Origin of the sequence: Micromonospora parva (assembly GCF_000718515.1) — a bacterium.
Lineage (GTDB): Bacteria > Actinomycetota > Actinomycetes > Mycobacteriales > Micromonosporaceae > Micromonospora > Micromonospora parva.
Window position 1 is genome coordinate 399,046 of the sequence record NZ_JNZS01000004.1, and the last position, 55,644, is coordinate 454,689.

Consider the following 55,644-nt stretch of genomic DNA (forward strand, 5'->3'; position numbering starts at 1 on the left):
AGGTTCTGCACCGCCCCGCCGATCATCAGCGCGATCGCGCCGAGCACCGCGATCGGCAGCAGGATGCGCAGCACGATCCGGGTCAGGTCGACCCAGAAGTTGCCGAGCTGCCCGGTGCGGCTGCGGGCGAAGCCGCGCACCAGTGCGACAGCCACCGCGATGCCGACCGCCGCCGAGACGAAGTTCTGCACGGCCAGGCCGGCCATCTGCACCAGGTGACCCATCGTCGACTCACCCGAGTACGACTGCCAGTTGGTGTTCGTCACGAACGACACCGCCGTGTTCCACGCGCCGTGCGGCACCACCGGGTCGAAGCCCAGCGACAGCCACAGGTGGTTCTGCACCCGCTGGAACAGGTACAGGAACAGGAGCGAGACCGCGGAGAACGCCAGCACGCTGCGGGCGTACACGCCCCAGGTCTGCTCGGCGGCGGGGTTGACCCCGACCAGGCGGTAGATGCCCCGCTCGATGAGCGACTGCTTGGTGCCGGAGACCGCCCGGAACATGTAGTCGCCGAACGGCTTGTAGACGGCGACGATCGCCGCCACCAGCGTCAGCACGAAGATGACGCCCGCTGTTGTCATGGTCATCAGAAGCGCTCCGGGAACAGCAGGGCGAACACCAGGAACGCGCCCAGCACCACCGCGAGCACCAGACCGACGGCGTTTACCGCGTTCACAGCTTCTCCACCGCCCGGACCACCAGGGCGAGCGCTGCGAACAGCGCCACCGTCAGGACCACGAACACCACGTCAGACACGCTGACTCCTCATACCGGAAAGGTTCGTCGCGACCGCCTTCCGGTCGCGCCGGGCAATCAAAGCCCCACCACCCGCCGGCCGGCAGGGGTCATAACGCGACCATGACGGCGGCGAACCTTTTCTTGACGTGGTTTTCACACCTGCCCACTGAACAGGTGAAATGCGGCACAGACCGGACGGGTGAGGCCGGTAGGAGAGGTGCGGGCCGGTCAGGCCGGCTTACGGGCCACCAGCACGTCGCGCATGATCGACTGATCGACCCGGTGCCGCAGCGCGCGGTAGGGCTCCTCGTCCACGACGGTCAGGCCGGCGTCGGCCAGGGCCGCAGCCGCGTCGTCCCGGCTGGCGACGTGGGTGTTCCAGGAGACCCCCAACGCACCGCCGGGGCGCAACAACCCCGCCCAGACCGGGGCGGCGTCCGCGAGCAGCGCCAGCGGGTCGCGGGTCAATCCCTGCCCAGCGGTACGACTGCCGTGCTGCACGCCGTACGGCGCGTCGGCGACGACGAGGTCCACGGTCTGCGGGCGGAAGAACTCCGCCGACCGGGCGGTGTCGGCGTTCACCACGTCCAGCAGTTGGGTCTGGCCGGCCGTGTGCTCCTCGCGGGTCGGCGCCAACTCGATCCGCACCCGCCGGCCGACCACCTTGCGTTCCCGCCGCACCGGCCCCGACTCCAGCACCCGGTGCTTGACCCGCTTCTGCTTCAACCAGGTGGTGATGAACGCCCGGTACGCCTCGACGTCCTTCTGGTCGCGCTCGATCCCGGCCGCGTCGAAGCCGTACATCAGCGCCTGGTTGAGGGTGGTGCCCCGACCGCAGAGCGGGTCGAGCACCCGGAACCGGCGGCTGGTCATCTCGGTGGCCCAGTCCGAGGCGAGCAGTGTGACGTTGAGCAGCAGCTTGGTGAACTGCTCGTTGGTCTTGCCCGGGTACTTCTGGATGGTGAGCAGGTCGTCGTCGTAGCGGTCCAGCCGGCTCCACTCGATCGGCCGCAGCAGCTCGCCGACGATCTCGAACAACGCGTACCCGGCGGAGAGGTTGCCCAGCACTGCCAGGTCACGCTCCGTCAGCCCGTCACCGGTGAAGGTGATGTACGACGCCCCTCCGACGACAGCGGTGTCCAGCTCACCGATCCGACCGTCCAGCGCCGAGCGGCCGAAGATCTCCAGCTCCGCCTGGGTCAGGTCGACGGCGGCGCGGGCGTACACCCGGTTGGTGGCGGGCAGGATCAGCAGGCCGTAACGCGTCATGATCCGGCGAGTATTCCACAACCAGTCACTCTCGCCGGGAACCGGAGCGGCTGCCGGAGCGACTACCGGTACATGGGGTGTGAGCAGTGGCGGGAGGTCCTGTCCGCGCAACTGGACGGGGAGGAGACCGCCGCCGAACTGACGGCGGTGCAGGGGCACCTCGACGGGTGCGCCGATTGCCGGGCCTGGTTCACGGCGGCGGCCGCGCTGACCCGTCGGGTTCGTACCCGACTGGTGGTTGAGGTGCCCGACCGGACGGCGGCGATCCTGGCCGCCGTCGGTGGCAGCGCCGCTGGCGACGCGGCTGCCAGCGCCAGTGACACGCCGTCGGCCCGCCGGTCGCGCTGGCGGCCCCGCCTGCCCGGCCGCGCCGCGCTCGTCGTCGGCCTGCGGTCGGCGCTCGGCCTGCTCGGCGCGGTGCAGTTGGTGCTCGGCCTGGCCCAGGTGGGCCGGGGCGCCACCGCTGACCACCTGCACCCCACCGGCCAGCACCTGTGGCACGAGTCGGCGGCGTGGAACGTGGCGGTGGGCGCGGGGTTCCTGTTCGTGGCGCTGCGTCGCAGCCCGCCCGCCGGGCTGCTGCCGATGCTCAGCGCGTTCGTCGGCACGTTGCTGCTGCTGTCGGTCAACGACCTGGCCACCGGATCGGTGGGCGGGGAACGGCTGATCAGCCACGGCTTCCTGGTGGTCGGCTACCTGATCACCGTGCTGCTGTCCCGGCCCGGTCTGCGCCCTGGCGGACCGGCACCGCAGCGGCAGCCGACGCCGTCGCGCTGGCGGTTCGGCGCGGACGAGGTGGACCGGCCGCTGCGGGTGGTACGCCCCGATTCCTATCCGGCGCAGGCGGCCGACCGTTACCCCGCCCCGGCGGCGCGCACCGGTCAGGCCGCCCAGGCGGCGCGCACCGGTCGGACCGACGAACGCCGGGCCGCCTGATCGGTCGCGTCAGTCCGCCTGCCGCTGCCGGGCCCGGTGGGCGCGCAGGTTCGCCGGAAGGCCGCAGACGCGGACGGAGTGCCAGACCCCGCTGTTGTTACGGGAGCGGTCGTAGAACGCCACCTGGCACCGGGGGTTGCGGCAGGTCTTGACGCGCCGGCCGACGTCGGTGAGGTGCGCCGCGAACAGCTCCGCCAGGACGAGGGAGACAAGCAGTTCGGCCCCCGTCCCGGCGGGATCGAGGTGGACCGAGCCGTTGCCGTCGAGCCGCAGCGTGGCGCCCGTGGTGCGAGGGGCGGGCGCCGGCTCGGGCGGCCCGGCTTCCGGTGTGGCGTGCAGCCTGGCGTCGATCCCGTACCGCAGCTCGTCGCGGAAGGTCCGCAGCGCCCGTAGGCCCGCCGGGTCGAGCGTCACGTCGGGTGCCGGCCGCCCGGTGGCCGTCGACCACCGGGCGGCGACATCGTGCGCCCACTGCGTGGCGCTGTCGAGATCGTCGAGGAGATCCGGCTGACGCGGTGCGCCGGCCGGGAGCGTGTTGAGCAGGTCCTGGACGAGCCCGAGGCCGCCTGGTGCGGGCTCGAGGCCGTATCTCGCGGTCGCGGGCCACGGCGGAGGGGACACCGACGGCATTGTCACGTCACTTTCCGATCAGGCCGAGCGCCCCGTACCACAGCGGTCCCGGGTTCACCCAGTCCGGATAGAGCTCCATCATCGCGTCGAAGAACTCAAGGGCCGTCGACTTCTCCGCCAACAGCCGTTCCACGTTCAGCAGGTACCGCCGGGTCTCGTCGATGCTCGACGGGTCGTCGGGGCGGTTGCGGTTCTTGTGGCTGGCGACGACCGCCCGGGGCGCGAGGGCCTCGACGCGGTCGAGGGCCTTGAGCCACTCCCTCAGGCCACCGTTGACGGTTTCCAGCAGGTACTGGTGGACCCCGTTGTAGACGACGTCGCCGGCCACCACGAGACCGATCGACGGCACGTGCAGGACAGTGGTCTGGTCGCCGTCGGTGTGCCCGGTCTCGACCGGCTGGGCGACGTTGCCTTCGAGCAGGATTCCGCCGGGCGGCACCGGAATGGCATCGACGGGCGACTCCGGGATCAGCCCGGGGAAGACCTTGTCGAACACCTCTTGGCGCCCGACGGTGGCCTGCTGGTGCATGACCTCGATGGTCCCGGGCGTCGCGTAGGTGACGGCGTCGGGGAAGCGCTTGACCAGCTCGGGGGCACCGAACCAGTGATCGCCGTGCCCGTGGGTGGCGTAGATGGCCGTCAGCCGCCTGCCCGACCGCTCGATCCAGTCTCCCGCCGTCGCGATCTGCTCGTGGGTGAACGGCGGGTCCACCAGCAGCGCCTCCTCGGCCCCCGAGATCAGGGTGGTGGCTGTCGGATTGAAGTGGATGGGCGAGCCGTCCGGCATGCGCTGCTCTCCGGCCCGGACCGGGCCGTCCAAGACCAGGACCTCGTAGGACAGGGCAGACGGGGACATGTCTCCTCCTCGGTGACGCGGGTCGCGACAGTCGGCGTACCCCCACCGACGAAATAAGCATAAGCCGTATGCCTATTTCACCCAGCCGTTTGCCGAGTCTTCTGCGTCACGCCCTCCCCCGCGATGACCTGCGGGATGACCTGCTCCACGATCGTCAGCAGCGTGGTGGTGAGCAGCAGGTGCACCTGGGCGCGGGTGAGCGCGTCACGCTGGAGCCACTCCCGGGCGGTCGAGATGGCCAGCCCGCAGTACGCCCGGACCATCCCCCGCAACTCCTCGTGGTTCTCGGCCTCCTCGGCCAGCCCGACGGCGACCAGCATCCGGTCCGCGGCGACCTCCTCGGCCTCGGCGAGCACCCGCTCCACATCGGCGTCGCCGCCCATCCCCCGGGCGGTGACCGCAGCCAGCCACGAGGTGCTGTGCCGGGACACCACGTCGAGGAACCAAGTGACGCTGGCCTCCACCCGGGTGCGGAGATCACCCTTGGGCAGCCGCTCCACAGCCACCTCGGGGATGGTCACCATCACCCGGACGACCTCCAGGTAGAGGTCCTTCTTCGCGCCGAAGTAGTGGTTGACCAGCCCTCGGGCGACACCCGCCTCGCGGGCGACGTCGGTGGTCGACACCTCCGCGTACGGGCGTTCGCCGAACAGCCGGACCGCGCAGGCCAGGATCTGCCCACGCCGGGCGTCCGGCTCCAACCGGCGGCGGCGCGGAGCCGTCTCGACACTCATCTGCCCGACCCTATCGACAGCTCACGCCGCCGGCCTCGGCGTCGACGCCCTCCCGTCCCTCCTCGGAGCTGCCGGCCTCAAGGCCGCGCCGAGCGGTCAACGGCTGAACCTCTCGATCGCGGCCGGAGTCACCGGGGTGAAGAAGTTGACCAGGTTGCCGTCGGGGTCGCGGAAAAGCAGGGCTCGGTTACCCCAGGGCATGGTCGTGGGCTCGTTCACGAAGTCGTCCACCACGCTCTTCAGCTTCTCGTACAGCGCGTCGACGTCCTCCACGCGGAACTCGACGATCACGCTGCGGTTGTCGGCCGGACGGGCCGAGCCGGGCGCGAACAGTGCGACGGTGCGGGTGCTGCCGATCGCCAGCGTGCCGTGGGCGGTGCGCAATTCGGCGAAGTCCTCGTTGCCCCAGGTCGCCTTCACGCCGGTGATCTTCTCGTAGAAGCCGACCAGGCGGTTGATCTCGTCGGTGATGATGCGGATCGAGACGAAGTCCATGTCTTCTCCCTGCTCAAAGCGGTCGCTAAGGGTCCGTCGAGATCACGCTAGAGCGAATACTGGACAGATTTGGGCCAGTATTTTGATAAATTCGGACCGTGGCACGACCGACAGCGCAGGTACTCGCACTGCTGGAGCTCCTGCAGTCCGGCGGCGTCCGGACGATGGCCGAGCTTGCCGAGCGCCTCGGTGTCGAACCGCGCACGGTGCGGCGCTACGTGAGCCACCTGGTCGACCTGGACCTGCCGGTCGAGTCGGTGCGCGGTCGCTACGGCGGGTATCGGCTCGCCGCCGGCTATCGCCTGCCGCCGCTGATGTTCAACGACGACGAGGCCCTCGCCGTCCTCCTCGGCCTGATCGCCGGCCGCCGTGCCGGGTTGGCGACGGCAACGGACACGGCGGGCGAGACAGCCGCCGCGAAGATCCGTCGCGTCCTGCCGCCACGGACGGCGGACCGACTGGACGCCGCACTCCAGTCCCTCGCCTTCACCGCCGAACCCGGTGACTTCCCCGCGCCGCAGACCGAGGTACTGCTCGCCGTCGCCGAGGCGGTCCGCCATCACCGGCCGATCTCGGTGCAGTACACCTCGGGCGACGGCCGGCGCAGCGTCCGCGTGCTGCATCCGTTCGGGCTGGTCAACCATGCCGGCCGGTGGTACGTCACCGGGGTCGATCCGGAGATCGGCGAGGAACGAACCCTTCGACTCGACCGCATCGCGGACGCGAGACCGCTGCCGGGCTCGTTCGAGCCGCCCGCCGGAAACGATCCGGCCGGGCACCTTCTCAACTCGATGGCACGAGCGCCGTACCCGCACGCGGTGTCGCTGCGGATACAAGGAACAGTCGAGCAGATCCGCAGGCGGCTACCGGCCAGCATCGCCGAGGTGCGAGAGGGCGCGGACGAAGGCTGGCAGGACGTGGAGATCCGGGCCGAGAGCCTCGACTGGTTGCCCGGCGTGCTCGCCGCGCTCGACCTGCCGTTCGTCATCGAACGCCCGGACGAACTCCGCGACCGCGTCGTCGCACTCGCCGAGCGGCTCGCGGCCTCGGCACGACGTGAGTCGGCCCGCAGCTAGCCGTCCGACACCGGATGTTCGGCAATCTTGGACAGTTTCCGTCAGCTCGTAACGGAAACTGACCAAGATCTCCTCGTCTCCGTTGATCGTTTGTCGAGTCAAGTCCGCCGGTCGGTCCGTGTGCCGCCGCCGGTGATGGCTTATTGACATGCCGCCAACAGCGCGCGAGGGTGGTGCACATGCCGACTCCCCCGACCGACGGCTCCCCCTCACCCTGGCGCGAGCCGGAACACGACGACCTGGCCGAACTGGCCCGCACCTTCTTCACCAAGGAGGTGTTGCCGCACGCCGAACGCCTGCTGGCGCAGGGCCACCCGGACCGCGAGCACTACCGGCGCGCCGGCGAGCTGGGGCTGCTCGGCCTGTCCGTCCCCGAGGAGTACGGCGGCGGGGGCGGCGGATTCACCCACGAGGCAGTGCTGCTGCACGAGCAGGCGTACACCGGGGAGAGCAGCCTCGGGCTGGCCGTCCACAGTGGCATCGTCACCGGCTATCTCGTCGCGTACGGCAGCGAGGAGCAGAAGCGACGCTGGCTGCCCGGCCTGTGCAGCGGTGAGTTGGTCGGCGCGATCGCGATGACCGAGCCGGACGGCGGCTCCGATCTGCAGGCCATGCGTACCCGGGCGGTCCGCGACGGCGACGACTACCTGGTCACCGGCGCGAAGACGTTCATCACCAACGGCGGCCTGGCCGACCTGATCATCGTGGCCGTGAAGACCGACCCCGAGCAGCGGGCGGCTGGCGTCTCGCTGCTGGTCTGCGAGGTGGGCGGCGACCCGCAGGGGTTCCGCCGAGGGCGACTGCTGTCCAAGATCGGGCTGCACGCGAACGACACCGCCGAGTTGTTCTTCGACGAGCTGCGGGTGCCGGCGGCCAACCTGCTCGGCGGCACCGAAGGGCTGGGCTTCGTCCAGCTCATGCAGCAACTCCCGCAGGAACGACTGGTCATCGGCGTCGGCGCGGTCGCCGCCATGGAACGCGCTGTCGCGCTGACCGTCGCGTACGCCAAGGAGCGCACCGCCTTCGGCAAGCCCCTGATGGGTCACCAGAACACCAGGATGGTGCTCGCCGAGTGCGCCACCCGCGCCCGGGTCAGCCGGGTCTTCCTGGACGACTGCATCGTCCGGCACGACCGGGGTGACCTGGACGTGTCCACCGCGGCCATGGCGAAGTCATGGCTCACCGACGGGCAGTGCGAGGTCGTCGACAGGTGCCTGCAGATCTTCGGTGGCTACGGCTACACCACCGAGTACCCGATCGCCCGGATGTACGCCGACGCCCGCGTCCAGAAGATCTACGGCGGCACCAACGAGATCATGAAGGAGTTGATCGCCCGTGCCCTCTGAGGCGTACGTCTATGACGCGGTCCGCACCCCGCGCGGACGCGGCCGGGACACCGGCGCGCTGCACGGGGTCAAACCGATCTCCCTGGTGGTCGGCCTGATCGACGCGTTGCGCGAGCGCAACCCCGGCCTGGACGTCGGTCGGCTGGAGGACCTGCTGCTCGGCATCGTGACCCCGGTCGGCGAGCAGGGCGGCGACCTGGCGCGGGCCGCCGCGCTGCTGGCCGGGCTACCCGACCAGGTGGGCGGGGTGCAGCTCAACCGGTTCTGCGCCTCCGGTTTGGAGGCGGTCAACTCCGCCGCCGCCCGGATCCGCTCCGGCTGGGAGCACCTGCTGCTGGCCGGCGGGGTGGAGTCGATGTCCCGGGTGCCGATGGGCTCCGACGGGGCGGCCTGGGCCACCGATCCGCAGACCGCGCTGGCCACGTCGTTCGTGCCGCAGGGCGTCAGCGCCGACCTGATCGCCACCCTGGAGGGCTTCACCCGCGACGACGTGGACGGCTACGCGCTGCGGTCGCAGGAGCGGGCCGCCAAGGCGATGGCCGGCGGATACTTCGCCCGCTCGCTGGTGCCGGTCCGCGACGGCAACGGCCTGGACATCCTCACCGTCGACGAGCACCCACGCCCGGAGACCACCCGGGAGGCGCTGGCCCGGCTCACCCCGTCCTTCGCCACCATGGGTGAGGCGGCCGGCTTCGACGCCGTCGCGTTGCAGAAGTTCCACTGGTTGGAGGCGATCGAGCACGTCCACCACGCCGGCAACTCGTCCGGCATCGTGGACGGCGCCGCGCTGGTGCTGATCGGGTCGGAGCAGGTGGGTCAGGATCTCGGCCTCACCCCGCGCGCCCGGATCGTCGGCGCGGCGGTCACCGGTGCCGACCCGACGCTGATGTTGACCGGCCCGATCCCGGCCACCCACAAGGCGCTCGCCGTGGCCGGGCTGACAGTCGACGACATCGACCTGTTCGAGATCAACGAGGCGTTCGCCGCGGTGGTCCTCAAGTACGTCCGCGACCTGGGCCTCGACCCGGACCGGGTGAACGTCAACGGCGGCGCGATCGCCCTCGGCCATCCGCTCGGCGCGACCGGAGCGATGCTGCTCGGCACCGCGTTGGACGAGTTGGAGCGCCGCGACCTGCGCCGCGCCGTGGTGACCCTCTGCATCGGCGGCGGCATGGGCGTCGCCACCGTTCTCGAACGCTGCTGACCCGGAGGACGACAATGACAAACACCATCCGGTACGACAGCGGCGCCGACGGCATCGTCACGCTCACCCTGGACGACCCCACCCAGTCCGCCAACACCATGAACCGGGCGTACGTCGCCTCGATGAGCGCGGCGCTCGACCGGTTGGAAGCCGAGCCCGATCTCGTCGGGGTCATCGTGACCAGTGCGAAGCCGACATTCTTCGCCGGCGGCGACCTGCCGGAGATGATCCGGGCCACCCGCGCCGACGCGCCAGCGCTGGCCGACCTGCTCGGCACCATCAAACGGGACCTGCGCCGCCTGGAGACGCTGGGCCGGCCGGTGGTCGCCGCTGTCAACGGCTCCGCGCTCGGCGGTGGCCTGGAGATCGCGCTCGCCTGCCACCACCGGATCGCGCTGGACGCGCCCGACAGCCGGCTCGGGCTGCCCGAGGTGACCCTGGGCCTGCTGCCCGGGGCCGGCGGCGTCACCCGGACGGTACGGATGCTCGGCCTGGCCGGTGCGCTGACCACCGTGCTGCTCACCGGCCGGCGGATGCGCCCGGCCGACGCCCTGGCCGCCGGGATCGTCGACGAGGTGGTGGCCACGCCGACGGAGCTGCTGGAGCGCGCACGGGCCTGGATCGCGGCCAACCCGCAGCCGAAGCAGCCGTGGGACCGCCCGGACTACCGGATGCCGGGCGGCACACCGTCCAGCCGGTCACTGGCCGCGCAGTTGCCGGCCTTCCCGGCGACCCTGCGCAAGCAGCTCAAGGGGGCCCGGCTACCGGCGCCCGAGGCGATCCTGGCCGCCGCCGTCGAGGGCGCACAGGTCGACCTGGAGACCGCCCTGACCGTGGAGACCCGGCACCTGATCGGCCTGCTCACCGGGCAGGTCGCCAAGAACATGATCGGTGCCTTCTTCTTCGACCTGAAGGCCGTCAACCGTGGCGCCGCCCGACCGGCCGACGTGGACGCCCCGCCGGTACGCCGGGTGGCGGTGCTCGGGGCCGGCATGATGGGCGCGGGCATCGCGTACGCCTGCGCCACCGCCGGGCTGGACGTCGTGGTCCGGGACGTCACGCCGGAGGCCGCCGGGCGGGCCCGCGAGCACGCCGAACGGCTGCTGGCCCGCAAGGTCCGTAAGGGCCGCGCCACAGAGGCGGAGGCCCGCGCCGTGCTGGGCCGGATCACCACCACCGACCAGGTGGACGCCCTCGCCGGCTGCGACGCGGTGATCGAGGCGGTCTTCGAGGACCCGGCGTTGAAACAGCAGGTCTTCGCCGAGGTGCTGCCCGTGCTGGCACCCGGCGCGCTGCTCGCCTCCAACACCTCCACCCTGCCGATCACCGGGCTGGCCGAGGGAGTGGACCGGCCGGCGGACTTCATCGGCATGCACTTCTTCTCCCCGGTCGACCGGATGCCGCTGCTGGAGATCGTGGTGGGCGAACGGACCGGGGACGTGGCGCTGGCCCGGGCGTTCGACCTGGGCCGACGGATCGGCAAGACCCCGATCGTGGTCAACGACGGCCGAGGCTTCTTCACCAGCCGGGTGATCGGCCGGTTCATGGACGAGGCGATCGGGATGGTCGCCGACGGTGTCCCCGCCGCGTCGGTGGAGCAGGCCGCCCTTCAGGCCGGCTACCCGACCGGGCCGCTGGCTCTGGCCGACGAGGTCAGCCTCACGCTGATCCAGCGGATCCGCCGCCAGTTCGAGGCGGCCAGCGACGAGTTCCGCCCGCTGCCGGCGCACCGCCTGGTGGACGAACTGGTCGACGCGTACGACCGGCCGGGGCGCGCCGCCGGACGCGGCTTCTATTCCTACGACGACGGCACCCGGGGACGGCTGTGGCCCGGTCTCGCCGACCTGATCACCGACGCGGGCCGGGCGGTGCCGTTCACCGACCTTCAGGAACGGATGCTCTTCGCCGAGGCGCTGGACGCGCTGCGCTGCCTCGACGAGGGAGTGTTGCGGACCGAGACCGACGCCAACATCGGCTCGATCTTCGGCATCGGCTTCCCGGCCTGGACGGGAGGGGTGATCCGCTACGTGCGGCAGTACGCGGGCGGCCCCGCCGGCTTCGCGGCCCGCGCCACCGAGTTGGCCGACCGCTACGGCGACCGGTTCACGCCCCCGACCGACCTGGTCGCCCGCCTCGCCGCCCCGACCGACCACCCCGCCGAACCGGTGGGCGTCGCGTGACGGCCTCCTGGCCGAGCCCCGGCGGTTCGGCTCCGACCGACGACCCGGGAGCCGCCGGGCACGACGGCCCGCGCACCGCGCCGGACGGCCCGACGCGCGGCGGTCCGCTCGCCGGGGTACGGGTGGTGGAGCTGGCCAGCCTCGCGCCGGCGCCGTTCGGGTGCATGGTGCTCGCCGACCTCGGCGCGGACGTGGTGCGGGTGGACCGGCCCGGCGCACCGGGTGCGGGCCGGCTGGCCGCACCGACCGGCGGCCCGTTGCAGCGCGGGCGGCGGGTCACCGCACTGGACCTGAAGTCCCCGACCGGGGTGGCGGACCTGCTGAACCTCGTCGAACGCGCGGACGTGCTGGTCGAGGCGTACCGGCCCGGGGTGGCCGAGCGGCTCGGCTTCGGCCCGCAGGTGTGCCAGGCCCGCAACCCCCGCCTGGTGTACGCGCGGATGACCGGCTGGGGGCAGGACGGCCCACTGGCCGCCCGAGCCGGGCACGACATCGACTACATCGCTGTCGCCGGGGCGTTGGAGCCGCTGGGCCGGGCCGGCGAACGCCCGTACGCGCCGATGAACCTGCTCGGCGACTTCGGCGGCGGCGGCATGCTGCTCGCCGTCGGTGTGCTGGCCGCGCTGCTGGAGCGGGAGCGCTCCGGCTTCGGCCAGGTGGTCGACGCGGCGATGGTGGACGGTTCGGCGCTGCTCACCTCGTTCCTGCACGGGCTGCTCGGCACCGGCCTGTGGGCCGCGCCGCGCGGGCGCAACATGTTCGACGGCGGGGCGCCGTTCTACGACACGTACACCACCGCCGACGGCGGATTCATGGCTGTCGGCGCGGTGGAACCGGCCTTCTACGCCGTACTCCTCACCGGCCTCGACCTCGCCGACGACCCGGACCTGCCGGCCCAGTACGACCCGAGCGGCTGGGACGAGCTGCGCCGCCGGTTCACCGCACGGTTCGCCGAGCGGACCCGGGACGAGTGGACGGCGGTCTTCGCCGACCTGGATGCGTGCGTCGCGCCGGTGCTCGCCCCCGGTGAGGCGCACCAGCATCCACACAACGCCGCCCGGGGCACGTTCGTCGAGGTGGACGGCGAGATCCAACCGGCACCGGCACCCCGCTTCGACCGCACACCACCGAAACGGCCCACCCCAGCACCCGACTCACAGCGCGACGCGATGCCGGTCAAGGAAATCCTGACCACCTGGCCACACCACACCCGACAGCCAGGTGGTCGGTGAACCATGTCGACCCGTCGGCAGGGGGCGCGTCGAACCAAACACAGTGTGTAGCGACGTCTTATCCTTTGTGGGTGCTGCTCACCTATCTGGACGAGTCGCACACCGTTGAGTACGGCCCTCGACGAGGTCGCCGTCTACAACGGCGCAATGAAGACCATCGGCGCCCACGATGTGACGATCATCTTGCGCGGGGTCGACCGCTACGGCCTCGCGCCGTCGCACGCCTCGCGGCTGGTGCAGGCCGTGGATCTGGTGACCTTCCTGTATCGCCGGATGGTCAACGGCACAGGTCACGATCCAGGCGAGGCGGCGGCGAACGAAAAGCTCTGGTCCTGGGTCGAGCAGCGGCGGTACCACTCCTGGTGCTGGTCGCCCACAGCCCGCCAGATGCACGAAGGGCCCGCGTGAGCGGGCCCTTAAGGCGGTTGCGGGAACCCTCAAGCGAGAGCCTCCTGCACCACCCAGGTTAGCAGCGGGTTGTGCGCCACACACATACCACCACGGTGTTGATCAGGAGTGTGGTGTCAGGGCTCCGCCCGTGGCGACGCCAACCTCTTGATCGACGCGGGCGGCGACGGGCGGGTCCGGGGGCGACGGCAGTGGTACCAGGTGGCGAAGAGGGCCACGGCCAGGAGGAGTTCGGCCAGGTCACCGCCGTAATACATGAGTTGGGCCGCCGAGCGGAACGCTTCCGGGTCCCGGTCGGTGAGGCCGGGCGGCAGGGTTTCGGCCTGGGCGTACAGGTACTTGGCCAGCACGGCGTGGCCGGCCGCGGCGGTCAGGAGCGCGCCGACCCGGACCGCCAGCGCCGGGCGCTGCGGCGCCGGGTCCGGCCCGGCCAACGACCAGGCGAAGAGGTACCCGGCGGCCAGGTAGTGCAGGTGCACGCCATGGTGCAGGGCGGGGTGGCGTTCGGCCGCCGCGTACAGCGGGGTGAGCAGCACCAGCGCCAACCCGCCGGTGCTCAGCAGCGCGGCGGTGACCGGGTGGGCGAGCAGGTGCAGCGGGCGGGCACGCAGCAGCCGGCCCACCAGCCGGCGCATCGGCGCAGGTGCGACGTGCAGCAACAGCGTCACCGGGGCGCCGAGCACCAGCCCGAGCGGTGCCAGCATGCCGAGGAGCAGGTGTTGCGCCATGTGCCCGCGCGGGTCACCGGAGGTCTGGGCGAGCGGGCCGACGGCGAGCGCCAGCAGGGCGCAGCCGACCAGCCAGGCTGCGGTGCGCCGGTGGTCCCAACCCCGCGGGTCGCGGACGGCGGCCAACAGGTAGCCGCCCGCCAGCACGGCGACCGGGAACAGCGGGAGCCAGGCCGGCCCGGCCGCACCGTGCCCGGCGTGCGCCAGCGGCACGGCCACGGTCACCGAGGGCCGCCATCGGGCCGGACGGCTCGGGGGTCGCCGCCGGGCCGACGGGACCCGGCCCACCAGACGACAGCGACGCCGGCCAGCAGCAGCACCGCGCCGGCCAGGTTCCAGACCACGTCGTACGGCACCAGGTGGACGCCGTAGCGGATCTGGTGCAGCCGGAGCACCTTGTGGTCGACGATCCCGTCGAAGAGTTGGAATCCGCCGGCGCCGAGCAGGAAACCACCCCAGGCCAGCCGGCTCGACAGGGCGCCCCGCCGACGCAGGTCGGCGAACCAGAAGAACCCACCGACCAGGGCGATCACCTCGGCGGCGTGCAGCAGCCCGTCGGAGAGCAGCGCCACCGAGGGGGTGGAGCGATCGTAGAAGTGGTGCCAGGCGAGCAGCTGGTGGAAGACGATCTCGTCCACCGCCGCCATGATTGCGATGCCGATCAGGACGCCGACGAGAATGGAGGAACGCACGTCGGCGGTGCGTGCGCTTGGCAGGGGGAGATCGGCCACCACCACACCTCGCATCCGCGTCAGGCCGGCCTCAAATTACCCCGGACCAGACGAACCATGCCGGCGAAGCCGAGGACGGGCGACCGCGCGAGGAGTGATCAACACGGGTTTGGTGAAACTGGGGTGTCCGGCCGAGTGGCACACCGCGACTTCCAGGAAGCCGTGTTGATCAAGGTCGGGCGGACGGTCGGATGGCCGATGACCTCCCCGTTTCGCGACTCCCGGGCCACGGACGGCATGATCATGGAGCCTGGAGAGGCAGCGACGGCCGGAGCCCGAGGTGCAGCGACAGCGTGATCCCGAGAAGGAGGTGCCCGTGCCGGACGCTGACGAACTCGTCGCCAGTGCGCTCGCGGCGGTACGCGGCACTGACGTTCGGCACGCCGAACGGCAGCTGGACCACCTGATGGTCGGCACCGGCGTCGCGGACGGCACCACGGCTGTGGACGAGGCACTGCTGCGTCGCCTGGTCCGTGCTCTCGGCCAGCTGTGGCTGCGCGGGTGGCAGCCGGTCGACGTGGACCGGATCACCGGTCGGCGGCTCGACGCCCGGGCGGCCCGGCTGGTCCGCCACGCGATGGCGGTTCAGCGCCGCGACCAGGCCGAGCCGGTCCCGGCCTGGTGGGACGACCAGCTACGCGCGTTGGCGGCAACCACTGGTGACGACCGCAGCGTGCTGACCAGCTGGGCGGCCCGGGAGGGGCTGGACCGGGCGGACGCGCTCCGGACCGCAGTGGACACCCTCGCGCTGGTGGAGAGCCTGCCGCCGATCGCCGTGCTGCGCCCACCGCCGGGCACCAGCGGCGCGGCGCTGTCGCGCGCCGCCGGCCCGGCTCGCAGCGGGTCACCGATGCTCGATCGGGTACGCGCGCTGCTGGCCAAGGCCGAGTCGACCACCTTTCCGGCGGAGGCGGAGGCGTTGACCGGTAAGGCCCAGGAGCTGATCGCCCGGCACAGCATCGACGAGGCGCTGCTGGCCGCCGGGGCGGAGAGCGGCGACCTGCCCGGCGGGGTGCGGCTGAGCACCGACACCCCGTACGCGGGCGCGAAGGCGCTGCTGGTGCAGGAGGTGGCGGCGGCGAACCGGTGCGAGGCGGTCTGGTCCGACGATCTCGGCTTCGCGACCGTGCTGGGCTGGCCCGCCGACCTGGTGGCGGTGGAGTTGCTCTACACGTCGCTGCTGGTCCAGGCCACTGCGGCGATGCTGCGCGGGCGCGCCGAGCGGCGGCCGGGGTCGGGGCGGCGGACGAAGGTCTGGGACGAGTCCTTCCTCAACGCGTTCGCGCTGCGGATCGGCGAGCGGCTGCGGACGGCCACCGAGGCGGCCACGGATGCGGCAACCGACGCGGACCAGGCAACGGCCGGGGCGGAACGGTTGTTGCCGGTGCTCGCGGCGCGGGGCGAGGCGGTCCGGGAGCGGCTGGACACGCTCTTCCCCGGGGTCACCCGGCGCCGGCTCAGCGTGCGCGACGCCGAGGGCTGGTCGTCCGGCACCTCGGCCGCCGACCGGGCGTCACTGGACGTCGGCGGCGGTCGGAAACCCCGGCAGGTGCCCGGTCGACCCGATCCGCGCTGAACGCTGCGGCGTGGGACCGCCCTCGGCGCCGGTTTCTGCGCTTTTCTTCGGTACGCGGTAGGGATCGGGGGAACGGCTCCGACCCTCCGGTGAGCCGCGCCCCGATCGGGGTGCGACCTGAGCCTGAGGAGCATCGCCGTGAAGTACATGCTGCTGATCTGGAACCGGCCCGGCTTCACCGAGGGGCTGAGCGAGCAGGATCGCACCGCCCTCTTCGGTGAGGTCGACGAGATCATGAAGGAGCTGACCGAGACCGGCGAGCTGATCGGCGGCCAGGCGTTGGCCAATCCGTCGCAGACGTTGACGGTCCGACTCGTCGATGGCAGCCCCGAGGTTCTCGACGGTCCGTTCATGGAGAGCAAGGAGCAGTTCGCGGGCTACCTGGCAGTGGACTGTGACAGCCCGCAGCGGGCTGCCGAGATCGCCGCCCGCTGGCCGGACGTCCGGTACGGCGGCGCGATGGAGGTCCGCCCGATCATGGATGAGGCCGGGACGGAGATGTGACCGGGGACCGGACGGTCGAGGACCTGCTGCGCACCTTCGCGCCGCAGGTCCTCGGCCTGCTGGTCCGTCGGCACGGGCAGTTCGACAGGTGCGAGGACGCGGTCCAGGAGGCGTTGCTCGCCGCCGCGACGCAGTGGCCCGCGCAGGGCGTACCGGACAATCCGCGCGCCTGGTTGCTCACCGTGGCCACCCGCCGGCTCACCGACGAGTGGCGCAGCGAGAGCGCGCGCCGGGACCGCGAGGTGGCGGTGGCGCGACGCGAGCCGGCGTACGCCGGGGTGGCGCCGGCGGCCGACGCGGAGCCCAACGTTCCGGCCGACGATGACACCCTCACGCTGCTGTTCCTCTGCTGCCACCCGGCGTTGCCCGGGTCGGCGCAGGTGGCGCTCACCCTGCGGGCGGTCGGTGGTCTCAGCACCGCCCAGATCGCCCGGGCGCACCTGGTGCCCGAGGCGACGATGAGCCAACGCATCCGGCGGGCCAAGCAGCGGATCGAGGCCGCCGGGGCCCGGTTCACCCTGCCCGGGCCGGCGGAGCGGGCCGAGCGGCTGGGGGCGGTGCTGCGGGTGCTCTACCTGATCTTCAATGAGGGCTACACCGCGTCCAGTGGCCCGGACCTGCGCCGGGCCGAGTTGACCGGCGAGGCGATCCGGCTGGCCCGCATCCTGCGCGGGCTGCTGCCCGACGACGGTGAGGTGACCGGGCTGCTGGCGCTGATGCTGCTGACCGACGCGCACCGGGCGGCGCGGGTGGGGCCGGACGGAGAGTTGGTGCCGCTGGCCGAGCAGGACCGCTCCCGGTGGGACGCCGCCGCCATCGCGGAGGGGGTCGCGCTGATCACCGAGGCGTTGACCTGGTCGCCACCGGGCCCGTACCAGCTCCAGGCGGCGATCGCCGCGGTGCACGCCGAAGCCCCGACAGCGGCCGAGACGGACTGGCGGCAGATCGTGGCGCTCTACCGGTTGCTGGCCCGGGTCGCGCCGAACCCGATGGTCACCCTGAACCAGGCGGTGGCGGTGGCCATGGTCGACGGGCCCCGGGCCGGGCTCGCCCTGCTCACGCCGTTGGACGCCGACGACCGCACGGCCGGACACCACCGGCTGGCCGCCGTCCGGGCTCACCTGTTGGAGCTGGCCGGGGAGGTCGGTGCGGCGCGGGAGGCGTACCTGGCCGCGGCGCGTGGCACCACGAGCCGACCGGAGCAGCGGTACCTGGAGGTGCGGGCGGCCCGGCTGACCGGCCAGGAGTGACCGGCGACATCTTGCCATTTCGGCAATTAACTTTGCACATTGCCCCGGTGCCCGGTCACAGTCGTGGGCGACGCGCGAAGGAGCAGGCACCGATGACCGAACAGCACGAGTTCGACAGGGACTACTGGGAGCGGCACTGGCAGCAGGCGCACCCCGGCCGTCCCGGCGCGATGAGCACCAGCCCCGCACACCCGTACCTGGCCCGGGAGACCGGCGGCCTGTCGCCGGGCTCGGCGCTGGACGCCGGGTGCGGCGCCGGTGCCGAGGCGATCTGGCTCGCCTCCCACGGCTGGCAGGTCACCGCCGTCGACATCGCCCCCGTCGCCCTCGCCCGGGCCGCCGAACGCGCGGCCGAGAGCGGGGTGTCTGACCACGTGCGATGGGTGGCGGCGGACCTGACGGCCTGGGCCCCGGAGACGCCGTTCGACCTGGTCACCACGCACTACGCGCACCCCGCGATGCCGCAGCTGGACTTCTACCAGCGCATCGCCGGGTGGGTGGCACCCGGCGGCACCCTCCTGATCGTCGGGCACCTGCACAGCTCCGAAGCCACCGGCCACGGCCATGGGCATGGGCATGGGCACCACCCGCCCGACGAGGCGTCGGTCACCCTCGCGGACATCACCGCCGGCCTGGACGACGCCACCTGGGAGATCGTCACCGCCGGGGAACACCGCCGCATGATGCCGGGTCGGGAAGCCCCGCTGAACGACGTGGTCGTCCGCGTCACCCGACGACGCTGAGCCGGGCCGGGTGGCGCGAACCACCCGGCCCGGCGGCGCGATCACACCTCGGGTTCGACGGCCGGGCAGCTGGCGCCCCGAGCGGGCACCGCCTGATCGATCAGATAGGCGTCGACGGCTCGTGCCACGCACGGGCTGCTGGTGTAGCTGCCGTGTCCCCACCCGTCATAGGTGAGCAGCGCGCCGTGTCGGCCCAACTGTCGGGCCACGTTGCGCGCCCAGCCGTAGCCGCTGGCCGGGTCGTGCACGGTGGCGGCGAGCAGCAGCGGCACCTCGGTGTGGACCCGGAGCCGATGCTGCGGGTTGGCGACCGGCGTCGGTGTGCCCAGGCAGGTGACCAGGGCGAACAGCGCCGGCGGGTAGCGCAGGTCCGGCGCGAGCCGGGCCGCCCGTCCCAGGTGCCCGACGTACTCCCGGTAGTCCCGGACCGGCAGGTTCCAGTCCTGACAGAAAACCGCGAAGGGGTACGGAGCCACGGCCTCGTCCGCCAGCGGGCGGACGCTGGATGTGGTGGCGGCGCCTTCCAGTCGGACGATCCACTCGGCCAGCTCCGGCCACCGCCAGGTGTCGTAGAGCTTCTTGTGGGCGAGGCGGCTCAACTCGAACGGGGCGAGCGCCGCCCCGGCCCGGTCCGGGTCGGGCAGTGAGCCCCGCTCCGCCCGGGCGTGCAGCCCGGCCCAGCTGGCGCGCACGTCGCGACCGTGCAGGACGCAGTCGACCGAGCGGGCGCACCAGGCCAGGAACTCGTCGAACGCGCCCTCCGCGGTGACAGCCTGGGTGTCCAGGAAGGCGCGGGTGCCGAGGCTGTGATCCATCGACGCCTCCAGCACCATGGCCCGGACCCGGTCGGGGTACAGCTCGGCGTACCGCTGCCCGAGCACTGTGCCGTACGAACTGCCGTGGAAGGTCAGCTGCCGCTCGCCGAGCGCGGCGCGGACCGCGTCCAGGTCACGGGCGGCGCTGGTGCTGTCGACGTGGTCGTAGAGCGCCCCGGTGCGGGCCCGACAGTCGGCGCGCAGCAGCGTGTTGTTGGCCAGGACGGCATCGAACTGGGCCTGGTCGGCGATCAGCTGCGGTTGCCGGGCGAGCAGGTCCCGGGCACAGATCACCGGGTGACTGCCGCCGGTGCCGCGTGGGTCGAAGCTGACGATGTCGAACCGGGCACGCAGGTCGGCACTGAACCGGGAGCTGCCGTTCACCACCCGGTCGACCCCGCTGTCGCCCGGACCTCCGGGGCCGAAGACCAGCGCGCCCTGCCGGGTGGACGGGTCGGCGACCCGGCGGGCCAACGACAGGTCGAAGCGCTCACCCCGGGGCCGGTCCCAGTCCACCGGCAGCGACAGGGTGCCGCACTCGGCGCTGGCGTCCGTGGCGCAGGGCCGCCAGTCGATCGTCGGGGCGGACTGTTGTCGGGCGGCGGCCGGGCTCGCCGGGGTCAGGCCGGCGGCGGTGAGGGCCAGGGCGACCGCCCAGCCCACTGCGGATTTGCGTACGCGCAGCATGAGGTGCTGTCCTCTCCTCGAAGGAGCGTTGCCGGTGAAACTCGCCCACTGGGCGAGGTGATGCTGCTTCCACCCGGGCCGTCGAGTAGCCGCTCGACGGCCCGGGGCCTCTCGCCCGCCGGGTCAGTCGACCTCGCGCAGGACGCGTTCCAGCGTGGTCATCCGGGTCTCCATCCCGCCGAGCCGGCCATCCATCGCCGCGAGCAGTCGGGTGTTCTCCGCCTGGGCCTGCGCGGCCGTCTCGGCGAGCCGGCGGTAGTCGTCCGCGCGGGCCGCCTCGTACCGGGCCCGCCGGGTCTTGGCGATCTGGACGACGGTCACGGTGACCACGCTGATCAGGAAGCCGAAGATGCCGATCGCGCCGACCACCTCGGTCCAGTCGTGCTCGCTCATCGCGGGGCTCCTGGCTGCTCGCCCGAGTCGGGCACGGTCAGCGTCTCGACGGCCGCCGCGATGACCGCGGGGGTGAGTGTGAGCACGAACGGCTCCACCTCGTAGTAGTTCATGGCCTTCCCGTCCTCCGACAACTCCAGGCGAGCGGTGACCAACCCGGCCGCCGCCAGCTTCCGTAGGTGGACCTGCAACAGCGCCCGGCTGATGCCCAGTTGCCGGGCCAGCCCGCTGACGTACGCACGCTCGCGGGCCAGCGCGGCGACGACCCGCAGTCGGTGCGGGTTGGCCAGGGTGGCCAGCACCCGGACCAGGTCGTCGCCGGTCGGCGGTGGAGCGGTGCTCATAACCAGCCCTTGCACATGCCAAGGAAAGTTAGCAGGTGCCGGCGCGCGGCAGGGTGGGACGAAAGCGGAATCAGGGGGATCTCAGGGTCACGAAAAGGCCCGGACACACAGCACGCCGGGCCGGTGATGATCACCGGCCCGGCGTGCGGGTTACGTCGTACGTCAGCTCTTGAAGGCGTCCTTGATCTTCTCGCCCGCCTGCTTGAGCTTGGCGGTGGACTGGTCAGCGCGACCCTCCGCCTCCAGCTGCTCGTTGTCGGTGGCCCGACCGGCGCCTTCCTTCAGCTTGCCGGTCGCGTCCTCGGTGGCGTTGTTGATCTTGTCGTCGAATCCCATTGCCAACCTCCATTGCCAGCGTCGCTACAACCACAGAGGTACCCCCACTGTCACCGGCTCAACCGTCACCGTCGTCACAGATCGGCAGCGGCCGGACGAAAGCGACGCAGCCGCAGGCTGTTGGCCACCACGAAGACCGACGAGAGCGCCATCGTGGCACCGGCGATCATCGGGTTGAGCAGCCCGGCGGCGGCCAACGGGAGGGCCGCCACGTTGTAGCCGAACGCCCAGAACAGGTTGCCCCGGATGATGCCGAGCGTGCGTCGGGACAACCGGATGGCGTCCACCGCGGCGTCCAGGTCGCCCCGGACCAGGGTGAGGTCAGCCGCCTCGATCGCCACGTCGGTGCCGGTGCCCATGGCCAGCCCCAGATCGGCCTGGGCCAGTGCCGGGGCGTCGTTCACCCCGTCACCCACCATCGCCACCGACCGCCCCTCGGCCTGGAGCCGTTTGACCACGTCGACCTTCCCGGCCGGCAGCACCTCGGCGATCACCTCGTCGACACCCACCTCGGCGGCGACAGCACGAGCCACTGTGGTGTTGTCCCCGGTGAGCAGGACCGGGGTCAGCCCCAGCCCGCGCAGCCGGGCCACCGCCGCCCGGCTGCTCGGCCGAACCACGTCGGCGACCGCGAGCACGCCGCGCGCCCGCCCGTCCCAGCCGGCGACGATCGCCGTCCGGCCGGCGGCCTCCGCGTCACGCACTGCCCACTCGACCTCCGGTGGTACGTCGAACCCGCGCTCGCGCAGCAGCCGCACCCGGCCGACCAGCACGGCCCGGCCGTCGACAGTGCCGGTCACCCCCAACCCTTCGAGGTTGCCGAAGCCGGTCACCGGGGGCAGCACGCCCGCATCGGTGGCCGCGACGGCGACCGCACGGGCGATCGGGTGCTCGGAGGCGGCCTCCACCGCCCCGGCGAGCCGGAGCAGCTCGGCCCGGTCCACACCGCTGGCCGGCACCACGTCCACCAGCGTCATCCGTCCGGTCGTCACGGTGCCGGTCTTGTCGAGCACCACGGTGTCCACCCGGCGGGTCGACTCCAGCACCTCCGGTCCCTTGATCAGCACGCCGAGTTGGGCGCCCCGGCCGGTGCCGACCAGCAGCGCGGTCGGTGTGGCCAGGCCGAGCGCGCACGGACAGGCGATGATCAACACGGCCACGGCGGCGGTGAACGCGGCGGTCGGGCCCGCCCCGGTGCCGAGCCACCAGCCCAGCGTGCCGACGGCGAGGGTGATGACGATCGGCACGAACACTCCGGAGATCCGGTCCGCCAACCGCTGCACCGCCGCCTTGCCGCTCTGCGCCTGCTCCACCAGGTCAGCCATCCGGGCCAGCTGGGTGTCCGCGCCGACCCGGGTGGCAGTGACGATCAGCCGCCCGCCCGCGTTGATCGTCGCGCCCACCACGCCGTCGCCCGGGGCCACCTCGACCGGCACCGACTCACCGGTGAGCATGCTGGCGTCGACAGCCGAGGTGCCCTCGTCGACCACCCCGTCGGTGGCGATCTTCTCGCCGGGGCGGACCACGAACCGGTCGCCGACGACGAGCCGGTCCACCGGGATCAGGGTCTCCACGCCGTCGCGCAGCACCGCCACGTCCTTGGCGCCGAGGTCGAGCAGGGCCCGCAGGGCGGCACCGGCGGTGCGCTTGGACCGGGCCTCGAAGTAGCGGCCGGCCAGGATGAACACGGTGACCCCGGCGGCCGCCTCCAGGTAGATGTTGCCGGCGCCGTCGGTGCGGGTGATGTCGAAGCGGAACGGGTGCGTCATCCCGGGCATCCCCGCGTCACCGAGGAAGAGCGCCCACAGCGACCACCCGAACGCGGCCAACGTGCCGAGCGACACCAGTGTGTCCATCGTGGCCGCGCCGTGCCGCAGGTTCGTCCAGGCGGCCCGGTGGAACGGCAACCCGCCCCAGACCACCACCGGGGCGGCCAGGGTCAGCGACAGCCACTGCCAGTAGTCGAACTGCCAGGCCGGGACCATGGCCAGCAGGACCACCGGCACGCTCAGGGCCACCGAGACCCAGAGCCGGGTACGCGGGCCCCGCAACGGGTCGACCGGAGGCTCCGCGCTGGGCGGGGCCGGCAGCGCCGCCGCGTAACCGGTCTTCTGGACGGTCTCGATCAGGTCGTCCGGCGTGACGTCGTCGGCGTACCGGACTGTCGCCTTCTCGGTGGCGTAGTTGACGGTGGCGCTCACCCCGTCCATCCGGTTGAGCTTCTTCTCGATCCGGGCGGCGCACGCGGCGCAGGTCATCCCACTGATCGCGAGTTCGATCCGGTTCGGCGCCTCGGGCAGCGGTCTGCTGGTGGTGGTCATCGTCTGGTCCCGTCAGTTGTGTCCGTGCCCGGGGGTGCCGTGGTCGGTCGTGCCGGTCGGCGCGGGCCCGCTCGGGCCGCTGACGTCTCCGGCCGGGGCAGCGCCGGCGACGACGGTGAACTCGGCGGTGCGCACCTGCCCGCCGTGCTTGAAGTCGAGGTAGAGCCGGTAGCTGCCGGCCGAGGGCACCTCGGCGAGGAAGGTGACGGCCGGGCCGGGCTGGGTACGCCCGTCGCCTGGCGTCCCGTCCGGGTGCACGTGCAGGTACGCCAGGTCACCCCGGCGCAGCGCCACCAGGTGCCCGTACGCGCCCAGGTAGGGCTCCAGGTCGGTGACCGGCTGCCCGTCCCGGCTGATGCTCAGGGTCAGCGACGACGTGCGGCCCGGCTGCGGCGCACCGGTCAGGGTGACCGTGTAGCCGTCGACGGTGGTGCTGGTCGCCGGGGCGGGCAACGGCCGTTCGGTCAGCTCGCCGGGGACTGTCACGTCGACGCCGAGGGTCAGCGGCTCACCCCCGGTCGGGGTGAAGTCGGCGAACGCCCGCCACTGCCCGGGGCCGGCCACCGGGGTGTCGACCCGCCAGGTGCCGTCCGGGGCCAGCTCGGGGTGGACGTGGCGGAAGCCGGAGAGGTCCCGTCGGGCGACGATCAGGTGCATCTGCTTGTCGTGCGCCACCTCGTACCGGGTGACCGGTCGGCCGTCCGGGCCGGCGATCCGGAAGGCGAACTCGCCGGCCGGGGCGTCGACCGGTTCGAGGGTGTAGCCGTTCTCGGAGACGAGCAGCCCGCCGGGGAGCTGGTCGGCCGCCCCGCCGTGCTCGTCCGCCGGCGGGGCGGCGGCAGTGTCGTGCCGGCTCTCGGCGACCGGGGCGGGGTCGACGACCCGGCCGATCCCGTAGGTGGCGCCGAAGACCGCCGTCAGGCCGACGGCGAACCCGGCCAGTTTCGTCACGGTACGCACGCCGGCCCTCCGATCACGCGTCGACGAGGTCGTAACCGGCCTCGTCGACGGCGGCCCGGACGACGGCGGTGTCCAGCGGCTGATCGCTGCTGACGGTGACCCGGCCGGAGGCGAGGTCGACCTGGACGTCTGACACGCCAGCGATGGCACCGACCTCGGCGCTCACCGCGCTGACGCAGTGCCCACAGGTCATGCCCTGCACCTGGTACGTCGTGTTGACCATCGGATCGTCTCCTTTACGGTACCGGTACCCGGTGGGGGTATCCAACCGGAACACGACCGTACCATACCCCCCAGGGGTACGCTATCCTGGTCGGCATGACCGCACCCACCCCGATCCGCGGATACACCGCCAGCAAGGACCAGCTGCTCGCGCGGCTCCGCCGCGTCGAGGGCCAGGTCCGGGGCATCGAGAAGATGGTCGACGACGACCGCTACTGCATCGACGTGCTCACCCAGATCTCCGCGATCCAGGCCGCCCTCGACAAGGTGGCCCTCGGGCTGCTCGACGGGCACGCCCGGCACTGCATGCACGAGGGCGCCGCCGAGGGCAGGGCCGACGAGATGGCCACCGAGATGATGGCGGCGGTCGGCCGGCTCATGAAGCGCGGCTGACGGGCGTCAGTCCGGCACGGGATAGAGACGGACCCGCCGCAGCAACTGCGCGTTGAGCGCCACCACGATGGTGGACGCCGACATCAGCACCGCGGCCACCGCCGGGCTCAACGTCACGCCGGCCCCGGCCAGCACCCCGGCGGCCAGCGGCAGCGCCACCACGTTGTAGCCGGCCGCCCAGGCCAGGTTCTGTCGCATCTTCCGGTACGACGCGCGGGACAGCCGGACCACCGCACCCACCCCGCGCGGGTCCGAGGACGCCAGCACCACCCCGGCGGACTCGATCGCCACATCGGTGCCCGCGCCGATGGCGATGCCCACGTCCGCTCGGGCCAGCGCCGGCGCGTCGTTCACCCCGTCGCCCACCATCGCCACCACCAACCCCCGCCGCTGCAGGTCGGCCACCCGATCGTCCTTCTCCGCCGGCAGCACCTCGGCGAAGACCTCGTCGACGCCGGGCCGGAACCCGAGGTCGGCGGCGACCGCCTCGGCCACCGACCGCGCGTCACCGGTGATCATGGCGATGGTGCGGACACCCTCGGCCCGCAGCTCGTCGACGGCGCGCCGGGCCTCCGGACGCACCTCGTCGGTCAGCGCGAACGCACCGAGCACGGCGTCCGGCAGCCGCACCAGGTGCAGCACCGCGGCACCCCGCGCCGACCACCGCCCGGTCGCCACCTCCAGCTCGGCCGGCAACGACACGTCCAGCTCCCGCAGCAGCGTCGGCCCGCCCACCGCGTACCGCGTACCGTCGATGGTCGCCTGCACCCCGCGGCCCGGCAGCGACCGGAATTCGGCGGCACGGGCCGGGCCGGTCGACCCGGCCGCCGCCACTATCGCCCGGGCCAACGGATGTTCGCTCTCCGACTCGACGCCGGCCGCGATCCGCAACACCTCGTCCCGCTCGACGCCAGGCACCGTCACCAGGTCGGTCACCCCGTGCTCGCCCCGGGTCAGGGTGCCGGTCTTGTCGAAGAGCACCGCGCCGACGGTCCGCATCCGTTCCAACGCCAGTCGGTCCTTGACCAGGATCCCGGACCGCGCGGCGAGCGCGGTGGAGAGCGCGACGACCAGGGGGATGGCGAGACCCAGCGCGTGCGGGCAGGCGATCACCAGGACGGTGACCGCACGGACCACCGCCTCGTCCGGCTGACCGAGCGCGGTCCAGACCAGCACGGTCAGCACGGCGGTGCCGGTGGCCAGGTAGAACAGCGCGGCGGCGAACCGGTCGGCCAGCAACTGGGCGCGCCCACCCGAGCCCTGCGCCTGCGCGACCATCCGCTGGATGCCGGCGAGGGCCGTCTGCTCACCCACCGCCTCGACGCGTACCCGGATCGCCGAGTCGGTGGCGACGGTGCCGGCCACCACCCGGTCGCCCGTCGACCGGACGACCGGTCGCGACTCGCCGGTGATCATCGACTCGTCCAGCTCGGCGCCGCCCTCGACGACCCGACCGTCCGCCGGCACCCGACCTCCCGGCCGGACCAGCACCACGTCGCCGATCCGCAGACCGGCCACCGGCACCGCCTCGACCCGACCGTCCGCCGCCACCCGTTCGGCCTCGTCCGGTAGCAGCGCGGCCAACGCCGCCAGCGCCCCCCGGGCCTGCCCGATGGCCTTCATCTCCTGCCAGTGCCCGAGCAGCATGATGGTGACCAGCGCGGCCAACTCCCACCAGAAGTCCAGGTCGAACGCGCCGACGCTGGTCGCCAGGGACGCGGTGTAGGCGACGGTGATCGCCATCGCGACCAGCAGCATCATCCCCGGTGCCCGGTCCCGCACCTCCCGGACCGCGCCGACCAGGAACGGCCAACCGCCCCACCAGAACACCACCGAGCCGAGCACCGGGCCCACCCAGGACCGGCCGGGGACGTCGTCCAAGGCCAGGCCCAGCTGGTCCGACACGAGATGACTCGTCAGCACCACCGGGACGGTCAACACCAGGCAGACCCAGAACCGGCGGCGGAACATCGCCGGATCGTGCCCGGCGTGCTTGTCGTGCCCGGAATGATCGGAATGCCCGGCGGGCCTCTCGTGCGGCACCGGTCCGGCGTGCCGATAGTCGGGGTCGGACGGCGACGGAGCGGGCATAGCTCCAACATGCCGGTCCGAGGGCCGCCACGCGAGCGATTCGGTCACCGACACTCCGCCACGACCTGCGACCCCGCCACGGGCTGGCTAGCATCTCCCCCGATGGCCCTCCGGATGCCGCCGCACAGTCGGGCACTGTCGCCGCCACGACGTGACGTCGGCTCCGACCGGCCGGGCCGAGCACTGACCGTCCGTGATCAAGCGGTCGTCAGGCAGCGAATCGTCCCGCCGACCGCCGCGTTTCCACCGAAACGGTGAACCGCCCGGCTCGCTGACCCGTACCCCGCACCGGATCGTTGGGAGTCTCGCCTTGGGTTCCGACCACACCCGCCCGGCTCCGTCCGCCCCACCGAGGGTGCGACGGATCCTCGTCGTGACGGTGGTACCCCTCTTCGTCGCCACCGTGCTCGCCGCGGTGCTGCTCTGGCCGCGCGGCGGGTCACCGCAGACCGACGGCGGCGCTGACGTGCCGCGCTACCCCGGCACTGTCACCCGGGTGGTGAACGAGCCGTGCCCGCCGGCGCCGTCGGTCCCCGAGGGCACCCCGAGGGTCGGCAACGGACGGTGCGGCACCGTCGACGTCCGGGTGGACGACGGGCCGACCGCCGGCCAGCAGGTACGGACGCCGGTGCCGGACGGGCCCGGCGCACCCCGGGTCGAGGTCGGCGACGAGGTCATCCTGGTCGAGCTGACCGATCCCACCGATCCCAGCACCAGCAACTGGAACATCGCCGAGCACCAACGCGGCACCCCGATGATCTGGCTGGCGGTGGTCTTCGCGGCCGCGATCGTCGCGTTCGGTCGGTGGCGGGGTCTGGCCGCGCTCGCCGGACTGGCCGCCAGCTTCGCCATCCTGCTCACCTTCGTGCTGCCGGGTATCGGTGCCGGCAGGTCACCCCTGCTGGTGGCGGTGGTCGGCGCCGCCCTGATCATGTTCGTGGTGCTCTATCTGACGCACGGGGTCACCGCACAGACCTCGGTCGCCGTGCTCGGCACCCTGGGCAGCCTGGTGCTGACCGGCGTACTCGCCACCATCGCCACGGCCGCCACCCACCTCACCGGCTTCGGCAGCGAAGACGCCACCACCCTGTCGATGTTCCAGGGCGACGTCGACCTGCACGGACTGCTGCTCGCCGGGATCATCATCGGATCGCTCGGGGTGCTCGACGACGTGACGGTCACCCAGGCGGCCACCGTCACCGAACTGGCCAACGCCAACCCCGGCCTCACCCGGTTGCAGCTGTACCGGGCGGCCACCCGGGTCGGCCGCGCGCACATCGCCTCCACTGTCAACACCATCGTTCTGGCGTACGCGGGCGCGTCGCTGCCCCTGCTGCTCCTGCTCACCGCCGACGCGCGACCGATCGGGCAGATCCTCACCAGTGAGTTCCTCGCCCAGGAGATCGTCCGCAGCGCGGTCGCCACCCTCGGTCTGATCGCCGCCGTGCCGCTGACCACCGGGCTGGCCGCGGTGGTGACCGCCGCCGGGCGTACCGACGCCGTGCCGCCGGCCGACGCTCCCGCCGCGCGCCCCCAGCCGGACCGCAGCGAGGCACTCGCCGCCCTCAGCTCACCGCGAACGGCCGGCTCCAACAAGCCGGACCGGCAGCGGGCCGCACCCCCACCCGAGGCCGCCGACCGGTGGCCGGAGTCGAACAGGAGCACGGATACGGCATGGTGACACTCCTCAGCGTGACCAGATCGGGCAACCACCCTGAGAACCACGTCACTGGTCACTCAACGCTATGGCGAAATGACGCTTTTGGTCGGCATCCAGGCGTAGCTCAGCCGGTCGACTCTCGGGTAACCTCGCTGCCGGTCACCGATGAAGGCGCGAAGCGGCGCCTGCGGTGCCACCGCCCAATCGCCAACCGGCGAGCCGGGGACCCAGGTACGTGGGGTGAATCCGCGTCAGCGGTAGGGGCCGCTTCCGCCCCGAACCCGTCAGCTAACCCGGTCGGCGGTCGACGGAAGGGAACATTGTGACGGCACCCCTACGCCGCTGGTTGACACCCGTGGTGGCCGTGATCGCCGCACTGACCGTGTTCGCCGGGCCACTCCCGGCGCACGCCGCCCCGACGAACCCCACACCGTCCGGGCACGAGGAGGACGGCGAGCCCAAGCTGCTCAACGACGTCATCGAGCAGGCCAACCGCGACTACTCCGCCGCCAAGTCCAAGCTGGACAAATCCAAGAAGCGGCAGAGCGAGTTGGCGGCCGAGGTCGACCGGGCCAACGCCGACCTGGCCGCACTGGCCCCGCAGGTCGGGCAGATCGCCGCCCAGGCCTACCGGACCGGCCGGATCGGCGCGATCGCGATGCTGCTGGAGAGCGACGCCCCCGACTCGTTCGTCCAGCGCGCCGCGGTGCTCGACGAGATGAACATGGTCAACGAGAAGAAGCTCTCCGAGGTCAACGAGGTGAAGGCCCGCGCCGAGCAGGCCAAGCTGGCCCTCGACACCGAGGTCCGCGAGCAGCAGAAGCAGACCGCCCTGATGGCGAAGCGGAAGAGCGAGGCCGACAAGGCGCTCTCCCTCGTCGGCGGCAAGGGCTTCACCGGCGGCCTGGTGGACGCCACCTCCCCGGTCGCGAAGATCGGCCCGGGTCGCACCGCCGACGGCGACTGGAAGCCCCAGTCGTGCAGCGAGAACGACCCCACCACGTCCGGCTGCGTCACCCCCCGCACGCTGCACGCGTACAAGGAGGTCAAGCGGGCCGGCTTCAACCGGTTCGTCGGCTGCTACCGCCCCGGCGGGCCGTGGGAGCACCCGAAGGGCCGCGCCTGCGACTGGTCGCTGCAGAAGAGCGGCTTCTCCCCGTGGCACAACAACGACACCCGGACGTACGGCAACAACGTCGCCGCGTTCCTCATCCGTAACGCCGACCGGCTCGGCATCTACTACGTGATCTGGAACCGGCAGATCTGGTTCCCGGCCACCGGCTGGAGTTCGTACAGCGGGCCGTCGAACCACACCGACCACGTCCACATGTCGCTGCTCTGACCCGTACGACCCCGGTTGAGGGCCGTTCCGCGTGACGCGGAGCGGCCCTCGTCATGTCACACGGTGGCAGGGGCAGCCGGGTCGGCCGGGGTGTCCAGCGTCGCGAAGCCAGCCGGCACGGCGGCAACCGGGCGCACCGCCCCGGCGGCCAGCCGGTAGGACATCCCCACCACCGCGCACCGCCCCCGGGCCACCTCGTCGGCCAGCACCGGGGACTGCCCGAGCAACGTCTCGACGGTCTGTGCGATGTGGATGTCGACGATGCCGTCGATGTCGTCCACGCCCTCGGCCTCGGCCCGGCGCAGGCTGGGCAGCACGGCGTCGACCACCGCGCCCAGGTGGCCGCTCGGCGCGGTGCCGGTCGCGGCGGACTCCCGGGCGGCCTGCACCGCACCGCACAGGTCGTGACCGAGCACCACCACCAGCGGAGTGCCGAGCACTGTCACCGCGTACTCGACGCTGCCGAGCACCTCCGGGCCGGCGGTGTGCCCGGCCGTGCGGACCACGAACAGGTCACCCAACCCGCGGTCGAAGATGATCTCGGCGGCCAGCCGGGAGTCGGAGCAGCCGACGATCACCGCGAACGGGTGCTGCCCGTCGGCGACGGCGGCCCGGTGCCCGGCGTCCTGGTTGGGATGGTGTGGCGCGCCGCCGACGAAGCGTCGATTGCCGGCGACCAGTTCGGCGTACGCCCGGCTCGGCTCACTGAGCACTGGCGCTCGATAGGTGGTCCGCTGCGTACCCGGCTGACCACCGGCGTTCCCGGCATGACTCATCCCGCACCTCGTCTCGACGCATCTCACCTGGTCAGACCGACTTTCCGCCGACCGGGCGGCGGGCGCTCAGTCGCGCTCCACCGTCACACGCACGCTAAGATGCGTCAAGGTATGCGTGATTTAGATTTCATACGTTGACCCCGGTCGCCCCCTGGGCAACCCTCCCAGGGCGGGGCGGACAAGACTCTCCGCGAGCAGGCGGACATCCGGAAGGGCGGTCAACGATGGCGAGCACTGTGACGGGCGACACCGACGGCGGGCGGAACTGGACGTTCCTCACCAATCACGGGCACGTCCTGCTGGCCATCGCCCGCAATCCCACCGCCCGGCTACGCGACGTCGCGGCCGAGGTCGGGGTCACCGAACGCGCCGCGCAGGCGATCGTGGCCGACCTGGAGGCGGGCGGCTACCTGCACCGCACCCGCGTCGGACGACGCAACGAGTACACCCTCAACCCGGCCGGCCGGTTCCGGCACCCGGCCGAGGCCGACCGACAGGTCGGCGACCTGCTCGCGCTGTTCGCCGACACCCCCACCGCGAAAGCGAACCCCCGGGCCTGACCTCGTCACCGGGGGCCGCTGCCCGACGGCAGCGGCGGTAACCTTTGCGGGTGCGCGAATGCCCGCCGTTGAGCGCGACCTCGTCCCGACGTGCCCTTCGCGGCGTCCTCAGTGGAACGCTGGCGGCAGTGCTCGGCGCTGGCCTGGTGGCACCCTCCCCCGCGGCGGCGGCACCGCCGCTGTGCGGTCCCCCCGGCTCCGACGGCCTGACCCAGATGCCGTGGGCGCTACGCCGCCTGGAGCCGTCCTCGGCGTGGCCGCTGTCCCGGGGCGCCGGGGTCACGGTGGCCGTGATCGACTCCGGAGTCTCCGCCGCCCACCCGCTCCTCAAGGGGCAGGTCCTCGAGGGTCGCGACTTCAACGGCCTACCGGCCCGGCAGGGCCAGTGCGACGAGGCCGGGCACGGCACGCTGATCGCCGGCATCATCGCGGGCCGGGAGGGCACTGTCGTCCCCTTCACCGGCATCGCCCCGGCCGCCCGCATCCTGCCGATCCGGGTGCTGCCACAGCTCGGGGCGGTAAGCGATCCGCAACTCCCCGCCCAGATCGCGGCAGCCATCGACTGGGCGGTCGCGCAGGGCGCCGACGTGATCAACCTGTCCCTCACGACGATTCCCCGCCCCGAGCTGACGGCGGCCGTCGAGCGGGCGCTGGACAAGGGCGTGGTGCTGGTCGCCGCCGCCGGCAACCGGTCGGAGGATTCCCAGAACCTGCCGGGCTACCCGGCCGCGTATCCCGGAGTGATCGCCGTCGGTGGCGTGGACGAGCAGGGCAGCCACGTCGGCACCTCGATCAGCGGCGACTACGTCGACATCGCCGCACCGGGAATGAACATCGTCGGGCCGGCGCCCGGGAACAGCGGCTACCGCACCGTGCCGGAGGGCGGGACCAGCTACGCGGCCGCGTACGTCTCGGGAGTGGCCGCGCTGGTCCGGGCCGCCTACCCGAGTCTCAACCCGCAGCAGGTCGCGGATCGGCTGAAGCGCACCGCGGACAACCCACCCGAGGGTCAGAACGCCGACATCGGCCACGGAATGGTCAACCCGTACCGGGCGGTGTCGAGCCTGCTCGGCACCCGGACGAACCCGCCCATCGGCGCGCTGCCGGCGCCGGCCGTGCGGGACGACCCGCTGAGCTGGCAGCGCCCCACCGCGATCTGGGCGGCGGTCATCGGCGCGCTGCTCGCCGGGCTGCTGCTGGTCGCCCGGCCGATCATGACCCGGGGCCGCCGACGCGACTGGCGCCCCGGCCGACGCACCGACGCACCGACCGCCGGTTGAGCGGCGCACCGCGACGCGGTGCCGACGCCCACACACAAAGCGGCTCCGGGCCGGGCGAACCGGACCGGAGCCGCTTGTGCGAATGCCTCAGCTCCACACCTTGGAGTTGCTCATCTCCGTGGTGAGGTAGTTCTCCCGGGCGATGCCCACGGCACCACCGATCTCGTTCAGGATCCGGTTGATGTCCCGGACCGCGGCGTCCCACTTCGCCTGGTGCTGCTCGTAGGCAACCCGGTCCTCGCCGTCCCAGTGCAGCTTGGTCAGCATCGACCGCAGCGTGTCGAGCTTTTCCTCGAGGGTCTTCGAGATGGCCTGCATCTGCTGGTTGCTGCTCTCGAGGACCGCATAGTCAACTTTGATCGTCACGATTTCCTCCTCTGCCGGCTACGGATCACGGGTTGAGAGCAGAGTGGAACTTGTCCAGCATCTGCTGCTGCTCCTCGTCGTTGACCTGGTGCGTCGTACCCGACTTGTCGAGCAGGTCAGCGATGCTGTCCATCGCCGTCAGCAGTTTGACGGTGTCCTCGTTCCAGCGCGTCATCAGCGACTGGAAGCCCGTGGACGCCTGACCCTTCCACGCGATGGCCAGGTCGTCGACGACGTTCCACAGCTTCTTCAGCTCACCGTCGACCTCGCTGCGCGTGGACCGCACGTCACTCGCGGCGGTATGCAGAGTCGCAGCTTCGACCTCGAACGCCATGCTTCACACCCTTCCGTCTGTTGTGGTGGCGGCTTCGCCGCATCCCTCCCCCGCGGCAAGGCAGCAACACCCCACCGACGGACACTCCTGTGAAGACCGTAGCGGAACCTGTCCAGCCCTCGCAGCCCTGGCCGGTGCCGTTCGATGGATGGTGGTGAATCGGGCCGGGACAGCCCACCACCCCCCACCGAACGGCCGACCGCGCTCAGGCTGGCTCAGACCAGGCGGTCTGGATCAACTGCTGGCCGTCGCGACGACGGACCAGGGTGCCCCGGCCGGGCGGTTGCGGGCTCGGCCGCAACGTGCCGAAGACCGCCCCCTCCTCCCGGTTGCCGGACATCAGCAGGCCCGGCGAGTCCAGCTCACGCAGCCGTTGCAGCACCGGCTCGTAGAGCGCCCTGGACACACCGCCGACCCGGCGCGTGATGATCAGGTGCAGACCGATGTCACGGGCCTGCGGCAGCAACTCCTGCAGGGCACTGAGCGGGTTGCTCCCGCCGGAGGCCACCAGGTCGTAGTCGTCCACCAGGATGTACAGATCCGGGCCCTTCCACCAGCTCCGGTCGCGCAGCTGGGCGGTCGTCACATCCGGGCCGGGCAGCCGGTTGGACAGCGCGCTGCGGATCGACCCGAGCCCCTGGGCGAACGCCTGGTTCGACGGCGCGTAGTCGAGCAGGTGGTCACCCTCCACCGCCCCCAGCAGGCCGCGCCGGTAGTCGGCGATCACCAACCGGGCCTGCGCCGGGGTGTACCGCTCGGTGATCCCCCGGGCGATCAGGCGCAGCAGGTTGGTCTTGCCGCACTCCGCGTCGCCGAAGACCGTCAGGTGCGGCTCGTTGGCCAGGTCCAGGTAGACCGGCGCGAGCGCCGACTCGTTGACACCGACCGGGATCCCGGGCGCCGACCGGTCGATGATCCGGGCCAGTTCCGCCACCGGCAGGCGGCGGGGCAGCAACCGCACCTTCGGCGCGGGACGACCCGGCCAGTTCGCCGCCACGTGCCCGGCCAGGGACACCGAGGCCTCGCTCAGATCGTCGATGTCGCGACGCCCGTCGATCCGCGAGATGGCGGTGAGGAAGTGCAGCTTGTCGCGGGTCAGACCCCGACCGGGTGACTTCTCCGGCACGTTGTTCGCCGCGCGGCGGTCGATCTCGGACTCCGACGCGTCACCGAGGCGCAGCTCCAACTTGGTGCCGAGCAGGTCCCGCATGTTGATCCTGATCTCCGCCCACCGCACGGCGGTGAGCACCACGTGCACACCGAAGCCGAGGCCCCGGTTGGCCAACGTGGTGATGGTCTGCTCCAGCTCCTCGTACTCCTGGCGCAGTGTGTTCCAGCCGTCCACCACCAGGAACACGTCGCCGAACGGGTCGTCGGCGAACTCGCCAGCGGCCCGACGACGGCGGTAGCTCGCCACCGAGTCGATGCCGTGCTGGGCGAACCGGCCCTCCCGCTCGTCCAGCACCGCGACCACCTCGGCCACCGTCCGGCGGACCGCCTCGACGTCGCGTCGGCCGGCCACCCCGGCCATGTGCGGCAGCCGCTCCATGCTGCGCAGCGCGCCCCCGCCGAAGTCCAGGCAGAAGAACTGCACCTCGCGTGGCGTGTGCGTGAGGGCCAGCGAGGCGAGCAGCGTACGCAGCATCGTGCTCTTGCCGCTCAGCGACCGACCGACGATGACCACGTTGCCGCCGGCCCCGGCCAGCTCGACCATCATCGGGTCCCGACGCTGCTCGTAGGGGCGGTCCACCACACCGACCGGCACGGTCAGCCGCCCGCGCCCGGGCCAGGACGCGGTGCACAGCCCGTAGGTCGGGTCGACCGCCAGCGGGCCGAGCAGCTCACCCAGACCCGGCGGGTCGGCCAGCGGCGGCAGCCACACCTGGTGGGCCGGGCGGCCCCGACCCTTGAGCTGGTCGATCAGCACGTCGAGCATCGCCACGGCCTTGCCGTCGGCCGGCTGCTCCGGCTCCGGGGCGGTGTCCACCGGCACCTGCGGGACCTGCACCGGAACGAAGTCGAGGCCGTACGGCACGATCCGCCGCTGCACCAGCGCCTGCGAAGCGGATGCCTGCTGCCCCGGGGCGCGGTACGCCCCCGACACGTACGCGGCCCGGAACCGCAGCATGGTGCTGGTGTCCGTCTTCAGGTAGCCGTGGCCCGGCGCGTTCGGCAGCTCGTACGCGTCCGGCACGCCGAGCACGATCCGGCTCTCCACAGCGGAGAACGTCCGCAGACCGATCCGGTACGACAGGTGCGTGTCGAGGCCCCGCAGCTTGCCCTCTTCGAGGCGCTGGCTGGCCAGCAGCAGGTGCACGCCGAGGGACCGCCCCAACCGGCCGATCATCACGAACAGGTCGATGAAGTCCGGTTTGGCGGCGAGCAGTTCGCTGAACTCGTCACAGATGATCAACAAGCTGGGCATCGGGTCCAGCGGCTCACCGGCCGACCGCGCCTTCTCGTACTCGAAACGGGAGACGTAGTTGCCGGCCGCCCGCAGCAGCTCCTGCCGGCGCACCATCTCGCCGGCGAGGGCGTCGCGCATCCGGTCGACAAGCGGCAGCTCGTCGGCCAGGTTGGTGATCACCGCGCTGGTGTGCGGCAGCGCCTCCAGCGAGGCGAAGGTCGCACCGCCCTTGAAGTCCACCAGGACGAAGTTCAGCTCCTCCGACGAGTGGGTCACCGCCAACGCGGCCACCACCGTCCGCAGCAGCTCACTCTTGCCGGAACCGGTGGCCCCGATCACCAGACCGTGCGGGCCCATGCCCTCGTGCGCCGACTCCTTGAAGTCGAGCTCGACCACGTTGCCGTCCGGGCCGACACCGAGGGGGATGCGCAGCCGGTCACGGTGACCACGCGGACGCCAGGTGTTCTGCACGTCCACCGCGGCGGCGTCACCGACGCCGAGCAGGTCCGGCAGCTCCGTGCTGCGCGCCAACGGCTCGTCGCCACCGGTCTGCTGCTGCGAGAGCCGGAACGGGGCGATCTGTCGGGCCAGCCCCTCGGCGGCCTCGGCGCTGAGCCGGTCAGGCCGGCCCAACGTCGACGACGAGCTGCCCCGGACCAGGTCGAGTGAGCTTCCGTCGCCCACGTCGAGGCAGAGCAGCCATCGGCCGGCGTCGCGCGGCACCGTCCCGGAGAGGTCGATCACCGTGGTGCCGAGCAACCCCGGGCCCACCAGCTGACAGGTCGGTGAGATCTCCCCGCCGTCGATCACCACGATCAGGTGCGGGGCAGTGGTCAGCGGCTTCGCCTCCGGCGCGAACCGGGGCCGGCCGGTCAGCTCGGCGCTGAGCGCCGCCTCGGCCTCGGCCAGGCTGGCGAAGACCAGCCGGCGGGCGCCGGCCGCGTCCGTACGACCGCTGTGGTGGGCGTGCGGCAGCCACTTGACCCAGCCCCAGGACGTCTGCCGGTCGGGTGCGGCAACCACCGCGATCACCAGGTCGTCCGGCGCGTGGAAGGTGGCCAGCTGCCCCAGCGCCGCCCGGGTCAGATCGAGCACGGGCTCGCGGTCGCCGCGCAGCACCACCCGGCTGAACGCGCGCACCGACAGCGCCGTGGGCAGGTCGGGCACTGTGGAGTGGGCGCGGACGAACCGGCGAAGCGCGATGGCGCTCATCGGCTCCAGGTCCTCCACCGGCTTCGTCTCCGGCGGGACGATCTCCACGGCGAGCCGCTGCGGGCCGAGGGCGATCCGGGTCTCCCCGAAGTCGTCCTCGGTGATCCGTCGCTCCCAGAGTCGCCGGGACGCGGCGATCGACCAGAGCGCGTCGGGCTCCGGGTGCCGCCAGGCCATCGCCGCCCGCTGCTGCTCGGCGGCCCGCCGGGTGCGCTTGCGCATCTGCGCCAGGTAGCGCATGTAGTCGCGGCGGTCGGCGTTCAGCTCGGCCTTGTCCTTGCCACCGTTGTTCGCCAGCGAGCCGATCGCCATGCCGAGCATCGAGACACCGAACAGACCACCGGCGACGTACGTCATCATGCCGCCGCCCTTGCCGGCGTAGAGGAACGCCATGGCACCGACCCCGCAGAACATCGGCAGGATCATGAGCAGCTGCCCCATCCCCCGGGGCGTCGGCTCGGGCAGCTCGGGAGGTGACTCCAGCAGCACCTCGCCGCGCGGCAGGGCCGGCCCCGGCTGACGCGGGAGCCGACGGAACACCACAGTGCTCACGGCTGTCTCCTCCCCAGAAGCGGCCCTGATGACGTGCCGCCGCGGACCACCGCCCGCGGGTGGGCATCGTACGTGCCCGTCATCGTAGGTAATCTGCCGTGTGCGCGGTGGACCCGGACCGCAGCATCACAGCCAGCCGATCACAGACGCACCTGGAGGCCACTGTGGCGACGAAGACGGCGACCGGCGGTCTGAGCCGGATCACCATCGTGGCTCCGCGTACCCGGATGGACCTGGCGCTGCCGTCGGACGTGCCGATGGCCGACCTGCTGCCCACCCTGCTGCGCTACGCGGGCGAGGACATGGCCGACGAGGGTGCGCGGCACGGCGGCTGGGCACTGTCCCGGTTGGGCGGTGCGCCCCTCGACGGTGGTCGTACCGCGGCGCAGCTCAGCGTCCGCGACGGTGAGGTGCTCTACTTCAACCCCCGCTCCGACGCCGCACCGGAGATCGTCTTCGACGACGTGGTGGACGCGGTCGCCACCGCGACCAACCAGCGCCCCGGCGCCTGGCAGGTCGGCGCGACCCGTTCCTTCGCCGTGATCTTCGCGGCGGCGGCGCTCGGCGCCGGCGCGGTGGCCGCCCTGTTCGCCGGCCCGCCGCACCTGCCCGGCGCGGTGGCCGCGCTGCTGGTCGCGGTGGCGCTGCTGGTGGGCGCCGCAGTGCTGTCCCGGGCCGCCGGGGACAGCGGCACCGGCGCGGTGCTGGCCATGATCGGCCTGGTGCACGCGGCCACCGGCGGCCTGCTGCTGCTCGCCGGCGACCGATCGCTGACCGAGCTGGACAGTCCGCACGTCCTGCTCGCGGCAACCGCGGCGGTGGTGGCCGGCGCGGTGGCCGTGCTGGCGGTCGGCGACCGGTACCCGCTGTTCTTCGCCACGATCGGGGTCGCGGCCGCGACCGGCCTGGGCGCGGTGCTCTGCCTGGTCCTCGACCTCGACGCGGCGGCCTCCGCCGCGGTGATCGCCGCAGTGGCGTTCGGCGTCGTGCCGGCGCTGCCGATGATGGCCTACCGGCTGGCCCGGCTGCCGGTGCCGTCCATCCCGACCGGCCCGGAGGACCTGAAGACCGACAGCGAGTCGGTGGACGGTCGGCAGGTGCTCCAGCAGAGTGAGCGCGCCGACGAGTTCCTGACCGGCCTGCTGTGGACGGTCGCCGTGCTGGTGCTGGGCGCGCAGATCGTGCTGGCCCTGGACGGGCGGCTGCCGGCGGTGTTGCTGTGCCTGGTGCTGGCCCTGCTGGCGCTGCTGCGGGCTCGCCCCCTGCTGGGCCGGGCCCAGCGCACCCCGGTGCTGCTGGCCGGCACCGTGGGTCTGGGTCTGGCCGCCGCGACCACCTTCGCCGGTGGGTCGCTGCCGGTCCGGCTCGGCCTGATCCTGGGCGGGCTGGTGCTGGCCGCGGTGATCAGCCTGATCTACGGTCTGAGCGTCGCCGGCAAGCGCATCTCCCCGGTCTGGGGCCGCCTGCTCGACATCGTCGAGATCCTGCTCATCATCTCGCTGGTGCCGCTCGCCTTCTGGGTCTGCGGCCTCTACGGCTGGATCGTCAACCTCCGACCCTGACCGTGTCTCGCCGCCGCACCGGTCAGCGCGACCGCGGACCGGTCAGGACGCCCAGCGCCGACGCGACCGGAGCGGTGGCGTAGACGCCCGGGGCATGCTGACCGTCCATCGGCCGGGTGGACCCGCCCGCGCGGTCGGCGACCTCGCGGACCACCTTGACCAGCGCCTCGACATGGTTGTCCATCGCCGCGACCCGCACCAGCGGCGCCGCCACCCGACCGTCCGCCGAGACGGTCACGGCCACCGTGTGCGACGGCGCCGAGGTGGCGGTGATCGCGTCCACGAGAGGGCCGAGCGGAGCGTCGGAGCGGCCCCGCAGCGCCATGCAGCGGTGCGTCCAGCCGCCGCCGCGCAGCCCACGCCAGCTCTCCGCCGGCACCTCGGGCACCAGGTCCAGACCGGCGGCCGAGACGATCGCCGCGCGCAGCTCCTCCCGGCCCAACGGGCGGTGGGCCAGCCCCGCCGAGGTCAGCGCCTTGCCGAGCCGGCCGATCCCGGCGGCCACCGTCCGGTGTACGCCGGTCAGCCCGCCGCCCCGACTCACCGCCTCGACCCGGGCGTCGCGGACGGTGAGCCGCAGCGCCACCCAGACGGTCCGGTGCGCCGCCGGCGGCGCACCGGGTGCCGGATACCAGACCAGCGTGTGCGCGACGACCTGGGCCCGGGAGACCGGGGCGTTGAAGTCCGCGAGCACGCCCAGCGCGCGGTCCACAGCGGACGCGTCGACGGAGCCGACCGCCGCGCCGGTGGCGGACTGCAGGGCGACGGCGGCGAACCAGCCCTGGTCGTCGCGCCCGATGCCGAGCCGGGTGCCACGGTCGGTCAGCTCGATGATGCTCAGCTCGGGGGCGAGCGCCGCCAACCGCGGGTCGCTCGCCGTGCCGTCGGCCAGCGCGGCCGACGCCCGCTCGCCGCGACGCCGCAGCCGACGCCGCAGCAGCAGGTCCTCGAACCACCAGCGGCCACCGCGACGGGCGAAGACCGCCAGGACGACCAGCAGCGCCACCGCGCCCACCGCGGCGAGCAGCCAGCTGGGCCCCGCCGTGGCGGCCCAGACGCCGATCACGCACAACTCCAGCACGACGAGCTGCCCGACCAGCACGGGACCGACCCGTCCACGGCCGGATCGTTCGGCCGGCGGCGTCAGCCGGGTCGGAACGTCGACAGGGTCCGTGACCGCTCGGGCGGGTGGCGCCTGAACCTGCGTCATCGCTGACTGTCCCTCCTGCACGGTACGACTCTGCGCCGGGTCTCCTCCGGAGCCGGCCACGAGCGGTGGTCCCAAGGAAGCACCGTCGGCCCCTTATCGTAGGGAAGCCCGCGACGGCACCCTGCCCCTGATCGTCGTGGAAACACCCCGCCGGAGGTAAGTCATGCGGACCCGCCGCGATCAGGTGCAGGCGTACCGCTTCGTCACCCGCCGCATCGTCTCCGCCTTGCTGTCGGGCGACCCGGAGACCACCAACCTGCCGATGCGACGGCTCGGCATGGCCGTCTTCGGCAGTGTCCTCGCCGCGGCCATCGTGCTCGGCGGGGTGGGCGCGTACGGCCAGTTGACCGGCGGTGCGGCGCCGCTGGACGACAAGACCCTGGTCATCGAACGGGAGACCGGCGCGACGTACGTGTTCATCGAGGGGAAGCTGCACCCGACGCTCAACTACACGTCGGCGCGCCTCATCGTGAACGACGCGGCCGCCGAGGTGCGGACGATGTCCCAGGCGTCGCTGCGGGACCGGCCCCGGGGCGTGACCGTCGGCATCGTCGGCGCACCGGACGCCCTGCCCGACCGCAAGTCGCTGACCGGGCTGCCGTGGTCGGTCTGTGACGTGCCCGACCCGGTCGACCGGCAGCGCTCCAGCACCCGGCTGGTGATCGACCGGGCGCTGCCCGGCGGCACGCCGCTGGGCGACCGGGGGGTGCTGGTCTCGGTGGACGACCAGCGCTACCTCATCACCAACAACAGGCGGCTCCAGCTGCTCGACCCGGCCCGCACGATGACGGCGCTGCGGATGGCCGGCACCGAGCGACTCCAGATCGGGCAGCAACTGCTCAACGCCGTGCCGGCCGGGCCACCGCTGCGCAGGATGTCGCTGGCCGGTGAGGGCGGGCCCAGCAACCGCACGGTGGCCGGAAAGTCGTACAACGTCGGTTCGGTGTTCAAGGCTGCCGGGCGACACTACGTGCTGACCCGGGACGCGCTCGTGCCGATCAGCGAGATCACCGCGTTGCTCCAGACCAGCGGCAGCGGTCGGATCACCGACATCACGCCGAACGACGCCAGCGAGGCGTTCGAGGAGCAGCGGATCGAGGAGGAGGGGTTGCCGCCGACGGTGCCCGCCCTCTACCCGGCCCAGCCCGGTCAGACGACGGTGTGCGCGACGTACCGCAAGGGCAGCGCGGGTGGTCCGCCGACCACCACCCTGGAGGTGTTCGACCGGGTGCCGGATGAGCTGACCGACAGTGATCCGGGGCTGGTGCCGGTGCGGCAGACCAGGCGCGACGCCGTACGCACCGCCGAGGCGGTGCTGCTGCCCGGCGGCAAGGGTGTCATCGCACAGGCCTCACCGGGTGCCGGGACCAGCGGGTCCGGTGCCGCCGGTGCGACGATCTACCTGATCAGCCCGCAGGGCATCCGGTATCCGCTCGGCTCGGCGGAGACGCTGGAGGTGCTCGGCTACGGCGGGGTCACCCCGCTGGCGGTGCCCGGTTCCCTGCTCGCGCTGATCCCGACCGGGCCCACCCTGAAGCGCGAGGACGCGTTCGCCGTCTTCGCTCCCGACGGGCCGGCGCCGGCCGCGCCACCGTCGGCCGCACCGAAGTCGGCCTCGCCATCGGCGGCACCGCCCTCGGGCTCGCCGTCGGCCACGCCATCGTCCCGGTCGCCGTCCGCCGGTCCACCGTCGGGCTCGACACCGTCGGCTCCGGCGAGCGGCGCACCGGCGAGCGGCGGAGCCGGCGGCGGGGGGTCGGCGGAATCGACCGACGCCGACGGCTGAGCAGCTTGGACGGGTCGCCCGGAGTCGCACGGGTGGACTAACCTTGATGTCGCTGACGGTTGTCAACCAGAACGACGGGGATGTTGCCATGGCCGGGCGTACGGAAGTCGACCTGTTGTCCCTTGAGGACTTCCACGATCACCTGGCGTCTCGGTTGAGCCAGGCCGAGTCGGTGCTGCGCAAGCTCAACACCGAGATGCAGTGCCGCCCTCCGGCGCTGGGCTCGTTCTTCGACGCCACCGACAAGGCGCGTCGCTACAGCGAGGTCCACCAGTCCTACGTGGAGCAGGCCGAGCGCATCCGACAGGCGGTGCTGGCGGCTCAGCAGGCGACGAGCACGATCCTGAGCAACTACCGCACCGCCGAGGCGCGTAACGCGGCCAACGCCGACGACGTCACCGCCGCGCTGAACCCGGTCGACCGGGCGTTCCAGCCGAAGGAGGACGGGCGTGTCTGAGTACACCCAGCGCTACCAGGGCAGCAGCCACCAGCAGCTGTACGACGGCCTGATGGCGGGCAAGCCGGAGCAGGTCGAGGGCGTGGCCGCCCAGTGGGCCGAGCTCAAGGGCATCCTCGACGGCCTCGGCCGGGAGCTGAGCGGCGACCTCGACAAGCTCGCCAACACCTGGACGGGTTCGGCGGGTCGGGAGTTCCACCGGCGCCTCAGCCTGATCGTCGCCCACACCGATGCGTTGGGCGAGGGGATGGCCGGCGTCAAGCAGGGGTTGACCATGATGGCCGACCACCTGCGGGCCGCTCACAAGCAGGCCGAGAGCCCGGAGGAGACCGACGACAACGACAAGGCGATCGGCGGTGCGATCAAGGGTGGCGCGGTCTTCGGTCTTACCGGTCTGATCGTCGGGGGCATCGCCGGCCACCAGCAGGACAAGGCCGAGCAGGAGAAGGCCCACCAGCGGATGGTGAACCTGGTGGCCGATCTGGCCAGCAGTTACGACATCTCCACCTACGACCGGGTGGTCGAGCCGCCTCCGCCGGACCCGGACACGCCGACCACCGCCCGCAAGGATCCGACGACGCCGCAGAGCGTCTCGGCCATCGCCAGGGTGACGAGTGGCCCCAACACCGGCACTCACACCGCGCGCACGGGTGACGCGACCATCTCGACGCCGGACCGCGCCGCCGAACTGCCGGGCCACGGTTCCGGCACTGACGAGGTCGGCGCGGGCACCGGTGGCAGCCCGGCTGTGGGCACCGGCCCGGTCGGCACCGGCAGCGTCATCCCCAGCGGCGGCACCTCCCTCGCCGGGGCGGACCCGGTGGTCGGCGGCGCGCTGTTGGGCGGGGGTGTCGCCGGGTTGGCGGGTCTGTCCACGCCGGCGGGCGCGCCCGCCGCGACGAGCACCGGCCCCGGCCTGCTGTACGGAGCGTCGGGCGGGGCACCGGCGGGCGGAGTGCTGCGCAGCGGCGCGCTCGCCGGCTCGGGCAACGCGCCCCCCGCGTCGGCTCGGCCGGCCGGTGGTGCGGCGTCCCCGGCGGAGAGTCGCGCCGCCAACGGCGTCGGGCGCAGCATTGACGGTCAGCGCGGCGGGGCCGGCGGCCGGGCGGCTGTGGCCGGCGGCAACGCCCGACCGGGGTCCGGCGGCGGCCGTCCCGGTGTGCTCGGTGGGCACGGTCGGGGGCAGGACGACGACTCCGACGAGCGGCTGACCTGGTTGACCGAGGACGAGATGGTGTGGCAGGGCGACGAGAAGCCCGCTCCCCCGGTGCTCGGCACCGGCAACTGACCACGGTCCGCCACCGGCGGGCCCGCACCACCGGCGACGCCACCCGGACCACGCGCGGTGCCCCCGATCGGACCTGATCCGGTCGGGGGCACCGCCGTTTCCGGCTCCGGTCGGCGGCGTCCACAGTGCCCATGGTGGTGGCTGTCACGCCAGCGTTGCCCGTCGCCGTGCTGCGGTTCGCCAGCGCTGGCGATAGGTTGGTCGGGTGTCGTCCGCAGCTGCTGTCCGCCCGGTTCGGTGGGCTGTGCTGCGGTCACTGCGGGAACTGACCCGCCTGGCGGTCACCGCGCTGGTGCTCGCGGTCGGCCTTGGTGCCGCTCTCTCCGCGTCCCCACCACCCGCCCCCACGCAGCTGCGGCCCAGTGCCGTGAGCAGTCGGGTGACGAGTGTCCGCCCCGACGCCAGCCCGGCCGTCGAACGGGCCGGCGGGCCCGCTGTCGCCCCGCCGGCTGGCACGCGCGACACCGCCACTGCCGACACCGCCGCCGCGACCGGTCCGGTCGCGGCGCTCCTGGCGTACGTTCCGGCCATCGATCCCGGCCGTGACACTCCCGCGCGACGCGGCCCGCCCGCCCGCTGAGCCAGGCCCGGCGACCCCCGGGGCCCGATCCCGGCTGATCCCGTACGGCACCTGAGTTGGCCGTCGACGGGACGACCCCGCCACCGGGCCGACCGGTGCTGCCGCGCCCTCCTGCCGCCCGTCGATACCCGCCTTCGACCGCGAGGTGCTGATCATGCAAACCGTCCTCTCCGCCGTCCTGCCGGACCTCTCCCGGGCCGCCGTCATCTGGCTGAGCCTGCTCGGGGTGGTCGCTGTCGCCGTCTCCGCGCTGCTGCTGCGGCCGGGCCGGTTCCGCTTCGATCCGGGCGCCCGGATCCGCCGCGCCGCCATGCCGAGCCAACTGGAACAGGCGCAGGAGGAGCGGGAGCAGAGCCGCTACGCGCAGGAGGTCGCGGTGGCCGCGGAACGGGCGAGCACCACGGTGCGGCGTCGCCGGGCGGAGTGGGTGGCCGCGCAGGAGGAGGTCGAGGCGGCCTGGTCGGCGTACGAGGCGGCCGAGGCTGGCGTGCGGCGGCTCGACGCGGCGGCCGCGATGCCGCTGCCGCACACCGCACGGACTCCCGCCGAGTACGCCGACCGCGAACGCTACCTGCACCGGGCGGCCCTGGACGCGTACTGGCGGCGGGAGCTGTCGGTGGAGCAGCTCAGCGACGTCTTCGCGCATCGCGACGGCTGGGACCCGCGACTGCACCCGGTCGAGCAGGAGCTGGTGCTCCAGCGGGCGATCCGGGACAACCTGGCGGCCAGGCACGCCGCGGCCCGCGAGCGGGAGCAGGCCGCGTGGCGGGCGGCGGAGTTGGCGGTGGCCGCGGCTCGGAGTCTGCGCGAGGAGGCGCACGCGGCGACCGGACGGCGGGTCGCCGAGTCGGCGTCGGTGCTGCCGCTGAGCGAGGTTGCCCGACCGTTGGGCGCGCAGACCCGGGAGAACGTGGAGCAGACCCGGGAGAACAAGGTGACCGCCCGCGGCCGCGCGACGGTGCCCGCGTTCTGAGCCCGGCGGGTTCATCTGGGTTAGCGTGACGGCATGTCCCGACAGGCGTGGGTCCTCGTGGTGGTCGCCGGCATCCTGGCGCTGGCCACACTGGTCGGTGCCGTGGTGCTGGCGGTGCGGGTGGTGCGTACCCGGCGGATGCTGACCGGGCTCGGCGCGGGCGGCAAGGTCGCCTTCTACGGGGCGCTGATCTACACGATCTTCCCGGTCGACGTGCTGCCGGACCCGATCTACCTGGATGACATGGGGGTGCTGGCCGCCGCGTTGATCTATCTGACCCGGCTGGTGCACCAGCGGCGGGCGGCTGGTCGCCAGCTGCCCGGTCAGCCGGACGCCCCACCGAACCCAGAGCGGGCCCGCCGCCGCGTGCGATGATCCAGGTCGGTTCGGGGACGGGGGACGGGCATGGCGGGCGATCATCGGTTGGACCTGCACGATGAGCGTGTTGCCGCCTTTTGCGCGGAACGGCACCTCGCGACGCTGACGACAGTGCGTGCGGACGGCACCCCGCACGTCGTACCGGTCGGGGTGACCCTCGACCCGGCGGCCGGGCTGGCCCGGGTGATCACCTCCGGCACCTCCCGCAAGGCCCGCCAGGTGGCGGCGGCCGGCCCGGAGGGCGCGGCGGTGGCAGTGTGCCACGTGGATGGCCGCCGCTGGTTGACCGTCGAGGGTCGCGCCGTGCTGCGGTCGGATCCGGCCGCCGTGGCGGAGGCGGAGCGGCGGTACGCCGAGCGGTACCGGACACCGCGCCCGAATCCGGAGCGGGTGGTCATCGAGATCACCGTGACCAGGCTGTTGGGCAGTCTCTGAGCGGCCGTTCGTCCCCGATGACCGGTTCGGGCCGGCCGGGAGGTTGTGCCGTCCCCGGTGCCCGCAGCCGGCGGAATTCTCGGTGAAGCAGAGCGGTTACGCAGTCGGTACGCCCTGGGCCGAGACCACCGATGGTCGGCCCCTGTGTTGCGCCGAGCGCCATTCCCGGTGCTGCCGCCGTCCGCCTGCCGGAGGCGCCAACCCCCGAACGGAGACTCGACAATGAACCCGATCGTCCAGAAGAGCGGCCTGTCCGTCGCCGGCCTGCTTGTCGCCGGTGGGTGCGCCCTCGGCCCGGCGGTGGCCGCGCAGGCCGCCCCGGCGCCGGCCGCCCCGGCGTCGTCGAGCCAGAACGACAGGCACGCCGAGCGGATCCTCGGCGTCGACTACCAGGCCCAGCCGAACTTCTACTACTGCGGCCCGGCCGCGACCCGGATCGCGCTGTCCGCCCAGGGCAAGGCGCTCTCCCAGGACGAGGTGGCCCGACTGCTCGGCACCACCGAGGCGGGCACCCCCTCGGCCCTGGACACCACCCGGGTGCTGAACGAACTGACCGGCGGCAAGTACCGGACCACCGAGATCCGTGATTCGGTGGCCCGCCCGGACCAGGTCGAGCAGTTGCGCCGGGACGTGCTGGCCGCCGTGGACGCCGGCCGGCCGGTGGTGGCGAACATCAAGGGCACGACAGTCGACACCGACGGCAACCCGCACTCGTACGAGGGCGGCCACTACCTGACCCTGGTCGGCTACCGCGACGGCGGTGACACCATCCGGGTCGCCGACCCGGCCGACCCGGCGGTGGGCGAGTACTGGATGAGCCTGCCCAAGGTCGCCAACTGGATCGCCGAGCGCGGCTACTCCTCCTGACCGTGACGGTTCACCGGGCCGGCCTCTCCCGTGCGGGGAGGCCGGCCCGGTTCTCGTTACGGCTCCGCGCGGCGAGGTGTGCGCGCCGACGGGCCCGGGCGGCCCGCGTCGGTCGGGTCCGGTGCAGCTCTCGCCGAACCGGCGGGTGGATCTCCGCCTCGCCGGCACCGGCCGCCCGGCGCACGATCCGGTTCGCGTCCACGGGTTCGCAACCGGCGGCCCGGAGCAGATCGCTCGCGGCGGTACGCAGTCCGGTGACGAGGGATTCGCCGAACGAGTGGACCCCGCTCTCCGAGGCCCGCCCGGCCAACTCGGCGCACTGCTCGACCAACTGGCGGGTGCACCGGGGGTCGTCACCGACCCTGCACTCCGTACGCATCACCACCACCGCCTGGCCCAACCGACGCATCGCCTCCGGCAGCTCCGCCGGGATCGGCTCGTCGTACTGCAGCGCGGTGGTCGACCAGCGGGCCATGGCACGGCTGTCCAGCAACAGCCGCTCCAGGTGAGCGGCGCTGCGGGCGTACCGGTGGTACTGCTGCCGGCGGTGCCAACGGACCGGAGCGATGGTGACCACCTCCTCGGCGCCGCTGAGCGCGTCGTGCAGCCGGCCCAGGTCGTCATCGGTGCCGCGCAGCCGCTCCAGGACGCCCAGGGTCCGGGCACCGTCGCGGTCGCGCAGCGCCTGCGCCAGCTCGGCGAGTTGTTCGCAGACGATCGTGAAGATCGGCGCCGCGGCCCGGTCCAGCACCCGCATCGGGTTGACCGGCAACAACAGGGCGACCACCACCAGGCCGACCGCCCCGCCGACGAGCGCGTCGAAGATCCGGGGCAGCTCCAGGCCACGTTCCATCGGTGCCAGCGTGGCGATCAGCACCGCGGTACCACCGGCCTGACCGACCAGCGGGCCACCCTTCCCGGCCACCAGCAACGCGGCGGCGATGGCCAGCGCGACGACCACGCCGGTCTGCCACGGCCCCGAGCCGAGCAGGAATCGCAGCGTGTCGCCGATGATGATGCCCAGGGCCACGCCGGCCAACAGCTCGAAGGTGCGCCGGGCCCGCTGCCCGATGGCGGTGGCGATCGTACCGACGGCGGCGGCGGGAGCGAAGACGTGCGATCCCTGGCCGAGCAGGCTGTCGGCGAGGAGGGCGGCGATCGCCGCGGCCAACCCGGACTGGACGGAGATCACCAGGGTGATCTCCCACTGCCGGGCTCGGATCTTGCCGGCCTGCCCACCACGGTGCCGAACCCGCCGAACCGTCCGCTCGGCGGTCTCGTCGAGCCGCGACCGTCGGAGGTCGGCGGGTGGGCGGTCGTCGGCCATGGCGGCGGTTACCCCGGCAACGGCGGGGCAATCTCGGCGGCTGGGCAAGCCGTCTCCCGGCGAGCCCCAACGACACCCCCGAACACATCGTCAACCATTGGTTTGCGCAGCCCCGTGGGGGTACCAGAGCCACACACCTCCCACCGATCCGCAACCGGTAAGGGGCCGTCACATGACCAATCCACCGACCGCCGACGACCACGACGCCGTCGACATCCTGGTCTCCGACCACCGGGAGATCGAGGCAGTCCTCGTCGAGTTGGCGACCCGGCAGGGCACCCCCGAGCACCGCCGGCACCTCGTCGACGTGGTGATCGCCGAACTCGTCCGCCACTCGGTGGCCGAGGAGGCGTACGTGTATCCGATCGCCCGCAAGGTACTGCCCGACGGCAACGAGATCGCCGACCGCGAGATCGCGGAGCACGCCGACGCCGAACGAACCATGAAGGAGTTGGAGTCCACCGACGCGTCCGCCCCCCGCTTCGACGAGCTGCTCACCCAGTTGACCGCCATCGTGCGCGGTCACGTGGCGGAGGAGGAGAAGGAGCTCTTTCCGCGGCTGCGCGCGGCGACCGCCCGGGAGGAGCTGGTCGAGGCGGCGGCCAAGGTGACGGCGATCAAGGAGATCGGGCCGACCCGGCCACATCCGGGAAGCCCGGACCATCCGCCGGCGAACAAGCTGATCGCACCCGGCATCGGCCTGGTCGACCGGCTACGCGACGCGTTGAGCGGCCGGCCCACCTCGATGGACGAGCTACACCACAAGCGACAGCGCTGACCCGCGCACCGGGTGGACCGGGCGCTCCCGGGTCGCCGACGCGGCCCGGGAGCAGCGCGGGTCAGCGGACCTGGTCACCCTCACCGGTACGCGCCTGGGCCTGGTCCACGCCCTTGTCGATCTGGTCGTCGTACTTGCCGCCGGTGCGCTTGTCGGCCATCTCGCCGGCCTTCTCCGCGCCCTGGTCGACCTGCTTGTCGTGCTTGTCCGCGAAGTCCTTGGCCTTGTCCATGAAGTCACCCACGGCGTTCCTCCTCAGTCCGGTCCGTCCCCTTCGCGTTCCCTCGACCCGACAGCGCAAACGCCGCCGTCGCGGGGGCGATTGGCGAACACCCACCCGCGTCACCCCGGCCGGCGTACGATCCGCGCGGGCGCCGGCCGGTCATTCGGGTGTCGCGGCACGACCGACCGGGTACCGACCTCGTCGAGATCGAGGAGGACCGACATGGCCGCAGAGGAACCCGGAGCGACAGGCGGCCCCGGGCCGCGCCAGACCTGGACGGCGTTGCCGTGGCTGGTCCGAACCGCGGTGTTGTGGAGCGCCTGCCTGGTGGTGGTCGCCGCCGGGCTCTATCTGCTGGGCAAGATCGCCGTCCTGTTGGCGCCGCTGGCCATCGCGCTGGCCGCCACCATCTTCCTCACCGCGCTGCTCGATCCGGTCCTGCTGCTGCTGCGCCGGTTGCGGCTGCCGGCGGCGCTCGCCGCGCTCTGCACGGTCCTGCTGCTGCTCGGCATCCTGGTCGGCGTCGGCGCACTGGTGTGGAACCTGACCGCCAGCCAGTTCGACCAGCTCAGCCAGGAGTTGACGCAGGGGGTGGATCGCAGCCGCGACTTCGTGACGTCCACGCTGCCGGTCAGCGAGGCACAGCTGGACCGGTTGGTGGACCAGGCCCGGCAGGGGCTCAGTGGCAGTTCTCCGGACCCGGTGGCCGGCGCCCGGACCGTCACCGAGGTGTTCGGCTCCGCGCTGCTGGCGCTGGTGCTGCTCTTCTTCCTGCTCAAGGATGGCCGGTCGATGTGGCACTGGGTGCTGTCGCGGGTGTCCGGCCCGAACCAGCCGGTGCTGGCCGAGGCCGGCCGGGCCGGTTGGCAGACGTTGGGCGCGTACAGCCGGGGCACCATGTTCATCGCCGCTGTCGACGCGCTGGGCATCGGGTTGGCTCTCGTGGTGCTCCAGGTGCCCCTCGCCCTGCCGCTGGCGTTGATCACGTTCCTCGGCGGGTTCGTGCCGATCATCGGGGCGACGGTGGCGGGCGCGGTGGCGGTGCTGGTGGCGCTGGCCGCGAACGGTCCCACCACCGCTCTGCTCACCCTCGCGGCGGTGATCGCCGTCCAGCAGATCGAGGGCAACCTGCTGGAACCACTGGTCATGAAACGGCAGGTCCGGCTGCATCCGGCGGTGATCCTGGTGGCGGTCACCGCGGGCACGCTGATCGCGGGGATCGCTGGCGCCTTCGTCAGCGTCCCGATCACCGCAGTCCTCTGGAGGGTCATCGACACCGTCCAACAGCGCCGCTCGGCCTCGGCCCTGCTACCCACGCAGTGATCATCGGCTGAGGTGCGCGGTGAACCAGGCGGCGGCCTGGTCGGCGACCTGCTCAAGGGTGCCCGGCTCCTCGAAGAGATGGGTGGCGCCGGGGATCACCCGCAGCTCGCCGGCCTCCCCCAGCTCGGCCAGCGCCTGCTCGTTGAGCGCGATCACCTCTTCGTCCAGCCCGCCCACCAACAGCAACGTCGGGGTACGCACCTGGGCCAGCGCGTCCCCGGCCAGATCTGGTCGACCACCCCGGCTGACCACGGCAGCCACCCGATCGGCGCGCGACGCCGCCGCGACCAGGGCAGCGGCAGCACCCGTACTGGCCCCGAACAGGCCGATCGGCACGTCGCCGGCCGGACGCCCGGTGGCGAGCCAGTCGACGATCCCGGCCAGCCGGCTGGCCAACAGCCCGATGTCGAAGCGCAGTTCGGCGGTTCGCGTGTCCACCTCGTCCTCGACCGGGGTGAGCAGATCCACCAGCACGGTGGCGAGCCCACTGTCGTTCAGTGTCCGGGCCACCGACACGTTGCGCGGGCTGTGCCGGGAACTGCCACTGCCGTGCGCGAACAGCACCACGCCGACCGGCTGGGCGGGCAGCGTCAGGTCGGCGGGGAGCTGGGCCTCCCCGATCGGCACCATCACCGTGCTGCGCTGCTCGTCCATGCCTCACCTCCGGGTGCTCACCGGTGCTGCGCGTACCCGGCCCGGCGCGCGCCACGCACGCCGGGGCGGTGTCACCGCCGGGCCGTGGGCGCGCCGCCGGGCCGCGTTTGCCCGCTGGGGCGTCGGGTACGCGACGAGCGACCGCAGACCGTGTCGGCGCCACCGCGCCCCGACGGATCGCGAGGATCGCCATGGCCAAGCAGCAGATCTCCCGGCAGCAGCAGCTGACCGAGCAGGCCCAGCGGGAACAGGACGCCGAGCGTAACCAGGACTTCGGGGACCAGGATTTCGGCGACCAGGCCGCGTCGGCCCGGCTGCCCGACGACCCGAAGGCGGCGGCGCCCAGGGACGCGATCGGCCGTCCGTCGACCGGCGAGCCGGTCTGATCGACCAGTGCGGGTGGGGCGGGAACACTCCCGCCCCACCCGTCACTGTTCGCGCTCGGGCAGCCGCAGCAGCGGCGAGCGGCCCGGTGGCTGCTCGGGCGCGGGGCCGGACGGATCGGCCGGCGGCACCGGCACGGTCACCGGCTCGTCGCAGGTCACCCGCAGTAGCTGGTCGTGGTGGCGCAGCTCCACCACGTCGTCCGGGCCACCGTGGCGCAGCGAGTACGTCGTCTGGTGCGGTCGGACGTCCACCCGCAACGCCAGCCCGCGCCACTGCAGCGAGAACTCCAACCGGCTGAGCCGGCTGGAGAGCCGGGGGGCGAAGGACAGCCCGCCGTCGTGGTCCCGCAGACCACCGAACCCGCTGACCAGGGCGAGCCACGCACCGGCCAGCGACGCCATGTGTACGCCGTCGCGGGTGTTCTCGTTGAGGTCGTGAAGGTCCATCAGCGCTGCCTCACGCAGGTAGGTGTGCGCGAGTTCGGGGTGGCCCACCTCGGCGGCGAGCACCGACTGGGTGCAGGCCGACAACGACGAGTCGCGTACGGTGCGGCGCTCGTAGTAGAGGAAGTTGCGGACCTTCTCCTCGGGGGTGAAGGCGTCCCCCCGCCAGTGCATGGCGAGCACCAGGTCGGCCTGCTTGACCACCTGCTTGCGGTACAGCTCGAAGTACGGGTAGTGCAGCAGCAGCGGGTACTTCTCCGCCGGGGTGTGGGTGAAGTCCCACTCCTGGAGCCGGGTGAAGCCCTCGACCTGTTGGTGCACGTCGAGTTCGTCGTCGTACGGGACGTGCATGGAGGTGGCGGCGTCCCGCCAGCTCGCGGCCTCCTCGTCGGTGACCCCGAGGTGGAACGCCTCGTCCCGGTAGCGCATCACCACGTCGGCGGCGGCGAGCAGGTTCCGCTGCGCCATCAGGTTGGTGTAGACGTTGTCGTTCTTCACAGCGGTGTACTCGTCCGGGCCGGTGACACCGTCGATGTGGAACCGCCCGTGCCGGTCGTGGTGGCCGATCGAGCGCCACAGCCGGGCGGTCTCCACCAGCAGCTCCAGCCCGATCTCCCGTTCCATCTGGGTGTCCCCGGTGACCATCACGTAGCGGCGCACCGCGTCGGCGATGTCGGCGGCGATGTGGAAGGCGGCGGTGCCGGCCGGCCAGTAACCGGATGATTCCGGGCCCTCGATGGTCCGCCAGGGGAAGGCGGCGCCCCGCAGGTTGAGCGTCTCGGCCCGTTCCCGCGCCGAATCCAGCGTGCTGTGCCGCCACTGCAACGCGCTGCGTACCGCGCTCGGCTGGGTGTACGTGAGCACCGGCAGGACGAACATCTCGGTGTCCCAGAAGGCGTGGCCGTCGTAACCGGGGCCGGTCAGCCCTTTCGCCGAGATCGGCCGCTGCTCGGCGCGCGCGCCGGCCTGCAACACGTGGAAGAGACCGAACCGGACCGCCTGCTGCACCTCCGGGTCGCCCTCGACCAGCACGTCGGAGGCGTCCCAGAACGCGTCGAGATAGTTGCGCTGCTCCCGGTGGAGCCCGTCCCACCCGTCCAGCCGGGCGCCGGCCAGTGCCGCGCCGACCTGGTCGCGCAGCGCCGGCAGTGACCGGCGACTCGACCAGCTGTACGTCAGGTACTTGATCACCCGCAGCTTCTCGCCGGGCTTGAGCACGCAGGCGATCGTGGTGCGCACCCAGTCCTGGTAGCCCTCTGACTCGATGGTGGTGTGGTCCGGGCCGTGCACCTCGTGCTCCATGGCGGCGGCGACCCGGAGACCGGAGACCTTGGTGCGGTGGATCAGCTGCCCGCCGTCGGGGGTGGTCAACTCCTCCTCGGCCAGCAGCGGCGACTCCAGCACCGCCGCGACCCGGGGGTCCTTGCTCTGCGCGGGCAGCGACTCGTTTGCCACCAACTCGGATTGCACGATGAGCCGCAGCGGGCCGTCGACGGCCTCCACCTCGTAGCTGATGGCGGCCACGGACCGCTGGGTGAACGAGACGAGGCGGGTGCTGCGCACCTTGACCTCACGGCCGGCGGGCGAGCGCCAGTGCAGTTCCCGGTGCAGCGTCCCGGCTCGCATGTCGAGGATCCGCTCGTGGGCGAGCAGCTCGCCGTAGCGCACGTCGAGCGGTTCGTCGTCGACGAGCAGCCGGATCAGTTTGCCGTTGGTGACGTTGACGATGGTCTGCCCGGACTCGGGGAAGCCGTAGCCCGCCTCGGCGTACGGCAGCGGGCGCAGCTCGTAGAACGAGTTGAGGTAGGTGCCGGGCAGGCCGTGCGGCTCGCCCTCGTCGAGGTTGCCCCGCAGGCCGACGTGCCCGTTGGAGAGCGCGAAGACCGACTCCGACTGGGCCAGCACGTCCATGTCCAGCCGGGTCTCCCGGACGTGCCACGGCTCGACCGGATAGGCGCGCTCACGAATCATGCGGAGCCCCGTTCGGTGGCGGTGGGGGTGGGCGTCGGTGGGTCGGCGACGTCGAGCAGGTCGGCGAGGTCCGTCACGACGATGTCGGCGCCGTGGGCGAGCAGCTCGTCAGCCTGCCCGACCCGGTCGACGCCGATCACGTAACCGAAGCCACCGGCGCGGCCGGCGGCCACCCCGGAGAGCGCGTCCTCGAAGACGGCGGCCTGTGTCGGGTCGACGCCGAGCAGCCTGGCCCCGGCGAGGAAGGTGTCGGGGTGTGGTTTGCCGCGCAGTCCCTGGGCGCGGGCGACCAGCCCGTCGACCCGGGCCTCCAGCAGTGACTCGAATCCGGCGGCGGCGACCACCTCGGCCCCGTTCGCGCTCGCGGTGACCACGGCGCGGTGCAGCCCGGCGGCGGTCGCCGCCTTCAGGTAGCGCACCGAGCCCGGGTAGACCTCGACGCCGGCGCTGCGCAGACGGTGCAGCAGCAGGACGTTCTTGCGGTTGCCCAGGCCGTTGACGGTTTCCGCCTCAGGCGGGTCGTCCGGGTCGCCTTCGGGCAGCACGATCCCCCGGGAGGCGAGGAACGACCGGACGCCGTCGGCCCGGGGCCGGCCGTCGACGTAGCGGTTGTAGTCCGGGCCGGGATCGAACGGTTGGAACGGCGTGCCGGAGGCCGCGGCGCGCTGGCGGAGAAACTCGTCGAAGGTCTGCGTCCAGGCGGCGTTGTGTACGCGGGCGGTCTGCGTCAGCACACCGTCCAGATCGAAGAGACAGGCGGTCACGTGAGCAGGTAGGCCCAGCACGGTACGAATCTATCCACCCTGCTGGACCCGCAAACCCATTTTCCGCCGCCCCGAGGCGGTTCAGTTCGGTCGCAGCGTCCAGATCACTGTCATCACCGCGGTTGGCTTTCCGCTCTCGGTGGCGATCTCCACGGCGACCGGGAATTCCGGACGCTGCCCGGCCTCCAGCTCCTCGATCACCTCGGCGGCCGGCCGGCCGAGTCGCGCGGTGGCCAGCACCGGCCCCATCGCGAGTTTCCGGTAGGCGATGTCGGCCCGGACGGCCAACGGCACGGCCCGGTCGAGCAGCTGCCCGAAGGCGGCCAGCACGACCGCGCCGGAGGCCGTCTCGCCAAGAGTGAACATGGCGCCGGCGTGTGGCCCGCCGATGTGGTTGTGGGTGGCCGGCGAGTCGGGCAGCCGGACGACCGCCCGGACGCCACCCTCCGCCTCGGGTGCCACCTCGACGAACTCAAGTCCGAGCGTACGAGCGAACGGCACCGCTTCCAGAATGCCGGCCGCCACCTGGCGGGAGTCGATAGTCATGA

The 55,644-nt window shown here is 72.5% G+C and carries 56 protein-coding genes and 1 riboswitch (1 of these 57 only partly in view); of the genes, 28 read left to right on the forward strand and 28 right to left on the reverse strand.

Annotated elements, in window-relative coordinates; translation table 11 throughout:
* The 3 genes from kdpA to IF22_RS0106515 form a co-directional block, all read right to left on the reverse strand.
* Positions 1-590: the beginning of a potassium-transporting ATPase subunit KdpA gene (kdpA, locus tag IF22_RS0106500; protein ID WP_030329498.1), read on the reverse strand. 1,066 nt of this gene lie to the left of the window's left edge; the window shows 590 of its 1,656 coding nt (coding positions 1-590); its start codon is at positions 588-590; its stop codon lies beyond the left edge, outside the window.
* On the reverse strand, positions 590-679 hold the full coding sequence (gene kdpF, locus IF22_RS32890; protein WP_036410889.1) for a K(+)-transporting ATPase subunit F: 90 nt from the start codon (positions 677-679) through the stop codon (positions 590-592). Before kdpF ends, kdpA begins: the two co-directional genes overlap by 1 nt.
* A 290-nt stretch (positions 680-969) precedes the next feature.
* Positions 970-2,010, reverse strand: a complete 1,041-nt coding sequence (locus IF22_RS0106515) for a TRM11 family SAM-dependent methyltransferase (protein ID WP_030329501.1) — start codon at positions 2,008-2,010, stop codon at positions 970-972.
* Between the two features lie 72 nt (positions 2,011-2,082).
* Here IF22_RS0106515 and IF22_RS0106520 point away from each other — a divergent pair, with 72 nt between their 5' ends.
* On the forward strand, positions 2,083-2,946 hold the full coding sequence (locus IF22_RS0106520) for a zf-HC2 domain-containing protein (RefSeq protein WP_051708220.1): 864 nt from the start codon (positions 2,083-2,085) through the stop codon (positions 2,944-2,946).
* A 9-nt stretch (positions 2,947-2,955) separates the two neighbouring features.
* On the opposite strand, the gene IF22_RS0106525 is transcribed toward IF22_RS0106520, so the two are convergent.
* From IF22_RS0106525 to IF22_RS0106540, 4 genes are all read right to left on the reverse strand, one after another.
* The gene (locus IF22_RS0106525; RefSeq protein WP_030329503.1) at positions 2,956-3,576 is read right to left on the reverse strand and encodes a CGNR zinc finger domain-containing protein; all 621 of its coding nucleotides are present in this window, start codon (positions 3,574-3,576) and stop codon (positions 2,956-2,958) included.
* Between the two features lie 7 nt (positions 3,577-3,583).
* Positions 3,584-4,432, reverse strand: coding sequence for an MBL fold metallo-hydrolase (locus tag IF22_RS0106530; RefSeq protein ID WP_030329505.1), 849 nt, complete (start codon positions 4,430-4,432; stop codon positions 3,584-3,586).
* Positions 4,433-4,509: 77 nt separating this feature from the next.
* The gene (locus IF22_RS0106535; protein ID WP_030329507.1) at positions 4,510-5,166 is read right to left on the reverse strand and encodes a TetR/AcrR family transcriptional regulator; all 657 of its coding nucleotides are present in this window, start codon (positions 5,164-5,166) and stop codon (positions 4,510-4,512) included.
* Between the two features lie 96 nt (positions 5,167-5,262).
* Positions 5,263-5,661 (reverse strand): VOC family protein, encoded by a 399-nt coding sequence (locus tag IF22_RS0106540; RefSeq protein WP_030329509.1) that lies wholly within the window; start codon positions 5,659-5,661, stop codon positions 5,263-5,265.
* Positions 5,662-5,759: 98 nt separating this feature from the next.
* On the opposite strand from IF22_RS0106540, the gene IF22_RS0106545 reads away from it, so the two are divergent.
* From IF22_RS0106545 to IF22_RS0106570, 6 genes are all read left to right on the forward strand, one after another.
* Entirely contained in the window at positions 5,760-6,737 is a 978-nt protein-coding gene (locus tag IF22_RS0106545; RefSeq protein ID WP_030329511.1) for a helix-turn-helix transcriptional regulator, read from the forward strand.
* 179 nt (positions 6,738-6,916) lie between these two features.
* On the forward strand, positions 6,917-8,083 hold the full coding sequence (locus IF22_RS0106550; protein WP_030329512.1) for an acyl-CoA dehydrogenase family protein: 1,167 nt from the start codon (positions 6,917-6,919) through the stop codon (positions 8,081-8,083).
* Positions 8,073-9,287, forward strand: a complete 1,215-nt coding sequence (locus tag IF22_RS0106555; RefSeq protein WP_030329514.1) for an acetyl-CoA C-acetyltransferase — start codon at positions 8,073-8,075, stop codon at positions 9,285-9,287. Before IF22_RS0106550 ends, IF22_RS0106555 begins: the two co-directional genes overlap by 11 nt.
* A 14-nt stretch (positions 9,288-9,301) precedes the next feature.
* Complete coding sequence (locus IF22_RS0106560; RefSeq protein ID WP_051708221.1) at positions 9,302-11,467, forward strand: 3-hydroxyacyl-CoA dehydrogenase NAD-binding domain-containing protein; 2,166 nt, start codon at positions 9,302-9,304, stop codon at positions 11,465-11,467.
* Positions 11,464-12,699 (forward strand): CaiB/BaiF CoA transferase family protein, encoded by a 1,236-nt coding sequence (locus IF22_RS0106565; protein ID WP_081883727.1) that lies wholly within the window; start codon positions 11,464-11,466, stop codon positions 12,697-12,699. The genes IF22_RS0106560 and IF22_RS0106565 overlap by 4 nt, the downstream gene beginning before the upstream one ends.
* 147 nt (positions 12,700-12,846) lie before the next feature.
* Positions 12,847-13,107, forward strand: a complete 261-nt coding sequence (locus tag IF22_RS0106570; RefSeq protein WP_209444500.1) for a hypothetical protein — start codon at positions 12,847-12,849, stop codon at positions 13,105-13,107.
* Positions 13,108-13,223: 116 nt separating this feature from the next.
* On the opposite strand, the gene IF22_RS0106575 is transcribed toward IF22_RS0106570, so the two are convergent.
* Together IF22_RS0106575 and IF22_RS0106580 are read right to left on the reverse strand one after the other, a co-directional pair.
* Entirely contained in the window at positions 13,224-14,060 is an 837-nt protein-coding gene (locus IF22_RS0106575; RefSeq protein ID WP_156057354.1) for a cytochrome c oxidase assembly protein, read from the reverse strand.
* Positions 14,057-14,566 carry a DUF2243 domain-containing protein gene (locus tag IF22_RS0106580; RefSeq protein WP_030329522.1) on the reverse strand — a complete coding sequence of 170 codons (510 nt, stop codon included), beginning with the start codon at positions 14,564-14,566 and terminating at the stop codon, positions 14,057-14,059. The genes IF22_RS0106575 and IF22_RS0106580 overlap by 4 nt, the downstream gene beginning before the upstream one ends.
* A gap of 316 nt (positions 14,567-14,882) precedes the next feature.
* Between IF22_RS0106580 and IF22_RS0106585 the strand changes: the two genes are divergently transcribed.
* The 4 genes from IF22_RS0106585 to IF22_RS0106600 all read left to right on the forward strand — a co-directional run bounded on the left by IF22_RS0106585 (position 14,883) and on the right by IF22_RS0106600 (position 18,639).
* The gene (locus tag IF22_RS0106585) at positions 14,883-16,142 is read left to right on the forward strand and encodes a DUF2786 domain-containing protein (protein WP_036410967.1); all 1,260 of its coding nucleotides are present in this window, start codon (positions 14,883-14,885) and stop codon (positions 16,140-16,142) included.
* Between the two features lie 147 nt (positions 16,143-16,289).
* A complete protein-coding gene (locus IF22_RS0106590) occupies positions 16,290-16,646 on the forward strand; it encodes a YciI family protein (protein WP_245233552.1) in 357 nt (118 codons plus the stop codon).
* Positions 16,643-17,896, forward strand: coding sequence for an RNA polymerase sigma factor (locus IF22_RS0106595; RefSeq protein WP_030329526.1), 1,254 nt, complete (start codon positions 16,643-16,645; stop codon positions 17,894-17,896). Before IF22_RS0106590 ends, IF22_RS0106595 begins: the two co-directional genes overlap by 4 nt.
* Before the next feature lie 92 nt (positions 17,897-17,988).
* Positions 17,989-18,639, forward strand: coding sequence for a class I SAM-dependent methyltransferase (locus IF22_RS0106600; RefSeq protein ID WP_030329529.1), 651 nt, complete (start codon positions 17,989-17,991; stop codon positions 18,637-18,639).
* Between the two features lie 41 nt (positions 18,640-18,680).
* Here IF22_RS0106600 and IF22_RS0106605 read toward each other — a convergent pair whose 3' ends face one another.
* The 7 genes from IF22_RS0106605 to IF22_RS0106635 form a co-directional block, all read right to left on the reverse strand.
* Positions 18,681-20,141, reverse strand: coding sequence for an alpha/beta hydrolase (locus IF22_RS0106605; protein WP_030329530.1), 1,461 nt, complete (start codon positions 20,139-20,141; stop codon positions 18,681-18,683).
* Positions 20,142-20,264: 123 nt separating this feature from the next.
* The gene (locus IF22_RS0106610) at positions 20,265-20,534 is read right to left on the reverse strand and encodes a hypothetical protein (RefSeq protein ID WP_030329531.1); all 270 of its coding nucleotides are present in this window, start codon (positions 20,532-20,534) and stop codon (positions 20,265-20,267) included.
* Positions 20,531-20,878, reverse strand: coding sequence for an ArsR/SmtB family transcription factor (locus IF22_RS0106615; protein WP_030329532.1), 348 nt, complete (start codon positions 20,876-20,878; stop codon positions 20,531-20,533). Before IF22_RS0106615 ends, IF22_RS0106610 begins: the two co-directional genes overlap by 4 nt.
* Before the next feature lie 162 nt (positions 20,879-21,040).
* Positions 21,041-21,214 carry a CsbD family protein gene (locus IF22_RS32895; protein WP_036410891.1) on the reverse strand — a complete coding sequence of 58 codons (174 nt, stop codon included), beginning with the start codon at positions 21,212-21,214 and terminating at the stop codon, positions 21,041-21,043.
* Between the two features lie 74 nt (positions 21,215-21,288).
* On the reverse strand, positions 21,289-23,535 hold the full coding sequence (locus IF22_RS0106625; protein ID WP_030329534.1) for a heavy metal translocating P-type ATPase: 2,247 nt from the start codon (positions 23,533-23,535) through the stop codon (positions 21,289-21,291).
* Between the two features lie 12 nt (positions 23,536-23,547).
* Positions 23,548-24,495 carry a hypothetical protein gene (locus IF22_RS0106630; RefSeq protein WP_030329537.1) on the reverse strand — a complete coding sequence of 316 codons (948 nt, stop codon included), beginning with the start codon at positions 24,493-24,495 and terminating at the stop codon, positions 23,548-23,550.
* 13 nt (positions 24,496-24,508) lie between these two features.
* On the reverse strand, positions 24,509-24,718 hold the full coding sequence (locus IF22_RS0106635) for a heavy-metal-associated domain-containing protein (protein WP_030329539.1): 210 nt from the start codon (positions 24,716-24,718) through the stop codon (positions 24,509-24,511).
* Between the two features lie 95 nt (positions 24,719-24,813).
* Between IF22_RS0106635 and IF22_RS0106640 the strand changes: the two genes are divergently transcribed.
* On the forward strand, positions 24,814-25,110 hold the full coding sequence (locus tag IF22_RS0106640) for a metal-sensitive transcriptional regulator (RefSeq protein WP_030329541.1): 297 nt from the start codon (positions 24,814-24,816) through the stop codon (positions 25,108-25,110).
* A 6-nt stretch (positions 25,111-25,116) separates the two neighbouring features.
* Here the strand turns inward: IF22_RS0106640 and IF22_RS0106645 are convergent, their stop codons facing one another.
* Positions 25,117-27,201 carry a copper-translocating P-type ATPase gene (locus IF22_RS0106645; protein ID WP_081883728.1) on the reverse strand — a complete coding sequence of 695 codons (2,085 nt, stop codon included), beginning with the start codon at positions 27,199-27,201 and terminating at the stop codon, positions 25,117-25,119.
* A gap of 310 nt (positions 27,202-27,511) precedes the next feature.
* On the opposite strand from IF22_RS0106645, the gene IF22_RS0106650 reads away from it, so the two are divergent.
* Positions 27,512-28,882, forward strand: coding sequence for a YibE/F family protein (locus tag IF22_RS0106650; protein ID WP_030329545.1), 1,371 nt, complete (start codon positions 27,512-27,514; stop codon positions 28,880-28,882).
* Positions 28,883-29,048: 166 nt separating this feature from the next.
* Positions 29,049-29,179: riboswitch (cyclic di-AMP (ydaO/yuaA leader) on the forward strand.
* A gap of 4 nt (positions 29,180-29,183) precedes the next feature.
* Positions 29,184-30,203, forward strand: coding sequence for a coiled-coil domain-containing protein (locus tag IF22_RS0106655; RefSeq protein WP_030329547.1), 1,020 nt, complete (start codon positions 29,184-29,186; stop codon positions 30,201-30,203).
* 56 nt (positions 30,204-30,259) lie between these two features.
* Here the strand turns inward: IF22_RS0106655 and IF22_RS0106660 are convergent, their stop codons facing one another.
* Complete coding sequence (locus IF22_RS0106660) at positions 30,260-30,979, reverse strand: carbonic anhydrase (protein ID WP_081883729.1); 720 nt, start codon at positions 30,977-30,979, stop codon at positions 30,260-30,262.
* A gap of 224 nt (positions 30,980-31,203) precedes the next feature.
* On the opposite strand from IF22_RS0106660, the gene IF22_RS0106665 reads away from it, so the two are divergent.
* Complete coding sequence (locus IF22_RS0106665) at positions 31,204-31,539, forward strand: helix-turn-helix transcriptional regulator (RefSeq protein WP_030329551.1); 336 nt, start codon at positions 31,204-31,206, stop codon at positions 31,537-31,539.
* Between the two features lie 50 nt (positions 31,540-31,589).
* Entirely contained in the window at positions 31,590-32,819 is a 1,230-nt protein-coding gene (gene mycP, locus IF22_RS0106670; RefSeq protein WP_245233544.1) for a type VII secretion-associated serine protease mycosin, read from the forward strand.
* An 87-nt stretch (positions 32,820-32,906) separates the two neighbouring features.
* Here the strand turns inward: mycP and IF22_RS0106675 are convergent, their stop codons facing one another.
* The 3 genes from IF22_RS0106675 to IF22_RS0106685 all read right to left on the reverse strand — a co-directional run bounded on the left by IF22_RS0106675 (position 32,907) and on the right by IF22_RS0106685 (position 37,690).
* Positions 32,907-33,185 (reverse strand): WXG100 family type VII secretion target, encoded by a 279-nt coding sequence (locus tag IF22_RS0106675; protein WP_030329555.1) that lies wholly within the window; start codon positions 33,183-33,185, stop codon positions 32,907-32,909.
* Between the two features lie 25 nt (positions 33,186-33,210).
* Positions 33,211-33,519, reverse strand: coding sequence for a WXG100 family type VII secretion target (locus IF22_RS0106680; protein ID WP_030329557.1), 309 nt, complete (start codon positions 33,517-33,519; stop codon positions 33,211-33,213).
* A gap of 205 nt (positions 33,520-33,724) precedes the next feature.
* The gene (locus tag IF22_RS0106685) at positions 33,725-37,690 is read right to left on the reverse strand and encodes a type VII secretion protein EccC (protein WP_030329559.1); all 3,966 of its coding nucleotides are present in this window, start codon (positions 37,688-37,690) and stop codon (positions 33,725-33,727) included.
* 164 nt (positions 37,691-37,854) lie between these two features.
* Between IF22_RS0106685 and eccD the strand changes: the two genes are divergently transcribed.
* Positions 37,855-39,252 (forward strand): type VII secretion integral membrane protein EccD, encoded by a 1,398-nt coding sequence (gene eccD / locus IF22_RS0106690; protein ID WP_030329561.1) that lies wholly within the window; start codon positions 37,855-37,857, stop codon positions 39,250-39,252.
* A gap of 22 nt (positions 39,253-39,274) precedes the next feature.
* On the opposite strand, the gene IF22_RS0106695 is transcribed toward eccD, so the two are convergent.
* On the reverse strand, positions 39,275-40,462 hold the full coding sequence (locus tag IF22_RS0106695) for a type VII secretion protein EccE (protein ID WP_030329563.1): 1,188 nt from the start codon (positions 40,460-40,462) through the stop codon (positions 39,275-39,277).
* 163 nt (positions 40,463-40,625) lie between these two features.
* Between IF22_RS0106695 and eccB the strand changes: the two genes are divergently transcribed.
* The 8 genes from eccB (at position 40,626) to IF22_RS0106735 (ending at position 47,226) form a co-directional block, all read left to right on the forward strand.
* Positions 40,626-42,248, forward strand: coding sequence for a type VII secretion protein EccB (gene eccB / locus IF22_RS0106700; protein WP_030329564.1), 1,623 nt, complete (start codon positions 40,626-40,628; stop codon positions 42,246-42,248).
* A gap of 46 nt (positions 42,249-42,294) precedes the next feature.
* A complete protein-coding gene (locus IF22_RS0106705; protein WP_245233545.1) occupies positions 42,295-42,705 on the forward strand; it encodes a hypothetical protein in 411 nt (136 codons plus the stop codon).
* Positions 42,698-43,993, forward strand: a complete 1,296-nt coding sequence (locus tag IF22_RS0106710) for a WXG100 family type VII secretion target (RefSeq protein WP_030329567.1) — start codon at positions 42,698-42,700, stop codon at positions 43,991-43,993. The genes IF22_RS0106705 and IF22_RS0106710 overlap by 8 nt, the downstream gene beginning before the upstream one ends.
* A 205-nt stretch (positions 43,994-44,198) precedes the next feature.
* Complete coding sequence (locus tag IF22_RS0106715) at positions 44,199-44,573, forward strand: hypothetical protein (RefSeq protein WP_156057356.1); 375 nt, start codon at positions 44,199-44,201, stop codon at positions 44,571-44,573.
* 154 nt (positions 44,574-44,727) lie between these two features.
* Complete coding sequence (locus IF22_RS0106720) at positions 44,728-45,546, forward strand: hypothetical protein (protein WP_030329570.1); 819 nt, start codon at positions 44,728-44,730, stop codon at positions 45,544-45,546.
* 33 nt (positions 45,547-45,579) lie between these two features.
* Entirely contained in the window at positions 45,580-45,921 is a 342-nt protein-coding gene (locus IF22_RS0106725; RefSeq protein ID WP_030329572.1) for a YkvA family protein, read from the forward strand.
* 30 nt (positions 45,922-45,951) lie between these two features.
* Positions 45,952-46,359, forward strand: a complete 408-nt coding sequence (locus tag IF22_RS0106730) for a pyridoxamine 5'-phosphate oxidase family protein (RefSeq protein WP_030329574.1) — start codon at positions 45,952-45,954, stop codon at positions 46,357-46,359.
* Positions 46,360-46,581: 222 nt separating this feature from the next.
* Positions 46,582-47,226, forward strand: coding sequence for a C39 family peptidase (locus IF22_RS0106735; RefSeq protein ID WP_030329576.1), 645 nt, complete (start codon positions 46,582-46,584; stop codon positions 47,224-47,226).
* Between the two features lie 10 nt (positions 47,227-47,236).
* Here the strand turns inward: IF22_RS0106735 and IF22_RS0106740 are convergent, their stop codons facing one another.
* The gene (locus IF22_RS0106740) at positions 47,237-48,553 is read right to left on the reverse strand and encodes an FUSC family protein (RefSeq protein ID WP_030329578.1); all 1,317 of its coding nucleotides are present in this window, start codon (positions 48,551-48,553) and stop codon (positions 47,237-47,239) included.
* Between the two features lie 172 nt (positions 48,554-48,725).
* Here IF22_RS0106740 and IF22_RS0106745 point away from each other — a divergent pair, with 172 nt between their 5' ends.
* Positions 48,726-49,331: a hemerythrin domain-containing protein gene (locus IF22_RS0106745; protein WP_030329580.1), complete on the forward strand. Its 606-nt coding sequence runs from the start codon at positions 48,726-48,728 to the stop codon at positions 49,329-49,331.
* Positions 49,332-49,392: 61 nt separating this feature from the next.
* Here the strand turns inward: IF22_RS0106745 and IF22_RS32900 are convergent, their stop codons facing one another.
* The gene (locus IF22_RS32900) at positions 49,393-49,563 is read right to left on the reverse strand and encodes an antitoxin (RefSeq protein ID WP_247675748.1); all 171 of its coding nucleotides are present in this window, start codon (positions 49,561-49,563) and stop codon (positions 49,393-49,395) included.
* Positions 49,564-49,776: 213 nt separating this feature from the next.
* On the opposite strand from IF22_RS32900, the gene IF22_RS0106755 reads away from it, so the two are divergent.
* Entirely contained in the window at positions 49,777-50,877 is a 1,101-nt protein-coding gene (locus IF22_RS0106755) for an AI-2E family transporter (protein WP_051708223.1), read from the forward strand.
* Here the strand turns inward: IF22_RS0106755 and IF22_RS0106760 are convergent, their stop codons facing one another.
* Positions 50,878-51,531 (reverse strand): dienelactone hydrolase family protein, encoded by a 654-nt coding sequence (locus IF22_RS0106760; protein WP_030329583.1) that lies wholly within the window; start codon positions 51,529-51,531, stop codon positions 50,878-50,880.
* A 191-nt stretch (positions 51,532-51,722) separates the two neighbouring features.
* Between IF22_RS0106760 and IF22_RS0106765 the strand changes: the two genes are divergently transcribed.
* Positions 51,723-51,917, forward strand: a complete 195-nt coding sequence (locus tag IF22_RS0106765; protein WP_030329585.1) for a hypothetical protein — start codon at positions 51,723-51,725, stop codon at positions 51,915-51,917.
* Between the two features lie 42 nt (positions 51,918-51,959).
* Here the strand turns inward: IF22_RS0106765 and IF22_RS0106770 are convergent, their stop codons facing one another.
* From IF22_RS0106770 to IF22_RS0106780, 3 genes are read right to left on the reverse strand one after another with little or no spacing between them, the layout of a single operon-like run.
* Entirely contained in the window at positions 51,960-54,332 is a 2,373-nt protein-coding gene (locus IF22_RS0106770; RefSeq protein WP_030329587.1) for a glycoside hydrolase family 65 protein, read from the reverse strand.
* The gene (locus tag IF22_RS0106775) at positions 54,329-55,117 is read right to left on the reverse strand and encodes an HAD family hydrolase (protein ID WP_030329589.1); all 789 of its coding nucleotides are present in this window, start codon (positions 55,115-55,117) and stop codon (positions 54,329-54,331) included. The genes IF22_RS0106770 and IF22_RS0106775 overlap by 4 nt, the downstream gene beginning before the upstream one ends.
* Before the next feature lie 60 nt (positions 55,118-55,177).
* Positions 55,178-55,642 (reverse strand): DUF4442 domain-containing protein, encoded by a 465-nt coding sequence (locus tag IF22_RS0106780; RefSeq protein ID WP_030329591.1) that lies wholly within the window; start codon positions 55,640-55,642, stop codon positions 55,178-55,180.
* Positions 55,643-55,644: the final 2 nt, after the last annotated feature.

Excerpts from the sequence above, each read along its gene's own strand:
- IF22_RS32900 (WP_247675748.1), bottom strand. The coding sequence starts at position 49,563 with ATGGACAAGGCCAAGGACTTCGCGGACAAGCACGACAAGCAGGTCGAC.
- IF22_RS0106760 (WP_030329583.1), bottom strand. The coding sequence starts at position 51,531 with ATGGACGAGCAGCGCAGCACGGTGATGGTGCCGATCGGGGAGGCCCAG.
- IF22_RS0106725 (WP_030329572.1), top strand. The coding sequence starts at position 45,580 with ATGTCCCGACAGGCGTGGGTCCTCGTGGTGGTCGCCGGCATCCTGGCG.
- eccB (WP_030329564.1), top strand. The coding sequence starts at position 40,626 with ATGCGGACCCGCCGCGATCAGGTGCAGGCGTACCGCTTCGTCACCCGC.
- IF22_RS0106660 (WP_081883729.1), bottom strand. The coding sequence starts at position 30,979 with ATGAGTCATGCCGGGAACGCCGGTGGTCAGCCGGGTACGCAGCGGACC.
- IF22_RS0106625 (WP_030329534.1), bottom strand. The coding sequence starts at position 23,535 with ATGACCACCACCAGCAGACCGCTGCCCGAGGCGCCGAACCGGATCGAA.
- IF22_RS0106515 (WP_030329501.1), bottom strand. The coding sequence starts at position 2,010 with ATGACGCGTTACGGCCTGCTGATCCTGCCCGCCACCAACCGGGTGTAC.
- IF22_RS0106600 (WP_030329529.1), top strand. The coding sequence starts at position 17,989 with ATGACCGAACAGCACGAGTTCGACAGGGACTACTGGGAGCGGCACTGG.
- IF22_RS0106705 (WP_245233545.1), top strand. The coding sequence starts at position 42,295 with ATGTCGCTGACGGTTGTCAACCAGAACGACGGGGATGTTGCCATGGCC.
- IF22_RS0106755 (WP_051708223.1), top strand. The coding sequence starts at position 49,777 with ATGGCCGCAGAGGAACCCGGAGCGACAGGCGGCCCCGGGCCGCGCCAG.
- IF22_RS0106635 (WP_030329539.1), bottom strand. The coding sequence starts at position 24,718 with ATGGTCAACACGACGTACCAGGTGCAGGGCATGACCTGTGGGCACTGC.
- IF22_RS0106745 (WP_030329580.1), top strand. The coding sequence starts at position 48,726 with ATGACCAATCCACCGACCGCCGACGACCACGACGCCGTCGACATCCTG.
- IF22_RS0106730 (WP_030329574.1), top strand. The coding sequence starts at position 45,952 with ATGGCGGGCGATCATCGGTTGGACCTGCACGATGAGCGTGTTGCCGCC.
- IF22_RS0106695 (WP_030329563.1), bottom strand. The coding sequence starts at position 40,462 with ATGACGCAGGTTCAGGCGCCACCCGCCCGAGCGGTCACGGACCCTGTC.
- IF22_RS0106780 (WP_030329591.1), bottom strand. The coding sequence starts at position 55,642 with ATGACTATCGACTCCCGCCAGGTGGCGGCCGGCATTCTGGAAGCGGTG.
- IF22_RS0106615 (WP_030329532.1), bottom strand. The coding sequence starts at position 20,878 with ATGAGCACCGCTCCACCGCCGACCGGCGACGACCTGGTCCGGGTGCTG.
- IF22_RS0106535 (WP_030329507.1), bottom strand. The coding sequence starts at position 5,166 with ATGAGTGTCGAGACGGCTCCGCGCCGCCGCCGGTTGGAGCCGGACGCC.
- IF22_RS0106540 (WP_030329509.1), bottom strand. The coding sequence starts at position 5,661 with ATGGACTTCGTCTCGATCCGCATCATCACCGACGAGATCAACCGCCTG.
- IF22_RS0106520 (WP_051708220.1), top strand. The coding sequence starts at position 2,083 with ATGGGGTGTGAGCAGTGGCGGGAGGTCCTGTCCGCGCAACTGGACGGG.
- IF22_RS0106610 (WP_030329531.1), bottom strand. The coding sequence starts at position 20,534 with ATGAGCGAGCACGACTGGACCGAGGTGGTCGGCGCGATCGGCATCTTC.
- IF22_RS0106765 (WP_030329585.1), top strand. The coding sequence starts at position 51,723 with ATGGCCAAGCAGCAGATCTCCCGGCAGCAGCAGCTGACCGAGCAGGCC.
- IF22_RS0106645 (WP_081883728.1), bottom strand. The coding sequence starts at position 27,201 with ATGCCCGCTCCGTCGCCGTCCGACCCCGACTATCGGCACGCCGGACCG.
- IF22_RS32895 (WP_036410891.1), bottom strand. The coding sequence starts at position 21,214 with ATGGGATTCGACGACAAGATCAACAACGCCACCGAGGACGCGACCGGC.
- IF22_RS0106740 (WP_030329578.1), bottom strand. The coding sequence starts at position 48,553 with ATGGCCGACGACCGCCCACCCGCCGACCTCCGACGGTCGCGGCTCGAC.
- IF22_RS0106605 (WP_030329530.1), bottom strand. The coding sequence starts at position 20,141 with ATGCTGCGCGTACGCAAATCCGCAGTGGGCTGGGCGGTCGCCCTGGCC.
- IF22_RS0106680 (WP_030329557.1), bottom strand. The coding sequence starts at position 33,519 with ATGGCGTTCGAGGTCGAAGCTGCGACTCTGCATACCGCCGCGAGTGAC.
- IF22_RS0106530 (WP_030329505.1), bottom strand. The coding sequence starts at position 4,432 with ATGTCCCCGTCTGCCCTGTCCTACGAGGTCCTGGTCTTGGACGGCCCG.
- IF22_RS0106665 (WP_030329551.1), top strand. The coding sequence starts at position 31,204 with ATGGCGAGCACTGTGACGGGCGACACCGACGGCGGGCGGAACTGGACG.
- IF22_RS0106770 (WP_030329587.1), bottom strand. The coding sequence starts at position 54,332 with ATGATTCGTGAGCGCGCCTATCCGGTCGAGCCGTGGCACGTCCGGGAG.
- IF22_RS0106560 (WP_051708221.1), top strand. The coding sequence starts at position 9,302 with ATGACAAACACCATCCGGTACGACAGCGGCGCCGACGGCATCGTCACG.
- IF22_RS0106590 (WP_245233552.1), top strand. The coding sequence starts at position 16,290 with ATGCTGCTGATCTGGAACCGGCCCGGCTTCACCGAGGGGCTGAGCGAG.
- IF22_RS0106640 (WP_030329541.1), top strand. The coding sequence starts at position 24,814 with ATGACCGCACCCACCCCGATCCGCGGATACACCGCCAGCAAGGACCAG.
- IF22_RS0106570 (WP_209444500.1), top strand. The coding sequence starts at position 12,847 with ATGAAGACCATCGGCGCCCACGATGTGACGATCATCTTGCGCGGGGTC.
- IF22_RS0106735 (WP_030329576.1), top strand. The coding sequence starts at position 46,582 with ATGAACCCGATCGTCCAGAAGAGCGGCCTGTCCGTCGCCGGCCTGCTT.
- IF22_RS0106525 (WP_030329503.1), bottom strand. The coding sequence starts at position 3,576 with ATGCCGTCGGTGTCCCCTCCGCCGTGGCCCGCGACCGCGAGATACGGC.
- IF22_RS0106720 (WP_030329570.1), top strand. The coding sequence starts at position 44,728 with ATGCAAACCGTCCTCTCCGCCGTCCTGCCGGACCTCTCCCGGGCCGCC.
- IF22_RS0106550 (WP_030329512.1), top strand. The coding sequence starts at position 6,917 with ATGCCGACTCCCCCGACCGACGGCTCCCCCTCACCCTGGCGCGAGCCG.